At 73.6% G+C, this 50082-nt stretch carries 49 protein-coding genes and 1 pseudogene; 28 read left to right on the top strand and 22 right to left on the bottom strand.

Going from position 1 to position 50082, the window contains the following annotated elements; translation table 11 throughout:
• Positions 1-627 (top strand): hypothetical protein (locus tag ACZ45T_RS35790; protein ID WP_468448320.1); only part of this gene is annotated, 627 nt, incomplete at its 5' end.
• A 103-nt stretch (positions 628-730) separates the two neighbouring features.
• Positions 731-974: pseudogene (locus tag ACZ45T_RS35785) on the top strand (IS481 family transposase); the annotation flags it as partial.
• Positions 975-1018: 44 nt separating this feature from the next.
• On the opposite strand, the gene ACZ45T_RS35780 reads toward ACZ45T_RS35785, so the two are convergent.
• Positions 1019-1762, bottom strand: a complete 744-nt coding sequence (locus ACZ45T_RS35780; protein WP_468448319.1) for an SDR family oxidoreductase — start codon at positions 1760-1762, stop codon at positions 1019-1021.
• 160 nt (positions 1763-1922) lie between these two features.
• Between ACZ45T_RS35780 and ACZ45T_RS35775 the strand changes: the two genes are divergently transcribed.
• Together ACZ45T_RS35775 and ACZ45T_RS35770 are read left to right on the top strand one after the other, a co-directional pair.
• On the top strand, positions 1923-2999 hold the full coding sequence (locus ACZ45T_RS35775; protein ID WP_468448318.1) for an RNA ligase (ATP): 1077 nt from the start codon (positions 1923-1925) through the stop codon (positions 2997-2999).
• A 251-nt stretch (positions 3000-3250) separates the two neighbouring features.
• Positions 3251-4159, top strand: coding sequence for an NADP-dependent oxidoreductase (locus tag ACZ45T_RS35770; protein WP_468448317.1), 909 nt, complete (start codon positions 3251-3253; stop codon positions 4157-4159).
• 53 nt (positions 4160-4212) lie between these two features.
• Here the strand turns inward: ACZ45T_RS35770 and ACZ45T_RS35765 are convergent, their stop codons facing one another.
• From ACZ45T_RS35765 to ACZ45T_RS35750, 4 genes are all read right to left on the bottom strand, one after another.
• On the bottom strand, positions 4213-7131 hold the full coding sequence (locus ACZ45T_RS35765) for a poly(A) polymerase (protein WP_468448316.1): 2919 nt from the start codon (positions 7129-7131) through the stop codon (positions 4213-4215).
• The gene (locus ACZ45T_RS35760; RefSeq protein ID WP_468448323.1) at positions 7131-8933 is read right to left on the bottom strand and encodes an RNA ligase family protein; all 1803 of its coding nucleotides are present in this window, start codon (positions 8931-8933) and stop codon (positions 7131-7133) included. The genes ACZ45T_RS35765 and ACZ45T_RS35760 overlap by 1 nt, the downstream gene beginning before the upstream one ends.
• Before the next feature lie 67 nt (positions 8934-9000).
• Entirely contained in the window at positions 9001-9483 is a 483-nt protein-coding gene (locus tag ACZ45T_RS35755) for a hypothetical protein (RefSeq protein WP_468448315.1), read from the bottom strand.
• A complete protein-coding gene (locus tag ACZ45T_RS35750; protein ID WP_468448314.1) occupies positions 9456-10466 on the bottom strand; it encodes a heparan-alpha-glucosaminide N-acetyltransferase domain-containing protein in 1011 nt (336 codons plus the stop codon). Before ACZ45T_RS35750 ends, ACZ45T_RS35755 begins: the two co-directional genes overlap by 28 nt.
• A gap of 219 nt (positions 10467-10685) precedes the next feature.
• Between ACZ45T_RS35750 and ACZ45T_RS35745 the strand changes: the two genes are divergently transcribed.
• From ACZ45T_RS35745 to ACZ45T_RS35725, 5 genes are all read left to right on the top strand, one after another.
• Positions 10686-11723, top strand: a complete 1038-nt coding sequence (locus ACZ45T_RS35745; RefSeq protein ID WP_468448313.1) for an NUDIX domain-containing protein — start codon at positions 10686-10688, stop codon at positions 11721-11723.
• Between the two features lie 41 nt (positions 11724-11764).
• Positions 11765-12394 carry a hypothetical protein gene (locus tag ACZ45T_RS35740; protein WP_468448312.1) on the top strand — a complete coding sequence of 210 codons (630 nt, stop codon included), beginning with the start codon at positions 11765-11767 and terminating at the stop codon, positions 12392-12394.
• A 104-nt stretch (positions 12395-12498) separates the two neighbouring features.
• On the top strand, positions 12499-13056 hold the full coding sequence (locus ACZ45T_RS35735; RefSeq protein ID WP_468448311.1) for an SRPBCC family protein: 558 nt from the start codon (positions 12499-12501) through the stop codon (positions 13054-13056).
• A 150-nt stretch (positions 13057-13206) separates the two neighbouring features.
• Complete coding sequence (locus ACZ45T_RS35730; protein WP_468448310.1) at positions 13207-13854, top strand: GNAT family N-acetyltransferase; 648 nt, start codon at positions 13207-13209, stop codon at positions 13852-13854.
• Between the two features lie 71 nt (positions 13855-13925).
• Entirely contained in the window at positions 13926-14465 is a 540-nt protein-coding gene (locus ACZ45T_RS35725; RefSeq protein ID WP_468448309.1) for a hypothetical protein, read from the top strand.
• Positions 14466-14517: 52 nt separating this feature from the next.
• On the opposite strand, the gene ACZ45T_RS35720 is transcribed toward ACZ45T_RS35725, so the two are convergent.
• Together ACZ45T_RS35720 and ACZ45T_RS35715 are read right to left on the bottom strand one after the other, a co-directional pair.
• The gene (locus ACZ45T_RS35720; RefSeq protein WP_468448308.1) at positions 14518-16005 is read right to left on the bottom strand and encodes a DEAD/DEAH box helicase; all 1488 of its coding nucleotides are present in this window, start codon (positions 16003-16005) and stop codon (positions 14518-14520) included.
• Between the two features lie 71 nt (positions 16006-16076).
• Positions 16077-16586: a MarR family transcriptional regulator gene (locus ACZ45T_RS35715; RefSeq protein ID WP_468448307.1), complete on the bottom strand. Its 510-nt coding sequence runs from the start codon at positions 16584-16586 to the stop codon at positions 16077-16079.
• A gap of 93 nt (positions 16587-16679) precedes the next feature.
• Between ACZ45T_RS35715 and ACZ45T_RS35710 the strand changes: the two genes are divergently transcribed.
• The gene (locus tag ACZ45T_RS35710) at positions 16680-17048 is read left to right on the top strand and encodes an HGxxPAAW family protein (RefSeq protein WP_468448306.1); all 369 of its coding nucleotides are present in this window, start codon (positions 16680-16682) and stop codon (positions 17046-17048) included.
• Positions 17049-17277: 229 nt separating this feature from the next.
• On the top strand, positions 17278-17484 hold the full coding sequence (locus ACZ45T_RS35705; protein WP_468448305.1) for a cold-shock protein: 207 nt from the start codon (positions 17278-17280) through the stop codon (positions 17482-17484).
• Positions 17485-17579: 95 nt separating this feature from the next.
• Here ACZ45T_RS35705 and ACZ45T_RS35700 read toward each other — a convergent pair whose 3' ends face one another.
• From ACZ45T_RS35700 to ACZ45T_RS35690, 3 genes are all read right to left on the bottom strand, one after another.
• Complete coding sequence (locus ACZ45T_RS35700; protein WP_468448304.1) at positions 17580-18182, bottom strand: TetR/AcrR family transcriptional regulator; 603 nt, start codon at positions 18180-18182, stop codon at positions 17580-17582.
• On the bottom strand, positions 18179-18532 hold the full coding sequence (locus ACZ45T_RS35695; protein WP_468448303.1) for a DUF1304 domain-containing protein: 354 nt from the start codon (positions 18530-18532) through the stop codon (positions 18179-18181). Before ACZ45T_RS35695 ends, ACZ45T_RS35700 begins: the two co-directional genes overlap by 4 nt.
• Before the next feature lie 96 nt (positions 18533-18628).
• Positions 18629-18967, bottom strand: coding sequence for a thioredoxin family protein (locus ACZ45T_RS35690; protein WP_468448302.1), 339 nt, complete (start codon positions 18965-18967; stop codon positions 18629-18631).
• Positions 18968-19058: 91 nt separating this feature from the next.
• On the opposite strand from ACZ45T_RS35690, the gene ACZ45T_RS35685 reads away from it, so the two are divergent.
• The 3 genes from ACZ45T_RS35685 to ACZ45T_RS35675 all read left to right on the top strand — a co-directional run bounded on the left by ACZ45T_RS35685 (position 19059) and on the right by ACZ45T_RS35675 (position 21146).
• Positions 19059-19328: a hypothetical protein gene (locus ACZ45T_RS35685; RefSeq protein WP_468448322.1), complete on the top strand. Its 270-nt coding sequence runs from the start codon at positions 19059-19061 to the stop codon at positions 19326-19328.
• 138 nt (positions 19329-19466) lie between these two features.
• On the top strand, positions 19467-19826 hold the full coding sequence (locus tag ACZ45T_RS35680) for a YciI family protein (RefSeq protein ID WP_468448301.1): 360 nt from the start codon (positions 19467-19469) through the stop codon (positions 19824-19826).
• Between the two features lie 99 nt (positions 19827-19925).
• Positions 19926-21146, top strand: coding sequence for an RNA polymerase sigma factor (locus tag ACZ45T_RS35675; protein ID WP_468448321.1), 1221 nt, complete (start codon positions 19926-19928; stop codon positions 21144-21146).
• A 12-nt stretch (positions 21147-21158) separates the two neighbouring features.
• On the opposite strand, the gene ACZ45T_RS35670 is transcribed toward ACZ45T_RS35675, so the two are convergent.
• The 3 genes from ACZ45T_RS35670 to ACZ45T_RS35660 all read right to left on the bottom strand — a co-directional run bounded on the left by ACZ45T_RS35670 (position 21159) and on the right by ACZ45T_RS35660 (position 23941).
• Entirely contained in the window at positions 21159-22637 is a 1479-nt protein-coding gene (locus ACZ45T_RS35670) for a condensation domain-containing protein (protein ID WP_468448300.1), read from the bottom strand.
• A 122-nt stretch (positions 22638-22759) separates the two neighbouring features.
• Positions 22760-22978, bottom strand: coding sequence for a hypothetical protein (locus tag ACZ45T_RS35665; RefSeq protein ID WP_468448299.1), 219 nt, complete (start codon positions 22976-22978; stop codon positions 22760-22762).
• A 66-nt stretch (positions 22979-23044) separates the two neighbouring features.
• The gene (locus tag ACZ45T_RS35660) at positions 23045-23941 is read right to left on the bottom strand and encodes a LysR family transcriptional regulator (protein ID WP_468448298.1); all 897 of its coding nucleotides are present in this window, start codon (positions 23939-23941) and stop codon (positions 23045-23047) included.
• Positions 23942-24044: 103 nt separating this feature from the next.
• Here ACZ45T_RS35660 and ACZ45T_RS35655 point away from each other — a divergent pair, with 103 nt between their 5' ends.
• A complete protein-coding gene (locus tag ACZ45T_RS35655; protein ID WP_468448297.1) occupies positions 24045-24395 on the top strand; it encodes a DoxX family protein in 351 nt (116 codons plus the stop codon).
• A 15-nt stretch (positions 24396-24410) separates the two neighbouring features.
• Here the strand turns inward: ACZ45T_RS35655 and ACZ45T_RS35650 are convergent, their stop codons facing one another.
• Together ACZ45T_RS35650 and ACZ45T_RS35645 are read right to left on the bottom strand one after the other, a co-directional pair.
• Complete coding sequence (locus ACZ45T_RS35650) at positions 24411-26708, bottom strand: ABC transporter permease (protein WP_468448296.1); 2298 nt, start codon at positions 26706-26708, stop codon at positions 24411-24413.
• Complete coding sequence (locus tag ACZ45T_RS35645) at positions 26705-27415, bottom strand: ABC transporter ATP-binding protein (RefSeq protein WP_468448295.1); 711 nt, start codon at positions 27413-27415, stop codon at positions 26705-26707. Before ACZ45T_RS35645 ends, ACZ45T_RS35650 begins: the two co-directional genes overlap by 4 nt.
• A gap of 146 nt (positions 27416-27561) precedes the next feature.
• Between ACZ45T_RS35645 and ACZ45T_RS35640 the strand changes: the two genes are divergently transcribed.
• Together ACZ45T_RS35640 and ACZ45T_RS35635 are read left to right on the top strand one after the other, a co-directional pair.
• Complete coding sequence (locus tag ACZ45T_RS35640) at positions 27562-28416, top strand: sensor histidine kinase (protein WP_468448294.1); 855 nt, start codon at positions 27562-27564, stop codon at positions 28414-28416.
• Positions 28413-29162 carry a response regulator gene (locus tag ACZ45T_RS35635; RefSeq protein ID WP_468448293.1) on the top strand — a complete coding sequence of 250 codons (750 nt, stop codon included), beginning with the start codon at positions 28413-28415 and terminating at the stop codon, positions 29160-29162. The genes ACZ45T_RS35640 and ACZ45T_RS35635 overlap by 4 nt, the downstream gene beginning before the upstream one ends.
• Here ACZ45T_RS35635 and ACZ45T_RS35630 read toward each other — a convergent pair.
• Both ACZ45T_RS35630 and ACZ45T_RS35625 read right to left on the bottom strand, forming a co-directional pair.
• Positions 29116-29967, bottom strand: a complete 852-nt coding sequence (locus ACZ45T_RS35630; RefSeq protein WP_468448292.1) for a hypothetical protein — start codon at positions 29965-29967, stop codon at positions 29116-29118. The genes ACZ45T_RS35635 and ACZ45T_RS35630 overlap by 47 nt on opposite strands.
• Positions 29968-30121: 154 nt before the next feature.
• The gene (locus ACZ45T_RS35625; protein WP_468448291.1) at positions 30122-30868 is read right to left on the bottom strand and encodes a GntR family transcriptional regulator; all 747 of its coding nucleotides are present in this window, start codon (positions 30866-30868) and stop codon (positions 30122-30124) included.
• 229 nt (positions 30869-31097) lie between these two features.
• On the opposite strand from ACZ45T_RS35625, the gene ACZ45T_RS35620 reads away from it, so the two are divergent.
• The 7 genes from ACZ45T_RS35620 to ACZ45T_RS35590 all read left to right on the top strand — a co-directional run bounded on the left by ACZ45T_RS35620 (position 31098) and on the right by ACZ45T_RS35590 (position 38955).
• On the top strand, positions 31098-32261 hold the full coding sequence (locus tag ACZ45T_RS35620; RefSeq protein WP_468448290.1) for an ABC transporter substrate-binding protein: 1164 nt from the start codon (positions 31098-31100) through the stop codon (positions 32259-32261).
• Positions 32261-33148, top strand: coding sequence for an ABC transporter permease (locus ACZ45T_RS35615; protein WP_468448289.1), 888 nt, complete (start codon positions 32261-32263; stop codon positions 33146-33148). The genes ACZ45T_RS35620 and ACZ45T_RS35615 overlap by 1 nt, the downstream gene beginning before the upstream one ends.
• Positions 33136-34092, top strand: a complete 957-nt coding sequence (locus ACZ45T_RS35610) for an ABC transporter permease (protein ID WP_468448288.1) — start codon at positions 33136-33138, stop codon at positions 34090-34092. The genes ACZ45T_RS35615 and ACZ45T_RS35610 overlap by 13 nt, the downstream gene beginning before the upstream one ends.
• A gap of 6 nt (positions 34093-34098) precedes the next feature.
• Positions 34099-35196, top strand: coding sequence for an ABC transporter ATP-binding protein (locus ACZ45T_RS35605; RefSeq protein WP_468448287.1), 1098 nt, complete (start codon positions 34099-34101; stop codon positions 35194-35196).
• Positions 35193-35858: an HAD family hydrolase gene (locus tag ACZ45T_RS35600; protein ID WP_468448286.1), complete on the top strand. Its 666-nt coding sequence runs from the start codon at positions 35193-35195 to the stop codon at positions 35856-35858. Before ACZ45T_RS35605 ends, ACZ45T_RS35600 begins: the two co-directional genes overlap by 4 nt.
• Positions 35859-36030: 172 nt before the next feature.
• A complete protein-coding gene (locus ACZ45T_RS35595) occupies positions 36031-37824 on the top strand; it encodes a serine/threonine-protein kinase (RefSeq protein WP_468448285.1) in 1794 nt (597 codons plus the stop codon).
• Positions 37825-37869: 45 nt separating this feature from the next.
• The gene (locus ACZ45T_RS35590; protein WP_468448284.1) at positions 37870-38955 is read left to right on the top strand and encodes a DUF2330 domain-containing protein; all 1086 of its coding nucleotides are present in this window, start codon (positions 37870-37872) and stop codon (positions 38953-38955) included.
• A 57-nt stretch (positions 38956-39012) separates the two neighbouring features.
• Here ACZ45T_RS35590 and ACZ45T_RS35585 read toward each other — a convergent pair whose 3' ends face one another.
• The 3 genes from ACZ45T_RS35585 to ACZ45T_RS35575 form a co-directional block, all read right to left on the bottom strand.
• Positions 39013-40635 carry a carboxylesterase/lipase family protein gene (locus ACZ45T_RS35585; protein WP_468448283.1) on the bottom strand — a complete coding sequence of 541 codons (1623 nt, stop codon included), beginning with the start codon at positions 40633-40635 and terminating at the stop codon, positions 39013-39015.
• The gene (gene surE / locus ACZ45T_RS35580; protein ID WP_468448282.1) at positions 40632-41567 is read right to left on the bottom strand and encodes a 5'/3'-nucleotidase SurE; all 936 of its coding nucleotides are present in this window, start codon (positions 41565-41567) and stop codon (positions 40632-40634) included. The genes ACZ45T_RS35585 and surE overlap by 4 nt, the downstream gene beginning before the upstream one ends.
• A 137-nt stretch (positions 41568-41704) precedes the next feature.
• On the bottom strand, positions 41705-42958 hold the full coding sequence (locus ACZ45T_RS35575; RefSeq protein WP_468448281.1) for an MFS transporter: 1254 nt from the start codon (positions 42956-42958) through the stop codon (positions 41705-41707).
• A gap of 460 nt (positions 42959-43418) precedes the next feature.
• Between ACZ45T_RS35575 and ACZ45T_RS35570 the strand changes: the two genes are divergently transcribed.
• Both ACZ45T_RS35570 and ACZ45T_RS35565 read left to right on the top strand, forming a co-directional pair.
• Positions 43419-45047 carry a carboxylesterase/lipase family protein gene (locus ACZ45T_RS35570; RefSeq protein ID WP_468448280.1) on the top strand — a complete coding sequence of 543 codons (1629 nt, stop codon included), beginning with the start codon at positions 43419-43421 and terminating at the stop codon, positions 45045-45047.
• A 56-nt stretch (positions 45048-45103) separates the two neighbouring features.
• The gene (locus ACZ45T_RS35565) at positions 45104-46111 is read left to right on the top strand and encodes a LacI family DNA-binding transcriptional regulator (RefSeq protein ID WP_468448279.1); all 1008 of its coding nucleotides are present in this window, start codon (positions 45104-45106) and stop codon (positions 46109-46111) included.
• Between the two features lie 390 nt (positions 46112-46501).
• On the opposite strand, the gene ACZ45T_RS35560 is transcribed toward ACZ45T_RS35565, so the two are convergent.
• Both ACZ45T_RS35560 and ACZ45T_RS35555 read right to left on the bottom strand, forming a co-directional pair.
• Positions 46502-47227: a phosphatase PAP2 family protein gene (locus ACZ45T_RS35560; protein ID WP_468448278.1), complete on the bottom strand. Its 726-nt coding sequence runs from the start codon at positions 47225-47227 to the stop codon at positions 46502-46504.
• Between the two features lie 161 nt (positions 47228-47388).
• Complete coding sequence (locus ACZ45T_RS35555; protein WP_468448277.1) at positions 47389-48336, bottom strand: alpha/beta hydrolase fold domain-containing protein; 948 nt, start codon at positions 48334-48336, stop codon at positions 47389-47391.
• 270 nt (positions 48337-48606) lie between these two features.
• On the opposite strand from ACZ45T_RS35555, the gene ACZ45T_RS35550 reads away from it, so the two are divergent.
• Complete coding sequence (locus ACZ45T_RS35550) at positions 48607-49047, top strand: ATP-binding protein (RefSeq protein WP_468448276.1); 441 nt, start codon at positions 48607-48609, stop codon at positions 49045-49047.
• Positions 49048-49122: 75 nt separating this feature from the next.
• On the top strand, positions 49123-49953 hold the full coding sequence (locus ACZ45T_RS35545) for a PaaX family transcriptional regulator (protein WP_468448275.1): 831 nt from the start codon (positions 49123-49125) through the stop codon (positions 49951-49953).
• The last annotated feature ends 129 nt before the right edge of the window (positions 49954-50082 follow it).

Genomic DNA, 50082 nt, shown 5'->3' with positions numbered 1-50082 from the left:
GAGTCGAGCAACCTCTGGGTTCTCGAGCATGCCGACACGGTCATTGCCACCGCGCGCACCACGCCTCCCGGTGAGGAGATGCTCCTGGCCGAGGCCGCGGCACGCGACGAGGCGGCGGCACGGGACCTCCTGAGCGGCGTTGCCGCCCTGGCACCCGGCGACCGGATACGGATCGTCCATCGGGCAGGCACCGTGACAGGCAACGCGTGGCAGGAGTTCATCGACCACGAACCGCACCGGAATGCAGAGCAGTACTACATCCGCATCCCGGATGTCGCAGCGCTGCTCGACAGGCTGCGTCCGCTGTTCTGGCAGCGCCTTACCACGGCCGGGATCGACCGCACCGGCCGAGACATCGTCATCTCCACCTTCGGCGCCCACTACCGGATTCCGGTTCTCGCCAACGGGCTCGGTGAGGTCGTCACCGGCGGCCCGATGCAGTCGCCGGGAGCTGTGGGAGGCGCCGGGCTGGCGCCCGACTATCTGGCCGCCCTGCTGTTCGGCCCGCACGGAATCGAGGGGCTGACCCGGATCCGCCCCGACGTCTACGCCGCGGACGAGGAGCTGTTCCAGGTGCTTTTCCCTCCACTCACTGCCGACGTACTCAGCTACTACCTGCCGTACTAGGTGTATTGATCACGAGCGTTGTTGACGCTGGTCTGGTCTTGAACATGGCGAAGACCCCCGGTGTGGTGGGAGCTGTCTGGGAACTCACCGCACGGAGGTCTTCGTGTCCCACCGTAATGCCCGGCTGACCGTCTTCGGTGGGCGCCTGCTGGTCGAACGTGTCCGTTCCGGCCGACCGGTCGCTCATGTCGCGGCCGAGATGTGCATATCCCGGGCCACCGCTCACAAGTGGATGCGCGTCCGCCGCAGTCGAGGCCCAGGTCTGCCGACTGCGTCAGGGCAACCCGATCCGCCGCTACGAACGCGATCGTCCGGGCGAACTCGTCCACCTCGACATCAAGAAACTGCTCCTCCTACAAGTCAAAGCAGTTCAGCAGCCGTCTGTTTGGGATCAGCGGCCGCCGGAGACCCGTAGCACGGTTCCCGTCGTGTACGAGGCATCCGGGGACAGCAGCCAGGCGATCGCACCGGCGATCTCCTCCGGCCGGCCGGGACGCCCGAGCGGGATCCCGGTCGCCGCCCGGGCCGGGCGGTCGGGATCGCCCATCGCCGCGTGCATGTCGGTCTCGATGATGCCGGGCGCCACGGCGTTGACCCGGATGCCGTCCGGGCCGAGCTCCTTGGAGAGCCCGACGGTCAGCGCGTCGGCGGCCGCTTTGGTCGCCGCGTAGTGCACGTAGTCCCCGGGGCTGCCGAGGGTGGCGGCCGCCGAGGAGACGTTCACGATCGCCCCGCCGCCGGCCCGCGCCATGTCCCGGGCGGCCCGGCGGCAGCACAGCAGGTACCCGAGGAGGTTCACCTCGACCACCCGTCGCAGATCCTCGGTCCGGGTGTCGGCGAGCCGGCCCAGCGGACCGGTCACCCCGGCGTTGTTGACCAGCCCGGTCACCGCACCGAGTTCGGCGCCGGCGACGTCGAAGAGCCGCTCGACGGCGGACTCCTCGGAGGTGTCGCCGCGTACGGTCACACAGCGGGCCCCGGTGGACCGTACGCGCTCGGCGACGGCCTCGGCGGCCGTGGCGTCGCGGGCGTAGTTCAGCGCCAGATCGTGCCCGTCGGCGGCCAGGCGCAGACAGGTGGCCGCGCCGATGCCCCTGCTGCCGCCGGTGACGACGGTGACCGGACGACGTGACATGGGAGCCTCCTGTGCGTGGTGCGTGGTGCGTGATGCGTGATGCGTGGCGCGTGGAACCGTACGGCGCGGCAGGCTAACACCGCGATATTCGCTGGACCAGCGGAAATGTCGGGACGGAAGGTGGCAACCATCATGACCACCACGTCCGAGGAGCCGTCACATGTCCACTCTCCGCGTCACCGTCGAAGAACTGACCGTCCACGAGCACCCCAACGCCGACGCGTTGGAGCTGGCCCAGGTGGGCCTCTACCGGGCCGTGATCGCCAAGGGTGCCTACCGCACCGGTGAGTTCGCGCTCTACATACCCGAACAGGCCGTGCTGCCCGCCGAGCTGATCGAGGAGCTGGGCCTGACCGGGCGGCTCGCGGGCAGCTCCGCCGACCGGGTCAAGGCGGTCCGGCTGCGCGGCGAACTCTCGCAGGGCCTGGTGTGCAGGCCGCGCGCCCTCGCCGACGTGGACCTGGTGCAGGCGGCCAAGGAGGGCACGGACTTCGCGGAGTCGCTCGGCATCACCAAATGGGCCCCGCCCGTCCCCACGACCATGGACGGTGAGGTCGAAGCCGCCGCCGACCTGATGCCGTGGGTGGACATCGAGAACCTCCAGCGCTACCCGCACCTCTTCGAGCCCGGCGAGCCGGTCGTCCTCACCGAGAAACTGCACGGCACCGCTTGCCTGTTCACGTACGTGGTCCAAGGCGACCGGACCCTCGTCTCCTCCAAGGGCTTCGGTTCGCGGGGGCTGGCGCTCAAGGAGGACGAGCGCAACGTCTACTGGCGGGCCGTACGGGGCCACGGCCTGCCTGCCGTCGCGGCTGCCCTGGCCGCCCGCCTCGGTGCGAGCAGGGTCGGGATCTTCGGCGAGGTGTACGGCGCCGGCGTCCAGGACCTGGCGTACGGGACGAACGTCCGCACCGCCGACACGCCGCCCGGCTACGCCGTCTTCGACGTCTCCGCCGAGATCGACGGCCGGGTGCGCTGGCTGGACCCGGCGGCCGTGCTGCAGGACGGCGAACTGCCCCTGGTGCCACGGCTGTACGAGGGCCCGTACGAGCTCGACACGGTGCTGGAACTGGCGAGCGGCCGGGAAACCGTGTCGGGGCGGGGACTGCACCTGCGGGAGGGCGTCGTCATCCGCCCGTCGACGGAGCGCTACAGCCCGGTCGTGGGCGGCCGCGCCATCGCCAAGGCGGTCAGCCCGGCGTACCTGACCCGAAAGGGCGGCACGGAGTACGAGTGATCGTCCGGGACACGCCCCTGCGGCCCCCGGCGACCGGGGCTGGGCGCGCTGGGCGGCGCCCCTCCGCTGCGCCGCGCCCCTGCGTCACGTCACGTCACGTCACGCCACGCCACGCCGCGACGCGCCCGGCTCGCTTCGGGGGGCGGGCGCGGCGTGCGTGGTGGGATGGGCGGGGGTGGGGTCCACCAGCACGCGGAGAGGTCGGGTACATGTCCCAGTCGGGCCGGAGCAGCCAGGAAACGATGCGGTCGATGGCGTACGACACGTACGGCGGGACGGAGGTGCTCTCCCAGATTCGGCTGCCGATGCCCAAGTTCGGCCCCAGCGAGGTCCTCGTCCGGGTGAAGTGCGCCGCCGTCAACCCCGTCGACTGGAAGATCATGTCGGGCGGGCTCGACTCCATGATGGACGTCGTCTTCCCGGTCGTCCCCGGCTGGGACGTGGCCGGCACCGTCGAGCGGTGCGGCCCCGACGTCCCGGAGTACGCCGAGGGCGACGAGGTCATCGCCTACGCCCGCAAGGACTACGTGCACGGTGGGACCTGCGCCGAGTTCGTCACCGTGCCCGTACGCGCCCTCGCGCACAAGCCCGCCTCGCTGAGCTGGGCCGAGGCCGCCGGGCTTCCGCTGGCCGGCCTCACCGCCTACCAGCTGCTCACCCGCCTCGGCACCGGCAAGGACGACACCGTCCTCATCCACGGCGCCGCCGGCGGAGTCGGCTCCCTCGGCGTGCAGATCGCCCGCGCGCTGGGCGCCCGCGTCATCGGCACCGCCTCCCCCCGCAACCACGACCGGGTGCGGGAACTCGGCGGCGAACCCGTCGAGTACGGCGACGGACTCGCCGACCGCATCCGCGCCCTCGTGCCCGACGGGCCCACCGTCGTCGCGGACTTCGTCGGGGGCGTCGGCGGCGTCACCCGGGAAGTGCTCCACAACGACGGCCGGCACGCCTCCGTCGCCGATCCCAGCGTGCTGGGCTCGGGTGGCGAGTGGATGTGGGTCCGCCCGGTCGGCAGCGATCTGGCCGCACTGGCACGGCTCGCCGACAGCGGAGTGCTGAAGGTGCCGGTCGCCAAGACCTTCCCGCTGGCCGAACTGGCGGCCGCCTTCGAGCTGAGCCAGGGCGGCCACGCGGCCGGGAAGATCGTCATCGAGGTCTGAGGTCTGAGGTCTGAGGCCGGGACCGGAGCCGGGCCTGGGGGGGGGCGGGCGGGCTAGCCCGTCAGGTCCGGCACCTCCCCGCATGCCGCCCAGGCGACCTCCACCCCCGGGAGACCGGCCCGCCAGGGGTCGGCCAGAGCGGCCAGGCGTGCCGGGCCGGGCGGGGCGGCGCCGAGCCCGATCGCGTAGCGGGCGAGGGCCGGGCCGGACTCGAAGGGGCGCGGCCAGGCGTGCACGTCCTTGACCCCGGCCTCCTCCAGGACGCCGAGCAGCGCCCGCAGCCGCCCGCGGACCCGGCCCAGCACCTCCTCGAACTCCCGCTGCGCGGAGGCCCGTACGGTCACCACCGCCCAGGCGGCGTGCCGTCGGTGCAGCGGCGGCGCGGCCGGGGCCCAGCCGTGGTCCCCCGGGTCGGCCTCCAGCAGCTCCCAGGCCCCGTACAGCTCCCGGACCAGCAGGTCGCGCAGGCCGGGGCCGACCTGGGCGGTGCAACTGCGCACCGGCTCCGAGGGGGTGAGGACCGTGACCGGTCCGGGCCCGGCCGCCGCGCCCGGGGTCGCCGGTGACAGCGCTACCGGCTCCCGCCAGTCCCAGGCCGCCCACCTGCCGAAGAACTCCCGCAGCAGGGCATCGGGCGGCAGCGCCCCCGCCTCCCGGACCGTCCGCGCCGCGAGGACCGTCCAGGCCAGCCCCGGCAGCCCGCCGAAGGGCGCCGAGTCCAGCCCGCGGGCCCGCGCCCAGGCCTTCACCTGCCGCGCCAGCCCGGCGAACGCGGCATGCTCGCCGCGCACGCAATCCCGTACCGAATCACGTACCGAGTCCCGTACCGCATCGGCGTCGCTCAGCGCGCTCAGGGCGACGGCCGCGGCCTCGCCCAGCTCCGAGCGCCGCGCGAGTGCCTGCCCGGGTTCCAGTGCTCCGCAGCCGACCACCACCAGGTCCACGTCCAGCGCCCCGACCCGGAACCGCAGCCCCGGCACCCGCGCGCCGGTCACCTCCCGCATCCGCTCGGCCTCCGGCAGCGCCGCCGCCACCCGGCGCCGGACCTCCGCGATGTCGGCCGTTCCCGGCAGCGCCGCCACCAGGTCGAGGTCGGCCTCCGGCAGGGCGCAGCCCATCCGGCGGGATCCGGCCACCTCCACCAGCCCGTCGCCGAGGGCCCGGCCCACCCGATCGGTCACCGACGCGGCGAACCGGTCCGTGACGGGCTCGGTGCCCGGCTCCGCGACCGGCTCCGCGACCGGCTCCGAGGGCTCCGGGCACACCCACCGCACCTCGCCCGTCCCCAGTGTCACCGTGGCCCGGACCCGCATCGGCCCGTCCCCGCGGCGTGAGAGCACGGCCAGTTCCCCGACCCGCGCGACGGCGTGCCCAGCGTCCGGCCCGCCGCCGAGCCGGGCGGCGAACGCGGCGACCGCCCGCTGGGGGTCCCGGCTGCGCCCCAGCGTCAGATGGGGGGTGTACCCCTCGGCGCGCCCGCGGCACCCCGGGAAGCGCTCCACCAGCGCGCGCCGAAGCCGCTGCCACGGCGCGTCGCCGGCCGCCGCCGGGTCGAGCCAGACGGTGGCGTCCTCGCGGTGCCCGAAGCTGTGCACGCCCTCCAGCCGGGTGTCGAAGGGCCCCGTCCCCGCGGCCACTTCCGCCAGCAGTGGCAGGGCCTCGGTGAAGGAGGACTCCGGTACGAAGCCGAAGAGCAGGTTGACGTGCGCGGGCCACCGGCCGGCCTGCGGGTCGTGCTCCTCGCGCACCTCGCGTACGCCGTCCGGGAGGTGCGGCGGCAGCCACGCCACCGCCGTGCGCGCCGTCGCCGGTACGTCGAGCCGCGCCGGCCCGCCGTCCCGCGCCCCGAACTCCAGCGTCGCCTCCACCCCGTAGTGGTCGGAGACGAACAGCCCGTCGGGGGCAGGCGCATCGCCGCGCAGCGCCGCCCGTGTCACGCGCGCCGCCGTGGACCCCAGCAGGATCCGGTCCAGCCGGGACGCCCGCCCCGACAGCGAGCCCACCGCGGCCAGCGGATTGGCCACCGGATCAAAGGTCGGCGTGTCGTCCGCCGCCCCGTGTACGTCGCTCCAAGTGTCCCGCATGCCGAGCGCGGCCGCGGGCCCCTCGGCCCCGTCGGCCCCGTGCCGGCCGTCGTTGAAGTCGCCCAGCAGGGCCACCCCGGCCTGGACGGCGCCCAGGCCCTCCGCGAGGCGGGCCAGTTCGGTGTCCCGGCGGACGTGCCCGTTCTCGGTGTGGTCGCTGGTCAGGTGGGTTGCGGCGACGACCAGGGGGCCGGCCGCGGTGTCCACCGTCACGGCGGTGACCGCCTTGTGCGGGCCGAGGAGGTGCATCCCCGCCTCCCGCACCGGCAGCCGGCTCAGCACCAGCAGCCCGCAGGCGGCGACGTCCCGGCCGCCCGGATCCGTGCCGAGGGTGTACCCGTCCCGCACCCACCGCTCCGCCAGCAGCATGCCGAGCAGCTCGGGCTCGACCTCCTGGAGCGCGATCACATCGGCGTCGGCGGCCGCCAGCTCGGCCAGCAGCAGCGGCCTGCGCCGTGCGGTGGCGATGCGCGGGGCGTCGTACCGGTCCCAGAGCGTGTTCCAGGTCAGCAGCCGTACCGAGGCGGGGGCCGCCGCCGCGTTCCCGGGCCGGGCCTGCGCGGGCCGCCAGGCGCCGTCGCCCGCCGGGTCCCACGCGTACGGGGTCCGCGCGGTGAAGAACGGGGCCCGCAGCAGGCGCGGATCGCGGACCCGCCCCGCCGTGCTGACGTCGATCCGGTCCACGCCCGTGGTCCGGTCCCACACCAGTTCGCCGTCCGCCTCGACGAACAGCACCCGGTGCCAGGGGATGTCACCGCCGGGCACGAAGGACGGCAGCGCGATCCGCTTCGGTGCGGCCCCGCGCTGGAGCAGCCCGAGCACGAACCGGGCCGGATCGAACCGCGGGTCCCAGCGGACCTGGTGGTAGAGCTCCTCACTCGTACGCATCAACGCTCCCCGTGTGCCGTGGCCGGGCCGCCCGCGAGGCCGCCCGCCGTGTCCTCGACGTCCCCGCCCGCACCGATGTACCACGTACGGTGTGCCTGGCCGGCGTACGGGGGGCTGAATCGGCGCAGCTGCGCGGCCAGTACCTGCTGCGGTACGGGATGCGGGCGCACGGCGTTGCGCCGCAGCAGCTCCGCCTCGTCGACCAGCACCACGGCGTGCGTGACCAGCGCGTCGCGGCGCCGCGCCACCGCGCCGGCCAGGCCGCGCTGCTGGTCGGTCAGCGAGGTGGCGTCCCACACCACCGTGCCGCCGCGGGCGAGAGCGGCGTCGAGGCGGTCCAGGCCCTCGCTCAGCACGTCCGCGTTGGCCCGCTGGTCCGCGCGGGAACCCCGGGCGGTGCGCAGATCGTCAAGACTGATGTACGCGTCCACGGCGGGCAGGCCGCGGCCGAAGGTGCTCTTCCCGCTGCCCGAAGGGCCGCTGAGCTGCACCAGCCGGGGAAACGTTCCCTCGCGCCACTGCCACGTCGCCGCCACCGCCTCCTCGGCGACGACGCAGCTGACGCCGGGACCCCAGCCGAGGCGCGCGCCCGCGATCCTGCCCTGCGCGAACGCGCGCCGGGCCTCCGCCCAGCAGCGGTCGGCCGCGTCCGCGTCCAGCCCGGCGAGGGGTTCGCGCAGCGCGGCGCGCAGCGACTCCAGCGGATCCGGGCCGCCGAGCAGCCCCGCCTCCTCGGCCCACAGCGCCGACCACTCCACGCACTCCCGCGCCTGGGGCTCTTCGGCCAGTGCGCCGGCGAGGGCGTGCAGCACCCCGAGATCGGCCGCCGCCGCCATCCGGACCAGCCCGGCCCGCCGGTCCGCGTCGGGGAACGGCCGCTGGAGGTACGGGTACAGCCCCACCAGGTCGCCGACCCGCCGCGCGAGTTCCATCCCGAGGGGCCCCGCCGCGAGCCGCGCCGTGATCCGGGCCCGCGGCGCGCGGTGCAGCACGGCGGCCAGCACACCGGCCAGCCGGTCCTCCCCGGTCCGTCCGGCCCCCTGCGACCCCGCCATCCGGGCGGCGACTTCGGCGACCTCGCCCGCATCGGCGGCTTCGGCCGCGTCGGCCCCGGTCACCCCGACGGCGGCGCACAGCGCCGCCACATCGGCCTCGCCCCCCGACTGCACCGCCCACAACGGGGCCGTGGGCCCGAGCCCGTTCGCCACCACCGCGGCGAACATCCAGTGCGTATCGGTCTGTACGTGGCCGCCCCGCACCCACTTGGCCACGCACCGCCCGAAGTCCTCGCGCGCGAACCCGTCCGCCGTCCGCACGACGTACCCCTCCTGCCGCGCGGTGTCGAGCTTCAGCTTGCGCAGCGCGCGCTCGTCGAAGGTGCCCCGCCACAGCACGCGCGGACTGGGCACCCCCAGGCCGCGCAGGAACCGTACGGTCCCGTCCCAGTCCAGGCACTGCTCCCCGTCCCACACCGAGAACCCGTAGAACCAACTGTCCAGGTCCTCGTACGGGATGGAGTGCCGGGCGTACAGATTCTCCCCGCACACCCGCCAACCGGCCGGGATCCCGGCGCCGATCCTGCCCTGGAGGCCCTTGACCCACGCCCGCGAGGGGTGGTGCGCCGAGTCCAGCGACCGCGCGTGCAGGCCGTCCGCGTACAGGGTGGTGTTCTCCCCGTCGAGCTTCTCGGTCACCACGACCTCGCGCCCGGCCAGCCCCGCCAGCCCGAGGGCCCGGAGATCGTCCGCGGACGCCCCGGGGGACCAGGGCAGATGCGGCGTGCGGGGATAGTGGGTGCGCATGATCCGCTCCTGCTCGACGACGTGGTGCCTCGTCAATGTAGGTATCCGGAGCGGGCACATCCACCCATTAACGGCACAGGGCCACGATGGAGGGGGACACCGTGCCCCGGGCTGCCGCGCACAACGCGGCCATGTCGTACGAACGCTGCGGCGCGGGCCGGGACTTCGCCGTCGGGGTGCGCTTGCGGGGCTTCGCCGGGGCCGCGGGCTTCGCGGCCCGCGCGGGCTTGGCGCGGCGCGGGCGATGCGGCTGCGGGGGCTGGTAGGGCTGGTGGGGCTGTTGGGCGGCGGCCGGCCGCCGCGGCACCGAGGCCGGTACCGATTCCGGCTCGGTCTCCGGACCAGGCTCCGGCGCCGCGGGCGTCGGCTCCGACGACACCGGGAGCGGGCCCAACGGCCAGGCCGGAGGCGTCGGTTGCCCGGGCTCCGCAAGGGCCGCCGCGGGCGCCAGACGCGGCGCGTCCGGCGGAACGGCGGGATGCACCGTCACGCATCCGGTGGCCATGACGAGCGCGGCAAGGGTCAGGGGCAAGGCCCGGCGCAGCTGCATCCGCCCACCCTGCCGTACCGGCGCCGCGCGAGCCGCACCCCCGTCACACGGACGGGTGACCCGGGCCGGTACCGGGCAGCGCGGGCCCGCGAAGATCGCCCCGCCCCCGGCACGGCACCTCGCCGCGTTGTCGGACCGCGCCGGTACGTCCAGTCGGGGTCGGCGGCGGCCATGGCCTCCGGGTGGTGGAGGGCGATCGTCTCCAGCAGCCGCTGCCGGGTGCCGAACACGTGGCCGGCGAGCCAGGCGCAGCCGTATGCGGCGACGGCGGCCGCCGTGCCCCACACGGCCATCCGCCGGGCCGTCGCCCGCTCCCGCACGTCGCAGAGCCGGGCGAGGGCCATCCCGGCCAGGACGTACGGGAAGTAGGTGGCCAGCGGATAGGCCCCGGTGAGCAGCAGCTCACCCAGTACGGTGCCCAGCCCGGACCAGCTGGTCAGATCGGCGGCCTCGGGGACCAGGCCGCGCCCGGACGCCTCGTACCCGAACACCGGGCCCAGCAGGAACGACAGCAGCGGGCCCGCCACCACCGAGACGCCCGCCACGGTGGTGAGCGCCGGGGTGGAGAGCCGGGTGAACGGCTCGGCGGCCAGGGAGTACACCGCGAAGAAGGCCAGGATGACCAGGATCCCGGGCCACAACGAGGCCAGGCACACGCCCAGCACGGCCAGGACGGCGCAGCGGATCAGCAGCGGACGCCAGCGGCGCGCCCAGCCCTCGGGCCGCCGCGCCGGGTCCTGGCCGCGCTGGGCGAGGACCAGGGAGAAGCCGGCGAGGAGGGTGAAGAGCGCCGGGGCGCGTCCGTCGGCCGCGACGAGCAGGTAGCCGGCGCCTCCGGGCTGCGGACCGGGGCCGACGTGCACGGCGAACATGCCGAGGACGGCGAGGCCGCGCACCGCGTCGACCCCGGTCAGCCGGCCGGAGCCGATGCCTTCGCCGCTGCCGCCGGCTTCCGAGGCCACCGTCACGGAAGCGCGTCGCATGGGTGGGGCTCTCCTCGGTCCGGCTACGTGGTCGGACCGGCGGTTTTCACGCCGCCAGTCCGCCTCCGGAAAGTAGCAGGGGCCGCATAACCAGGTAATAAGGAGGTATAGGGACGGCAAAACGGAGTTGGCCGGTCCTGGTGCGCGCCTCGCCGTAACCCGGGGGCCGCGCCCGCTGTTGCACAGCCGGCGGGTCCACCCACGGTGAACGGAGTCCCCATGCCGCAGCTGACCGACCAGGCCGCGATCGACCGAGCCGCGGTCGACGATCACGAGCGGGACGGGACCTGGATGACCCCGGAGGAGTACGGGGCCTCGCGGGCCGCCGTCTGGACCGCGGCCGTCGTCCTCGTCACCGACACCGACGGCCGGATCCTCGTCCAGAGCGTCGACTACCGCGCCGACCGGCTGCTCCCCGGCGGGGCCGTGGACGCGGGCGAGGCGCCGTCCGCGGCCGCCGCCCGCGAGCTGCGCGAGGAGCTCGGCATCGACGGCCGCTACCCGCGCGGCCTCGCCGTGGACTGGATCCCGGCCGACACCCCCGGCTTCCCGCCCGAGATGCGGTTCCCCGGCGAGATCCTGCACGTCTACGACGGCGGCACCTGGACCCCCGACCGGATCGACGCGGTCCGTCTCCCGGCCCAGGAGATCACCGGCATCCACTTCGCGGAGCCGGCCGACCTGCCCGCCCTGATGGAGCCGGGCGACGCCCGCCGCGCCCTGTCCGCGCTGCGCGCCCGCATCAACGGCTCCGGCACCGCCCTGCTGGAGGACGGCCGCCCCACCGCGCCGACGGCCCTCGACCGGCTCGGCGTGCTCCGCACCCGCAGGACCCCGCGGCGCGAAGCCTGGCACCCGGGGCCGGTCCCCGCGCAGCTGCCCGTACGCGACCGCTCGGCCTGGCTGTTCGCCCCCGACGGCCGGGTCCTGCTCCTGATCGCCCGCGCCACCGGCGCCGCCCACCTCCCGCCGCCGACGGCCGGAGCCGTCACGGGGGCCGCGCCGCTCGGCTACCGCTACGGCGGCCAGGGCGCCCACGCCCGCACCGCGGCCCGCCTCACCGCCCTCCCCCCGGCCGCGGACCCGGCGTACGCCCGTCTGCTGGCCACTCCCGAACAGGTCCGCGAACTGAGCGACTGGGGCCCGGCCGGCGACCACGAACTCGCGGCGGTCCACACGGCCCGCGCCCGCCTGTCCCTCCCCACCCCCACCCGCACGCCCCCCACGGAACTCCCCGAGGAGGGCGAGCGCTGGTGACCCGGCCCCCGGTGTCGGTGGCCCCTCGTACCGTCGACGGCATGGGATTCACCAGTGCCTGGTCGATCAGCTGCCACGAGGACTCCGTCATCGCCGGGTTCGCGCCGCGGCTCGCGCCGGCCCTCGAGGCCGACCGGACTTGCCCGCAGGCCCGCCGCCGCTGGGCGGCCTGGCAGCGCGCCCCGCTTCCCGACCACCGCACCTGGTGGACCGGAACCCCGGCCGAAGCCGACGCGATCCGTTCCTTCCAGGACCTGACCCGCCCCGGCGGTCATGTCGACGACCTGTGCAACGGCATCGCCGACCCCGACTTCCACGTCATGGACGACATCTGGGATCCGGAGCCCGACCGGGAGGAGATGTTCGTGTCCGTGCGGAGCAAGGAGTACCCGGTCAGCGCCCTGTTCCACGCCATCGGCCCCGAGCGCGCCGCGCTGCTGCCCGGCTGGTGCGGGAACTTCCTGCTGACCGCCGCCGAAGTGCGGCGGGAGCTGGCGCAGGTGGAGCGGGCTCTGGGGTTCGGGCCGGTGGAGCGGGAGCACGTGGGGCGGCGGGACTGGCTGGACTACGGGCCGCGCGAGGAGGGCGTCCTGGACGGCCCGCTCCGGGTCTGGCGGACCGCCGCGCGGGCAGGGCTCGGGCTGTGCGGGGTGGCGATCCACGTGTACTGAGCGGAGCCCGGCAGCGCGGGCCGGGGCCGGGAGTCCCGGCCCGAGGGCAGCGCCGTGATCGGGAAATCCGCCGTCCGCGGTCCGCGGTCCCGCAGCATGGGGCCATGAGCGACAGCGCGATCACCTACACCGTGTATATCCAGGCCGATCCGGCCCGGGTCTGGCAGGCACTCACCGAGCCCGCCTTCACCCGCCGGTACTGGGGCCTGAGCTTCGAGACCGACTGGGCGGTGGGCTCGGTGATGGACTGGGTCGAGCGCGGGGCCCGCACCAGTGACCCCGAGCAGGTGGTCCTCGACTGCGTCCCCGACCGCCTGCTCTCCTACACCTGGCACACCTTCAGCCCGCAGTGGGCGGCCGCGGGCGGGATCGATGAGGGGCTGCGGGCCGAACTGGCGAAGGAGCGGCGCACGAAGGTGACGTACGAGATCGAGCCGGTCGGCGACACCCTCGCACGGCTGACCATCCTGCACGAGGGCTTCGAACCGGGCGGCACCCTGATCGGCATGTGCGGGCGGGCCTGGCCGATGCTCGCGTCGAGCCTCAAGACACTGCTGGAGACCGGGGCTCCGCTGCCCGAACCGGAGCACGAGACGGGCCAGGGGGCCGGCGGATACGAGGCGCACGAGGCGCGCGAGACCCGCGAGACGCGCGAGGACTGACCCGCGGCGCGGAGGGCCGGGGCGGAGGGCCGGCGCGGAGGGCGGGGCGGAAGGCCGGGGCGTGGGCGCGCGCCGGCTCACCCGCACGTCCCATCCGCCCCACCCGCCCCACTCGAACTGCCGTGCGCCGCATTTGAGATCATGACGGGCATGGGACAGACGCTGACGGAGATCCTGGACGCGGCGGCCGGGGGACGGTTCCCGCCGCCCGACGGCGGTACCACCGTGGTGCCGCAGGAGCACCCGCGTGACGCGGGCGTCATCGCCTTCACCGCGCACTCCGTGGTGTTCACCGACGAGGACCCGGACTGGGTGCGCTCCACCCTCGCCTCCCTCGGCTGCGACCCGCTGGCCGCCACCATGAACGCGCGCTTCCTGGCCGCGCTGCTGGACCGCACGGGACGCAGCACCGACACGATCGACCTGCTCACCGTCGCCGGCCCGCTGCCCGGCGAACCCCCGCTGGAGCTCCGGGAGATCGCCGACCCCGACCACCCCCGCGTACGCAGGGCCCTGACCCGCCGTGACGACGTACGGGTCTGGTCGGCCGACGGGGGAGTGCTCGTCCTCGGCCGCGGCGTCGCGGGCCGCTGGGAGACGGCGATAGAGGTGGACGAGGACGTTCGCCACCGTGGCCTGGGCCGGGAGCTGGCCCGCGCCGCCCGCCACCTGGTCCCCGACGGTCTGCCGGTCTGGTCCCAGCAGGCCACCGGCAACGCGCGCAGTGTCCGCGCCTTCCAGGCCGCCGGATACCGGCCGGTCGGCGCGGAGTCCCTGATGCTGGCTCCCGCGGGCTGAGACCCCGCGGGAACCCCCTGACGGCCACCCTGAGCACCGGTCCTTCACCGAGGTCGTGTGGAATGGGTGCCATGGGGAGAGGGAATGAGAAGCAGCGGCACGCCATCGGCATACCCGCGAGCGTGCCGGTCCAGATGAGCCGGTCCGATGCCGCCGCGCCCCCCGAGCACTGGCGCTACGGGCGGCACCTGGAGTCCCTGGCCGTGGCGCCGGGCGGGGGCGCCGAGGCGGAGGCCGAGGCCGTCGCCGCCGTGCTGCGCGACCCCGACCCGGTGATGGCCGAGAGCGCGGTGGTCACCCACCTCGACCGCCGGGCGGCGCGACTGCTGGCCGACGAGGGGTTCCCCGCCTGGGCCCGGGCCATGAGCGGCGTCCTCACCGGCCGGACCTTCCCCGAGCGCCGGCTGAGGGAGTGGATCCTGCTGAAGGCCGTCACTCGCGGCGAGCCCTGGTCCGCCGACGAGCTCATCGCCGCCTCCGACTGGTGCCAGCGCACCGCCGCCCAGTCCCTGACCTCGTACGAGGCCCTCGCGCTGCTCGCGAGCAGCGCCCGCACCCGCCGGGTCCGCAACGCCGCGGCCGAGCGGCTGCGCAGGCGTACCACGGTCTGAGCTCCGGCAGCAGAGCGGAGCCCGCCCCGTCTCCGGGGCGGGCGTGCGTGCGTCAGAGGCCCTTGCGCACCCGGGCCGCGCGGCGGGCCTCGGCCAGCTCCCGGGCCTCCGTCGTCTTGCGGGACTCCTTGCCCTTCCCCGGCCGGCCCGGCCGGGTGCCGATGCCGCGGAAACCGAGGTCCGACCCCGAGGGCCTGCCCTTGGCGTCGGTCGGCGCGGAGCCGGCCAGCGGCACCCCGGGGGCGGCCTTCGCACCGGTGATCCGGCTCAGCGCCGCCTCACCGGAGCGGACCTGTGTGATCGTCGGCCGGATCCGGGCGTCCGCCATCAGGCGGACGATGTCCCGGCGCTGGTTCGGGGTCACGAGGGTGACGACCCGGCCGGCCTCGCCGGCGCGGGCGGTACGGCCGCCCCGGTGCAGGTAGTCCTTGTGGTCGGCGGGCGGGTCCACGTTGACCACGAGGTCGAGGTCGTCGATGTGGATGCCGCGCGCCGCGACGTTCGTCGCGACCAGGACGGTGACCGCCCCGGTCTTGAACTGCGCCAGGGTCCGGGTGCGCTGCGGCTGCGACTTGCCGCTGTGCAGCCCCTCCGCCCGTACGCCCATGGCCCGCAGGTGCTTCACGAACTGGTCGACGCCGTGCTTGGTGTCGAGGAACATCAGCACCCGGTTGTCGCGGGCCGCGATCTCGGTCGCCGCCGAGATCTTGTCGGCCGCGTGGATGTGCAGCACGTGGTGGTCCATCGTGGTCACCGCGCCCGCCTGCGGATCGACGGAGTGCGCGACCGGGTCCTTCAGGTACTGCCGGACCAGCTGGTCCACGTTGCGGTCCAGGGTCGCCGAGAACAGCATCCGCTGCCCGGCGTGGTGCACCTGGTCGAGGATCTCCGTGACCTGCGGCATGAAGCCCATGTCGCACATCTGGTCGGCCTCGTCGAGCACGGTGATCTTCACGCGCTCCAGGTGCACGTCCCGGCGCCCGACCAGGTCGCTGAGCCGCCCGGGGGTGGCCACCACGACCTCGGCGCCGGTGCGCAGCGTGCTGACCTGCCGGCCGATGGACAGTCCGCCGACCACGGTGACCATCCGCAGCTTCAGGGCCGCCGCGTACGGGTCCAGCGCCTCGGTGACCTGCTGTGCCAGCTCGCGCGTCGGTACGAGGATCAGCGCCAGCGGGCGCTTCGGGTCCGCCTGCTGGCCCGCCGTACGCGCCAGCAGGGCCAGACCGAAGGCGAGGGTCTTGCCCGAGCCGGTCCGCGCGCGGCCCAGGACGTCCCGCCCGGCCAGCGCGTTCGGGAGGGTCGCGGCCTGGATCGGGAACGGCTCCTTCACCGCCAGCTCGGCCATGGTCGTCACCAGCTCATGGGGCAGGTCCAGCTCCGAGAACGACTCCACCGGCGGCAGCGCCGGCGCCTTCGGCTCGTGCATCGTGAACTCACCCTGCGGCCCGAGGCTCCGGGGGGTCTTGCCGCCGGACTTGGCTCCGGCCTTGGCACCGCCCTTCACACCGAAGCGTCCATGAGCTGACGGGTTCCTCATGCAGGACCTTTCGAGACAGAAAACGCGAGACAGAAAAGAAGATGGTCAACCGCCCATGGTACCAGCGGGGGCTACGCCTCCCCGGCGCCCGGTTTTCCAGGAAGGGAGGGCTCCGACCGCACCTGCGCGCAGTGGGCGCGGACCTCCACCGCGGCGCGCTCGAACCAGTCGGCGATCACGGCGACCTCGTCGGGGGTGTAATCGGCGAACAGGGCGCCGAGCCGGTCGTAGAACGGCTGGTAGACCGCGACGACCCGGGCGGCGGCCGCGGGCTCGGCCACCACCCGTACGCGCCGCCGGTCGGAGGGATCGGGCTGCCGCCGCGCGTACCCGGCGCGTTCGAGGCGGTTGAGGACACCGGTGACGGCGCCGGTGGTGAGGTCGACCCGCTCGGCGAGGTCGCCGGCGGCCAGGGGGGTGTCCCCGGCGCCCAGGATGTGGCCCAGGCAGGTCAGATCGGTGACGTTGAGCCCGAGGCGCTGCGCCACCTCCTGCTGGCCGACGATGCCCAGGGCGACGTACTGGTCCATGCGCGTCATGGCCTCCGCGGCCGTGGCCGGGGGGCGGGGCTTGCCCTCCACGGACATACTCCTTAGCATCTAAGTTACTTAGCTCGTGAGATAAACGAACCCTTTCTCCGAGCCTACTGCCGACCGCCCGACCTGGGAGAACTCATGAGTGCCCACGGCCACGTCGACCTCGGCCACACGGTGGCCGGCTGGACCGGTACCGCCCTCGCCCTGCTGGGCTTCACCGGAGCGGGCCTCGGCGTGTGCGCGGCATGGGCCCCCGGGATCTGGATCGGCCTCGGCGTCGTCGCCGTGGCCGGGATCACCACCTGGCTGCTCCACCTCGCCGGCTGGGGCAAGCCGAGCGGGCCCCGGCCGGAGGCCGACTGGGACTGGCGCACCCGTGACACCGCCGCCCACTCGGGCCACGCCGACTGCCTGGGCTGCCGGGTCGGCGGGCCGCGCCGAGCCCTCGCGGCAGCCCCTCGGCCTCGGTCCGCCGCGTCGTTGCCCGCTGCGGATGGCGGCGCATGAACACGAACCCGCCCCTCTCTCTCCCTCCCCTCTCGGAGGCGTCTCCCGAGGCCCTTGGAAGGTCTTCGGAAGGGGCTGCTCCCCCGTTTCACGGACAAGGCGTCCAGAAGTTCGATTGCGCGCCGCGCCCCGGTTGGCCGCGTCCAGCGTGTGGTCTGAGGGAGCGTTGGGCAGGATCGAGACGGCCGCGCGTGCGGCCCGCAGTGGAACGTTGAGAAGGATCAGCCAGATGGCAACAGGCATCGTGAAGTGGTTCAACTCGGAGAAGGGGTTCGGCTTCATCCAGCAGGACGACGGCGGCCCTGACGTGTTCGTGCACTTCTCCGCGATCGAAACGACCGGTTTCAAGTCGCTGGAAGAGAACGCGCGAGTCGAGTACCAGGTCACCCAAGGCCCCAAGGGGCCCCAGGCTGAGCGGGTGATCCCCCTCGGCTAGACCGCTTCACGAGCTGCGCCCGTGAACCGAACCCCGCCGGTCCGTCCGGCGGGGTTTCGCGTGCTCCGGGCCTGGCCTGATCGACAAGACACTCCCTAGGGGCGCCCGAGGGTGCGGTGGAGGGCCAGGATCAGCGGCCACAGCAGATCCGCCAGCGCGACCGGGTCCGCCGGGATGTCCTCGTGCAGCCAGTCCGCGAGGACGCCGGTGAAGGTGGCGGCCACCGCCGAGGCGACGAGCTCCGCGTGCGGGGCGCCCACCGCCTCGCGCTCGGCGCGGGCGCGGGCGCGCAGCTCCCGGTGGAGGCGGTCGCCGAGGGGACCGCCGCCACCCGGGAGGAGCAGAGTGCGGTAGAGCGGTGCCCGGTCGGCGGCGCCCGCCAGGAACCCGGCCAGTGCCGCGGGGGGCCGGGCCGGGGCGACCGCCGAGGGGCCGGTCTGCCAGGCGTGCAGGGCGTCGATCGCCGCGTGCACCACATCGGCGCACGCGTCCACGGCGAGCGCGGTGAGGTCCTCGTAGTGCAGGTAGAAGGTGGCGCGGCCGACGTCTGCCCGGCGGACCACCGCCGAGACGCTGACGGCGGCGAGCGGCCGGCCGGCGCACTCGGCGAGCAGGCTCTCGCGCAGCCGCTCCTTCGTCCGGGCCGTACGCGGGTCCTCCGGGCGCGGGTCCTCCGGGCGCGGGTCGTGCGGGCTCACGCGGCCAGCAGCGCCGCGCCGAGGGCGAGGGCGCCGGGCAGGGCCTGGGCGACGAGGATCCGGCGGTTGGCGGTCGCGGCGCCGTACACCCCGGCGACGATCACGCAGACGAGGAAGAAGATCTGCGTGGCGAGCGAGTCGATGACCAGCGCCCAGACCAGGCCGGCCGCGAGGAAGCCGTTGTAGAGGCCCTGGTTGGCGGCGAGCGGCGCGGTGAGGCGGGCGGTGTCCGCGTCGAAGCCGGACAGCGCGCGGCCGGGCGGCCGCTGCCACAGGAACATCTCCAGGACCAGGATGTACGCGTGGAGCGCGGCCACCAGGCCGATGAGGATCTGAGCGACGGTATGCACGGCCGCCTCCCTTTCTCGGGGTGCAGGAGCGACATTTCTTGGACAGTTGTCCAGGAAGTTCCTGGACAACTGTACGGGAAGTCCGGGCGGGCCGGCTCAGAGGTGGGCGTCCAGGAACTCCCGGAACTCCTCGCGCGTCATCGGACCGGCCTGGCTCGCGACCGCCTCGCCGTCCTTGATGAGCACCGCGGTCGGCGCGCCCGTCACCCCGTAGCGCCTGGTCGGCTCGGGACACCGGGTCATGTCGGTGCGGACGGCGGTGAACCGCGTCCCGTACTCCTGCGCCAGCTCGCCGACGACCGCGTCCATCGCGCGGCACGCCTCGACGGCCTTCGGCCAGCTGCCGCAGAAGTAGGCGAGCACGGGCCCGGTCGTCATCGACAGGATGAAGTCGAACTCCTGGTTCTCCAGTGGCTGGTGCACCCGACGTGCCATGCGTGTCGCTCCTCGCTCGTGCGCCCCCACGGTCGGGAGGGCGGCCCCCATCATCGCCGCAATGTCAGTGCTGCCTGCGAACCTGAACCGCATGGACGACAGGATGCTCCGGCGCCGGGTCTACGGCGCCGACCACGAGGACCCCGACCCCGGCCCGCGCCCCGGCCATGTCTACGGCGAGCTGGTCGGGGGACCGCTCGACGGGCTCCTCCTGGACATCACCGGCTGGAGCGCGCCCCAGCTCGCCGAGGAAGCCAGGCTCCCCACGGAGATAGGGCGCTACGGGGCGGGCGGCCGGGCCCACTACCGCCGCCGTGCGCACGACCCGGGCCACTGGGACTGGACCGGCGACAGCCGCTGACCGGCCGGCCGGAGCGTCGGGTGGCCGCCCCGGAAGATTCTTCGAAGAATCTCGGGGGAGCTGTCGATCCGGGCGTCTCCCGTTCGACGCAGGGGTGAGAGGCGGGGAGAGTCCCCGCCCTCCGACCGAGGAGTCACCATGCCGCGCTTCCTGACGATGATCCGCATCAACGAGCAGGACCTCCCCGCCGACACCGCGTTCCCGCCCGAGTTCGAGCAGCGCATGGGCGCCCTCCTGGAGGAGATCACCAAAGCCGGGGTCATGCTCGACACCGCCGGGCTCCTGCCCACCGCCGAGGGGACCAGGGTCAGCTGGTCCGGCGGGAAGATCAGCTACACCGACGGCCCCTTCACGGAGACCAAGGAGGTCGTCGGCGGCTACTCCCTCACCCAGTGCAAGGACAAGGCCGAGGCCATCGAGTGGACCCGTCGGTTCCTCGAGATCCACCCGGCGGAATGGAACGTCAGCGCCGAGGTCCGGGAGATCCAGGAGATGTGACGCCCGCCCGGGCCAGGGTCCCCGGGCCCCGGCCCCGCGCGCCCGCGCCGCGGTTGCCCTGCCTCGTCACGGCTGCTCTGATGGGTGGCCGTGACGGCAGTGAGTGCGGCCCAAGCGGTCGAAGCGGTGTTCAGGATCGAATCCGCGCGGATCATCGCCGGTGTCGCCCGCATCGTGCGGGACGTCGGCATCGCCGAGGACCTCGCCCAGGACGCCCTCGTGGCCGCTCTGGAACAGTGGCCGCAAACGGGCGTCCCCGACCGGCCCGGCGCCTGGCTCATGGCCACCGCCAAGCACCGCGCGATCGACCTCGTCCGCCGCAAGGAGACGTACGCGCGCAAACTCGCGGAGGTCGGCCGGAGCCTGGAGGACGCCCCGCCGCCCCCCGAACCCGCGGACCCCGAGGACATCGACGACGACCTGCTGCGCCTGATCTTCACCTCCTGCCACCCCGTCCTGGCCACCGAGGCCCGGATCGCGCTCACCCTGCGCCTGATGGGCGGGCTCACCACGCAGGAGATCGCCCGCGCCTTCCTCACCTCCGAGGCGACCGTCGCCCAGCGCATCGTCCGGGCGAAACGCACCCTGGCCAAGGCCGGGGTGCCCTTCGAAGTCCCGTACGGCGCCGACCGCGAGGCACGGCTCTCCTCGGTCCTGGAGGTCATCTACCTCGTCTTCAACGAGGGCTACGCGGCCACCGCCGGCGACGACCTCGTCCGCCCCGCCCTGTGCGAGGACGCCCTGCGCCTCGCCCGCGTCCTCACCGGCCTGATGCCCAAGGAGCCCGAGGTGCACGGCCTGGCTGCGCTGCTGGAGTTCCAGGCGTCCCGGACGGCCACCCGCACCGGCCCCGACGGGGAGCCGGTGCTGCTCGCCGACCAGAACCGGGCCCGGTGGAACCGCATGCTCATCGCCCGCGGCGCCCGGGCCATGGCCCAGGCGGGCAGCGGACCGTACTCCCTCCAGGCGGCGATCGCCGGCTGCCACGCGGCGGCCGTCCGCTACGAGGACACGGACTGGCCGAGGATCGCCGCACTGTACGGGCGCCTCGTCCTGCTGATCCCGTCACCGGTGATCGAGCTCAACCGGGCGGTCGCGGTCTCCATGGCCGAGGGGCCGCAGGCGGCGCTGCCGCTGGTGGACGCCCTCGCCGAGGAACCGGCCCTGCGCGCCTACCACTTGCTCCCGAGCGTACGGGGGGACCTGCTGGAGCGCCTCGGCCGGCCGCAGGAAGCCCGCGCGGAGTTCGAGCGGGCGGCCTCGCTCACGCGCAACGCGCAGGAGCGCGCCCTCCTCCTGCGCCGCGCGGCCCGCCTCTGAGCCCGGCCCCGCTCAGCGACGGCGGGCGTACGCGGCCACGTCCAGCGGGGTCCGCACGGGCCGCCGCGGCGGGGTCAGGGCGATGGGCCGGCCGAAGCCCCCGGAACGGGCGATGTCCTGGACCGTCCGGCGCAGCGCCTCCTGGAAGTCGTCCATGGTCCGGCGGGCCGCCGGGGTGTCGACGTAGAGGGAGTTCATGTGCAGCCCCTCCGCGTCCCGCTGGAACCACGAACAGGCACCATTGGCGCGCGCCGACCACACGTGGGTGGCGGGCTGCCACTCGTCGTGGCGCTCGGCGCCCTGGCACTTGCGCATGTCGATGTACGAGAAGAAGTTCACCGGGTACGGCCAGGAGCGGGCGGCGAACTCCTCGGGTGCCAGCAGCTCCCAGGCCCGGACGAACGGCACGTCGACGTGGGCGATCATCTCGGTGAAGCCGGCCCGGACCCCGGCCATGACCTGGGCGAAGTCCCGGCCGGGCGAGGCGTCGAACTCGATGGGCATGGTGTTGACGAACCAGCCCACCGAGTTCGTCCACGTTCCCCGGCCGCGCTCGCTGACCGGCATGAGGCCCCGGTAGACGCCGGGCCCGCCGGCCTCGCGCAGACACACGGCGACGGCCGCGAGCACCCCCATGAACGGCTTGCCGCCGACCGTCAGACAGGTCTTCTCGAACACCTCGGCCTCGCCGGCGTCCAGCAGTATCGAGGCCTCGTTGACGATCGGGTACATCCGGTCCGGCTCGACACCGAGGTCGAGCGGGAACTTGGGGAAGAACTCACCGCCCCGTGCGATGAAGGCCTTCCAGTAGCCCAGGCGTTCGTCCTCGGCGTCGATGGAGAGGTAGCGGCGGCGCTGTTCGTCGGCGAAGTCGAGGTAGCTGGGGGCGGGCGGCAGGTCGACGTCCTCGCCGCGGCACAGGCCCTCGTACGCGGTCAGTACCTCGTGGACGACGATCGGCATCGACATGCCGTCGCAGACGATGTGGTCGAAGGCGAGGTAGACCGTCGCCGAGTCCTCGCGGACCACCGCGCCCATGATGAACAGCGGCCAGGAGAGGGTGTCGATGCTCCGCTTGAACCGTTCGACGAGGAAGTCGCGCAGCAGGTCGGAGGTCTCGAAGGTGCCCACGTGCCGGGGGTCGAGGGCGAGTTCGGCGGGGTCGAAGGGCTCGCAGGCCAGCTCCCCGGCCAGACGGCGGAACGCGCACCGCAGGACCTCGTGCCGCTGCACGAAGGAGAGCAGGGACTGCGCCAGGGCCCGCTCGTCCAGTGGGCCGGTCACCTCGAAGGTGACCGCGACCCAGGACGCGACCGGGTCGTCGGCGGCCCGGCTCTCCTCGGCGACGGTGAAGTGTTTGTCCTGGTTGAAGGACGCCTTCCTGCTCGCCGGGTCAGCCGTGCCGCCGGCCTCCGCCGCCGCGGACCTGAGCCGCCACTCGACCACCCGGCCGGGAGCCACGTGGTGCATCTCCAGAGGAAACTGCCGCATACCGTCATCCCTTCGCCCCCGAGACAACCCCAAGGCGCCTAACGACCCCCGGCCCGGGGAAGTGACGGAATCAGTTGGGGCGAGAGATCAGAAGTCAGAGGTCAGCGGTCAGAGGCCGGCGGTCAGAGGGCATTCAGATCGACGGCGTCGGCCATCGCCTTGTACCCGGCGTCGTTCATGTGGAGGTGGTCGGGCTGGTAGGCGTACTCCTCCTTGACCTTGACCTCCTTGGAGTGCTCCGGGGTCGGCGGGCGCGGCCGGCACCCGGTCGAAGTCCACGACGCCGTCGTACGCGCCGCCGGTACTGATCCACGCGTTGACCGCGGTACGCACGTCCTCACCGCGCTCGGTCCAGTACCCCGAGCCGTGGAAGGGCGGGATGGTGGCGCCGATCTTCTCGAGTGGCCTCAGCGGTGGGGGCCGGTGTCCAGGCAGCTCCGTACGAAGTCCTGGACCACCGGGTCGGTGTCGTTCGAGGGGGCCCACGCGACGGCGACCCGGCTGGGGCTCAGGCCGCCGACGGGACGGTAGGTGACGCCGGGGCGGGCATAGAAGCGGGCGGAGGACGCGGGGGTGAGGGCGACGCCGTACCCGTTGGCGATCGCGCTGAGCCACTCGTCGGGCTGGTCGGTGACGGCCCCGACGCGGACCGGGTGGCCTTCGCGTTCGTCGGCGGCCAGCCAGTAGTCCCGCCACGCGCCGGTCTCGGGCGGGGCCGCCACGAACGGCTCGTCCCACAGCTCCCGGAAGGGGATCGACTCGCGGGCGGCGAGCGGGTGGGCGGCGGGGAGGGCGACCCAGCGGGGCTCGGTGAACAGCACCTCCACGCGCAGGGCGTCCTGGCCGGGGAAGGGCAGCCGCAGCAGGGCCACGTCGACGTCCGCGTCGGCCAGGCCGGCCGTCGGGTCGGACCACGAGGCCTGCCGCATGTCGACCCGCCAGCCCGGCCGACGGCGGCCGAACTCGGCGACGATGCCCGGGGTGTTCTCGTTGGCGGCGCTCGCCAGGAAACCGATCCGCAGCACGCGGTCCGCCCGCCGGGCCGCGCTCCTCGTGTCCCGCAGGACCTGATCCCAGTCGGACAGCAGGGCGGGGACCCGTTCCGCGAGGGCCCGGCCCGGGTCCGTCAGTGCCATGCCGGCGCGGGACCGGGTGAACAGCGGCACACCGAGGAGGGTCTCCAGCTGCTTGATCTGCTTGGTGAGCGCCGGCTGGGACACGAACAGCCGCTCGGCGGCGCGGGTGAGGTTGCCCTCCTGCGCCACTGCGGCGAAGGAGCGCAGCAGCCGGGTGTCGACATCCATGCCGACAGGTTATCGATGCAGGTATTGGACGCCAAGACGGCGGCCGGGCGAGGGTTTTCGCAGCGGGCCGGAGGTCGGCCCGGTGTGCTGAACGGAGCCTCGCATGTTCGTCGCGTACCTGTGCGTCACCGTCGTCGCGATCGCGGCCAACGCGTGGGAGGCCGCCACCAACTTCGCGAGAACAGAGTTCGTCCGCGCCAACGCGACCGAGGTGGGCGTCCCGCACTCCTGGCTCCCCGTGCTCGGCGCGCTGAAGGGCGCCGGAGCCGTGGGTCTCCTGCTCGGGCTGCTGGGCGTCCCGTACATCGGCGTCGCCGCGGGGACCGGGCTCGTGCTGTTCATGGTCGGCGCCGTCGCCGCCCACGTCCGGGCCCGGGTCCTCCACAACATCGCCGCTCCCGGTGCCTTCCTCGGGCTGGCCCTCGCGACTCTCGTCCTCGCCGTCGTGCGCTGAACCACGACGCCAGCCCTATTCGGTGTGCAGGGCCGCCGCGATCGTCATCCGGGCCGCAGACCGGGCCGGGACCAGGGCGCCGAGGACGGCGATCGCCACACCCGCCAGCAGCATCGCGGCCAGTTGCGGCGCGTGCCAGACGTCCTTCATCGACTCGGGGAAGTCGACCACCCCGACGTTGTCGACGACCAGCCGGTGCGCCGCGACCCCGAGCGGAATGCCCAGCAGACCGCCGACCGCGCCCAGTCCGGCGACCGAGGTCACCGTCATGGCCACCACCTGCCGGGGCGTCATCCCGATGGACTTGAGCATGCCGAGGTCCCGGCGGCGCTCCCGGGTGTTCAGGAGCACGGTGTTGAAGACCCCGAGCGAGGCGACGACCGTCAGCAGGACCGTGAAGACCGTCGAGAAGCCGACGACCGTGGTGGTGGCGGCGTTCCCGGAGGTCCCCACCGACGCGCTCAGACCGGGGTCGGCCGCCTCGACCGCCGCGGCGTAGGCCTCTGCGTCGGCGCCGGGAGCCAGCCGTACCGCGTACTCGATGGCGCGGGCGTCCGGCGTGAGCCGCTCGTAGGTCTGCCAGTCGGCCTCCAGGGCACGGGCGTCGCCGGTGACGAGTTGACCCACGATGGTCGAGGGGACCTGTACGCCGTTCAGTTGCAGGGTGACCCGGTCGCCGATCTTCAGGCCGCGCTCGGTCAGGAACGCGGGCCCGGCCGCGATCTCCCCGGCCCCGTCCGGCAGCCGGCCCTTGGCGACCGTGAAGGCGTAAGCGGAGCTGTCCCCCCGGTAGAAGTCGGCGAAGGCGGGCTGGGTCTGCCCCGTCAGGCTGACCTGGGCCAGCCCACGGGCCCGTACGCTCCTCACGTCGGGCAGGGAGCGCAGCCGTTCCTCGATCTGCGCGTCGCCGAGCAGGGGATCGGGCCGGCGGTTGCCCGCCTCCACGCTGACCCCGGGGCCCCCGTCACCGCGGCCGGCATTGCCGAGCGCGAGCATCGTGCTGGTCAGCCCGGTCGACAGGGTCACCGTGGTCACCCCGAGGACGATGGCCGCCATGGTCAGCAGGGCGCGGCCGGGGCGGGCGAAGGGCTGGCCCAGGCCCAGGCTGACCGGGCGCGGCAGCCGGGTGGAGCCGAGCACGCGCTGGACGCGCAGCCCGCGCCCCGTCCGGGGGGCGCCGCCCGCGCTGATCGCCCGGGCCGCCGACATCCGGTGCACCCGCAGCGCGGGGACCAGCGCCGCGAGCAGGACGAGGGCGGGCATCCCCAGCAGGCAGACGGCGGGCACCCACGGGTCGACACCGATGGAGGCCCGGCCCGTCTCGATGCCGGAGAAGGCGATCTTCAGGATGGGCCCGGCCAGCGCATTGCCGAGCAGGGCGCCGAGGACGGATCCGACGACGGCGGGTACGGACATCATCGTCAGGTAGACCGCGACCACCTGGTTCGGCGTGAAGCCCAGGGACTTGAGCACGCCGATGTGCCGGTACCCGGAGACGACCGCCCCACTGACCACGTTCCCGACGATCAGGACGGACACCAGGAGGCCGAGGACGCCGAAGAGCGTCATGAACGGGAGATAGGCGTCGGCCAGTGCCGAGAAGGCCTGCTTCAGGGTGAGGTACGTCTGCGCGCTGGTCAGCGATCCCTCGGGGAGCTCCGCCGTGGCCGCTGCCAGTGCCGAGCTCAGCCGCGCGTTCGTGGACGGGTCCGTGTACCGGTAGAGCATCTGGGCGCTGGACGGATGGAGTGCGGCCATCTGCTCGGGTGAGACCCAGGCGCCGGCGGACTGGCTCATGCTGGCGGCGAAACCGACGACGGTCAGCTCCGGTGTGCCCGCGGACGCCAGTTTCGTGCCCAGCAGCTCCGGGTAGGGCGAGCCGTTGTAGGACCAGTTGACGACGATCTCACCGGGAGCCGTGGCCCAACGCCCGTGCAGGAGCTCGATGCGGTCCACCGGGCCCCCCGGGTCGGCCCGGCCCACCACGATGAGTGCGCCGGCCGGGTTCCCGAGCCAGCCGTCGGGCACCTCCACGACGGCCTGTCCGAACGGCCCCGCGGCGGCCTCCACACCCGGCCGCCGGGCGGTCTGCGCCAGTTGCTCCGGCGAGACCTTCGTGGTGTCGAAGGCCGCCACGGTGTGCGCGCCGCGCTGGGCGGCGTACGCCGTGTCGAAGGGGCCCGAGGCGGCGGCGAGCAGGGCCAGGGCGAGCAGGACGGTCGTGGTGGAGCAGAGCACCACGAGCCCGATGACGAAGGTCTGGACCCGGCGGCGCTTGACGGCCGCGCGCGAGGCCCGCCACACGGCGCTCATGCGCTCGCCTCCAGCGCGCTCTCGCGGGCGACCCGGCCGTCGGCGACTTCGACCAGGCGGCTGGCGCACCGCGTGGCCAGCTGCGGGTCGTGCGTGACGATCAGCAGGGTCTGGCCGATCTGGTTGAGGTCGATGAGCAGGTCCATCACCTGCTCGCCGGAGCGGCTGTCGAGGGCGCCGGTCGGCTCGTCCGCCAGCAGCAGCGCCGGACGGTTCATCAATGCCCGTGCCACGGCGACCCGTTGGCGTTCGCCGCCGCTCAGTGTGGCCGGATAGTTGTTCCGGCGGTCGGCGACGCCGAGTTCGTCCAGGAGCTCCAGGGCCCGGCGGCGCGCCTGCCGGGCCGACGTGCCGGTCAGCTGGGCGGCCAGGGCCACGTTGTCCAGGGCCGGCAGGTCGTCGATGAGGTTGAAGAACTGGAAGATCATGCCGATGTTGCGGCGCCGGAACAGCGCCAGCCCGGTCTCGTTGAGCTTCCCCAGGTCCTGGCCCCGCACCTCGACGGTGCCCGAGGTCGGCCGGTCCAGGCCGGCCACCATGTTGAGCAGGGTGGACTTGCCGCAGCCGGAGGGGCCCATCACGGCCACCGCGTCCCCGGCCCGGATCTCCAGCGACAGGCCGTCCAGGGCCCGCGCGTCGCCGTACTCCTTGTGCACGCCGTCCAGCCGTACGACGACCTGCCGGTCGCTGTCGTGATCGATTGTCATGGCCCGAACCTATGGCGGCGCCCGCGGACGGGGCGTCAGCCCCCGGATGTAACCGGGCGGGCAGGTCATCCTGGGGATGTACGAGGGGCATGTACGCGGCCCGTCCGGCAGAATGACACCAGGTCGTACGGGGTGGGGAGTCGAGGGTGGGGTTGATCATCGCCGTGGTCGCGGCCTGCGCGTGCGCGGCCCTGGCCGGCGGCCTGGGCGTGGCGCTGCTGCGCGCCCGGCGAGGGCACCGGACGGCGATCGAGGAGCGCGGCTGGCTGCTCGAACGGGAGCGGGAGAGCGCGGCACGCACCGCCGTGGACGCCGAACGGGCCAGGATCGCGGCCGAGCTCCACGACATCGTCAGCCACAACGTGAGCCTGATGGTGGTCCAGGCCGGAGCCGCCCGCGAGGTGCTCGCCACCCTGCCGCAGGAGGCCGAGGCGGCGATGGGCGCCGTGGAGAAGGCCGGGCGGACCACGATGACCGAACTGCGGCACCTGCTGGGCCTGCTCGCGCCCGCCCAGGACGGCGCGGACGAGCCGTACGCCGGTGAGGGCGCCGCGACGCCGGCCGCGCGGCTGTCACCGCAGCCGACCCTCGCCAGACTGAGCCCGCTGATCGACAAGTTCGCCTTCGCCGGGCTGCCGGTGGAGGTACGGATATCCGGAGACCCCCGTCCGCTCCCGGCCGGGATCGACGTCACGGCGTACCGGATCATCCAGGAGGCGCTGACCAACGCGCTCAAACACGGAGACGGAGGCAGGACCCAGGTGACGGTGCGGTACGCGGAACACGCGTTGCGGGTGGAGGTGCTCAACGGCGGTCCGAGCGTGCTGGGTTCGCCGGGGGAGCGGCGGCCGGAGCGGCCCGCGCCGAAGGCGGAGGGCACCGGCCGCGGCCTGCTCGGGCTGCGCGAGCGCGTCGCCGTCTACGGCGGGGACCTCGACGCCCGCCGGCGCCTCGGCGGCGGCTACCGGGTGCGAGCCCGCCTCCCCCTGGACCGGCCGTGACCACGCCCCCGGCGGCAGAGCCCCCGGTCGCCGCGCCCCGCGTGGTGATCGCCGACGACCAGGACCTCGTCCGCACCGGCTTCCGGCTGATCCTGACGGCCCGCGGGATCGACGTGGTCGGCGTGGCCGCCGACGGGGCGGAGGCCGTCGCGGCGGTGCGCCGGCTGTGCCCGGACGTCGTCCTGCTCGACATCCGCATGCCGAACATGGACGGCCTCGAAGCCGCCCGGCGGATCCTCGCCGAAGTCCCCGACTGCCGGGTGATCATGCTGACCACCTTCGACCTCGACCAGTACGTGTACGCCGCCCTCGCCGCCGGGGCCAGCGGCTTCCTGCTCAAGGACGTCACCCCCGAACACCTCGCCGCCGCGGTCCGCTTGGTCAGCACCGGCGACGCGCTGCTCTCCCCCTCGATCACCCGCCGCCTGGTGGAACGCTGCGCCCCGGCCGCGGCCGGGCCGGACCGCGCCACGACGGCGACCGCCCACCGGGAGCTGGCCGCGCTGACCCCGCGCGAACGCGAGGTGCTGACCCTGATGGGCCACGGCCGCTCCAACGCCGAACTGGCGCAGGTGCTGACGCTCAGCGAGGCCACCGTGAAGACCCATGTGGCCCGCATCTTCGCGAAGTTGTCGCTCCGCGACCGGGCCCAGGCCGTGGTCCTCGCCTACGAGACGGGCCTGGTGACCCCGGGCGCGGTCATTTCTTCTTCCCGTTCAGCACGTCGTCCGGAGCCTGGAGGGTGACCTGGCCGCCCTCGGCGGGCTTGAAGGTGTGCATGGCGCGGACCCGCGCGTCCCTGGAGCCGAAGTAGCGGATGTTCATCGTCACCTCGAACCAGGTGATGCGCTTCTCCGCGTCCAGGCGCAGATCGACCTCGACGCTCTCCGTGGTGAAGTCGGGGAAGGCCGAGGTCAGCATGGCCACGCTCGCCGGGGGCAGGCTCATGCCGTCCATCCGGAGGTGCAGTTCGCGCCCGTCGCCGCCGGAGCGCTTGATGGCGCCGCTGCCGCCCGGGACGAAGTCGGCCAGCAGCCGCGCGGTCATCAGCGGATTGGCGGCCCGGGCCCGCCACGCGACGGCCCCGAGCTCGTCGCCCGTCTTCGCGAGCTGCGCTTCCGAGAGGCCCACCCAGTAGGGCTTGCCCGCCGGGTCGCTCGCCTTCCAGTACTGGACGTACGTCGCCCCGCCGGCGTACCGGGCCGTGTCGGTGTGCCCGTCCAGGGTGAACGCCATCTCGTAGGACCCGCCCACGGTCGCGTCCGCGGCCTCACCCCGGTACCGCCCGGTCCCGGGGATCGGGCTCGGCGAGCCCCCGGTGTCGCTCTTCGGCGGGGTGAACAGCACGTCGGAGGCCACACCGGGGCCCTCCAGCAGGGCCTTGCCGGCGGCGCGGACGGTCTCCAGGTCCTTGACCTCGTTCGACGACAGGCAGATCTTGACGCCCTCGGGCATCTGGCAGGTGTTGCTGTCGGCACAGGCGGACAGCGGGCCGAGCGCGAGGACGGCCGCGGCCGCCCACGCCGAACGCCGGAATATGGCGGCAGACATGTGTGTATCGATCCCCGTGTGTGGTCTGTGGTCCGTGGTGTGCCGAAAGCCGGGCCAGGCTATCCGACATCCAGTGGGCGCTCAGGGCACCAGCTCCGCACGGCCGGACGCGGGGAGGCCGCCGGGCGCGATCGGCGAAGCGACCGGGTCGTGATCAGCGGTCACCGGTGCGTCGTTCCAGGGGTGTTGCTACCGCCGAGTTGCTCACACTGAAGGTCACGCTGCCGGCCCGGTAGCGGTCGTCGGACCATTCGATCGGGCGGCCCGTCGCGGTCGCCGACACGTGCCGCTGGCGCAGGAGCGGGCTGCCGCGCCGGATCTCCAGCAGCCGGGCGTCCTCGCTGCCGGCCGGGAGGGCGTCGATGAGGTGCTCGCCGTACTGGGCCACGACCCCGGAGTCCTGCGCCAGGAGGTCCATGATGGAGCGGCAGTCCTCCGGCATCGCCTCCACGGCCGCCGCGACCCAGTCGGGATAGGCGGTCCGCTCGATCATGGTGGGCTCACCGTCGAGCAGGCGCAGCCGCAGCACCGCGAGGACTTCCGCGCCCGGCGCCAGTGCGAGCCGCTCCGCCTCCTCGGCGGTCGCGGGCCTGCGCGTGCGGGAGAGGAAGCGGCTGGCGGCCGAGTGCCCGACCCCCTCGGCCCACTGGGCGAAGCTGTTCAGCTCGCCGAAGCTGTGCCGGCGCTCGTGGCGCAGAACGATCCTTCGCGCGCCCTGCCGGGAACCGATCAGCCCCTCGGCGGCGAGCGTGGCCACCGCCTGGCGGACGGTGCCGCGCGACGCGGACCAACGCGCGGCCAGATCGCTCTCCGAGGGCAGCTGCGCCCCCACCGGCAGTTCACCCGAGAGGATCGCCCGGCGCAGCCCTTCGGCGATCTCCAGATATCGGACCGTGCCCATGCCCTTCGCCCCCCTGATCGGTGCGTACGGATCATCCGTTGGTGTAAGCACTCATGATCATTTCAACATGCCCTGTCACGACGTATTCCGGTCATTCTCACGTCTTCGTCGAGCCGTGCCCCCGGGGACAGGCGCCGTTCACCGTCCGTACAGCGAGCCCGGGCGAACTGGAGCCAACTTGTTCAGACAAGTGAACTCCCCCCTTTGCCCTCAGTCTCCGGGAGAGACCGTGCTCAGATCCTCCGCCCGTCGCGGTGCGGCCGCTCTGCTCAGCGCCGCCGTCCTCACCACGCTCAGCGCGTGTGGTGCCGCACCCGACCAGCCGTCCGCCGGCGCCGACGGCGCCAAGAACGGCGTACAGCCGGGCGCCGCGACCTCGGTCGCCGACTTCGGTTCCATGGAGGCCCTCACCGCCGCCGCGCAGAAGGAGGGCGAGCTCAATGTGATCGCGCTCCCGCCGGACTGGGCGAACTACGGCGAGATCATCAAGGCCTTCGAGGCCAAGTACAAGATCAAGGTCAACAGCGAGAACCCGGACGCCTCCAGCTCCGACGAGATCGCCGCCGTCAAGTCCCGCAAGGGCCAGAAGCGCGCCCCGGACGTACTGGACCTCGGCATCGCCTTCGCCCGCAGCGGCGCCGCCGAGAACCTCTTCGCCCCGTACAAGGTCACCGCGTGGGACAAGATCCCCGTCTCCCAGAAGGACGCCGACGCCCGCTGGTACAACGACTACGGCGGCTACGTCTCCATCGGCTGCGACGCGGCCCGCATCCCCACCTGCCCCAAGACCTTCGCGGACCTCCTCAAGCCGGAGTACAAGGGCAAGGTCGCCCTCAACGGCAACCCCACCAAGTCCGGTTCGGCCTTCGGCGGCGTCTACGCGGCCTCGCTCGCCAACAAGGGCTCCTTCGCGGACATCCAGCCGGGCATCGACTTCTTCGGGCAGCTGAAGAAGAGCGGGAACTTCATCCCGGTCGAGTCCACCCCGGCCACCGTGGAGAAGGGCGAGACGCCCATCTCCATCGACTGGGACTACCTGAACGCCGGCTACGCCGAGCAGTTCAAGGGCAAGGGCGTCGACTGGAAGGTCACCGTCCCCACCGACGGCGTCTTCGCACAGTTCTACTCGCAGGCCATCAACAAGGAGGCCCCGAACCCGGCGGCCGCCCGCCTGTGGATGGAGTTCCTCTACAGCGCCGAGGGCCAGAACCTCTGGCTCAAGGGACACGCCCGCCCGGTGCTGCTGCCCGTCATGACCGAGGACGGCACCGCCGACAAGGACGCCGTCACCAAGCTCCCGCAGGTCCAGGGCACCCCGACCTTCCCCGTGGCCGCGGAGCTCGACCGGGCCAAGGCCACCCTCGCCGAGAAGTGGGACAAGGCCCTCTCCTGATGCTCACCTCCGACTCCCGCACCGCCGACGGCACCCGCCGTCGGCGGCGCGGGCCGCGCACCTGGCTCGCGGCCCTGCCCCTCCTCGCCTTCACCGGGCTCTGCTTCGGCATCCCGCTCGGCGCCATGGCCTTCGGCGCGGTCACCCGCACCGACCCGGCCGGCGGCGCCACCCGGCTGACCGGTGAACACCTCGCACGCTCGCTCCAGGGCCCGTACCTCGGCTCGCTCGTCGGCAGCGTCCAGCTCTCCGCCCTCACCGCACTCGTCGGTGGAGTGCTGGGCGTCCTGATCGCCCAGGCCGTGGTCACCTCCCGCTCCAAGGCCCTGCGCAGCGCGGCACTGACCGCCTCCGGGGTGCTCGCCAACTTCGGCGGCGTGCCGCTCGCGTTCGCGTTCATCGCCACCGTCGGGATCTCCGGAGTCGTCACCCAGCTCGCCGATCTCGGCAGCCTCGGCTGGAACCTGTACTCCTTCACCGGCCTCACCGTGGTCTACCTGTACTTCCTGATCCCGCTGATGGTCCTGGTGATCGCCCCGGCGCTGGACGGGCTGCGCCCGCAATGGCGCGAGGCCGCGCAGAGCAGCGGGGCCACCGCATGGCAGTTCTGGCGCCATGTCGGCCTGCCGGTGCTCGCGCCCTCGCTGCTCGGCGGGTTCGTGCTGCTCTTCGGCACCGCCTTCGCCGCCCACGCGACGGCCGCGGCCCTCGTCGGCGGTTCCGTACCCCTGGTCACGCTCAAGATCGCGGACGCGCTGTCCGGGAACGTGCTCACCGGCCAGGAGAACGTGGCGCTCGCCCTCGGCCTCGACATGATCCTGATCGCCGGCCTGGTCATGGCGGTCTACCTGCCCCTCCAGCGACGGAGCGCCCGATGGCTGCGATGACCCCGACCACCCCGACCACCCCGGCCGCCCCGACCACTGCGGCCACCGCGTACGCCGCCGGGAGCACCCCGGACACCGAGGCCCCGCCGCGCTCCCGCGCGCGCCGCCCCCGGCCCGCGGTCTGGCGCGGAGCCGTCCTCGCCCTGGCCGGGGCCTACTTCCTCATCCCGCTCATCGCCTCCTTCGTCTTCACCGTGCACGTGCCCGGCCAGGGCATCACCTTCGAGGCGTACACCGAGCTGCTCTCCGCCGACGGCTTCACCGAGAGCCTGCTGCTCTCCCTCGGCCTCGCCGCCGCGACCATCGTGCTGTCGCTGCTGCTCGCGGTGCCCGCGCTCGTGGCCGTACGCATCGGCTCCCCGCGGCTGCGCCCGGTCGTCGAGGTGATGTGCATGCTGCCGCTGGTGGTGCCGCCGATCGCCCTGGTCACCGGAATCACCACCGTGCTGCGCTGGGGCCCGGAACACCTGTCGCGGACCCCGCTCTACCAGACCTTCATCGCCGTCCAGAACGAGAAGTTCCCCGTCGTCCTGGTCCTCGCCTACACCGTCCTGGCGCTCCCCTTCGTCTACCGCTCGCTCGACGCGGGCCTGCGCGCCGTCGACGTGCCGACCCTGGTCGAGGCCGCCCGCAGCTGCGGCGCGAGCTGGCCGTACGTGGTCCTGCGCGTGCTGCTGCCGAACCTGCGGGCCTCCCTCGCCGGCGCCGCCTTCCTCACCCTGGCCCTGGTACTGGGCGAGTTCACGATCGCCTCCCTCCTCGGCTTCCAGCCGTTCGCGGTGTGGATCGTCTCGATCTCCGGAGCCCAGGCCCGCATGTCGGTGGCCGTCTCCATCCTCAGCCTCCTGATCACCTGGCTGCTGCTGATCGCCCTCTCGCGGGCCGGGACCACCCCCTCCACGACCGCGGCCGCGCCCGCCACCACCTCCCGCAAGGAGTCCTGACCCACCATGTCCACCACTCTCCCCGCGGCCAGGAAGCCCATCGACCCCGCCGAGTCGACGGGTGGCGCACGCGTCGAATTCCGCGGCCTGCGCAGGGCGTTCGGATCCACCGTCGCCCTCGACGGCCTCGACCTGACCGTCGAACCCGGTGAACTCCTCGCCCTGCTCGGCCCGTCGGGCTGCGGCAAGACCACCGCCCTGCGCGTCGTCGCAGGATTCGAGCAGCCCGACTCGGGCGAGGTCCTCGTCGACGGACAGGACATCACCCGCGTCCCGGCCAACCGCCGGGACGCCGGCATGGTCTTCCAGTCGTACAGCCTCTTCCCGAACCTCAGCGCCCGCGACAACGTCGCCTTCGGGCTGCGCGTACGCAAGGTCGGGGCGGCGCAGCGCCGCGAACGGGCCGCCGAACTCCTCGACTTGGTGGGCCTCCCCGACCACGGCGACCGCTACCCGCACCAGATGTCCGGCGGCCAGCAGCAGCGCGTCGCGCTCGCCCGCGCCCTGGCACTGCGCCCGCGCGTGCTCCTGCTCGACGAACCGCTCTCCGCGCTCGATGCCAAGGTACGATCCAATCTCCGCGAGGAGATCCGGCGCCTGCAGCTCTCCCTCGGCATCACCACCGTGTTCGTCACCCACGACCAGGAGGAGGCACTGTCGATGGCCGACCGCGTCGCCGTCCTGAACGCGGGGAAGCTGGAGCAGTGCGCCGCCCCGGCCGAGCTCTACGACCGCCCCGCGACCCCCTTCGTCGCCGAGTTCGTCGGCACCATGAACCGGCTGCCCGGGCGGCTCGCCGACTCCGGCCTCGTGGAAGTGGCGGGAGCCCGCCTGCCCGTGGACGGCCCGGTCCCGTCGACCCCGGACGTGGAGGTCCTCGTACGCCCCGAGAACGTGACGGCGACCGCCGACGCCGACGGCACGGCCACCGTGGTCTCCGCCTCCTTCTTCGGCGCCGTGACCCGCCTCCACCTGGAGCTGCCGGGCGGGGTACCGGTCAAGGCGGACCTGCCCTCGCGGGACGCCGGAGACCTGGCGCCGGGCGCGCGGGCCAGCGTCGGACTGGCCGAGCGTCCCGTACTCGTCGTGGCCAGGTCCGTGTGAGCGCCCTCGCCGCGGTCCTCTTCGACATGGACGGCACCCTCGTCGACACCGAGGTGCTGTGGTGGCGGGCCACCGAGGAGGTCGCGGACGGCCTCGGCCACCGGCTCACCGACGCCGACGCCCCCGAGGTGGTCGGCCGCGCGGTGGAGGACACCGCCGCCCACCTCGTGCGCGCCACCGGCGGGGGAGACCCGGCCGGGATCGCGGCCGAGCTCACCGAGAACTTCTTCCGCCGGGTGGAGGCGGGCGCCCCGATGCGGCCCGGCGCCCAGCAGCTGCTGACCGCGCTGGCGGCGCAGGGCATACCCTTCGCCCTGGTCAGCGCGTCGCCGCGGGTGGTCGTGGACTCGGTGGTCGGCGGCTCGCTGGCCCATGTGCCCTTCGCCTTCACCCTGTCCGCCGACGACACCTCGCGGACCAAGCCGCACCCGGACCCCTACCGGGCGGCCGCGGGGCGGCTGGGCCTCGAACCGCAGACGTGCGTGGCCGTCGAGGACTCGCCGGACGGCGCCGCCTCCGCGGAGGCCGCCGGGTGCGGGGTCCTGGTGGTCCCCTCGCTGCTCACGGTCCCGGCATCACCGCTACGGACCTTCGCGCAGTCCCTGGAGGACGTCACTCCCGGGCTGCTGCGCGCCTGCGTGGTCCCCGCGCGGCAGTCCTGAACCCGCAACGCCCTGACCGCAACGCCCTGACCGCCGCAGCCTGACCGCCGCACCCTGCCCGGGGCGGCCGCCCCCGACGTGGCCGGGACGGCTCTTTGGGTAGGTGCCGGTCGACACGAAAGATCTGCGCGCGGGAGATACGAGTTGATGAGTGGTCAGCAGCCGGGCCGGGGTGCTTCCCCCCCATGTCTTCAAGCCACTTGAGGGAGACGACCCGACCACCATCGCCGGATACCGGCTCGCCGCCAAGCTGGGCGCCGGCGGCATGGGAAAGGTGTACCTGTCGTACACCCCCGGCGGCCGGCCCGTGGCCATCAAGGTGATCCGCCCCGAGTTCGGCGAAGACGCCGAATTCCGCCGCCGGTTCGCCCAGGAAGTGCAGTCCGCGCAGCGGGTGCAGGGCCTGTTCACCGCTCCCGTCATCGATGCGGACACCGACGGCGCGCAGCCCTGGCTCGCGACCGCGTACCTGCCCGGCCCCTCGCTCGCCGACGCGGTCGTCGCGCACGGGGCGCTGCCCGTCGACGCGGTGCTGCTGCTGATCGCCGGCATGGCCGAGGCCCTGCACGTCATCCACGGTGCCGGCATCGTGCACCGCGACCTCAAGCCGTCCAACGTGCTGCTCGCCGCGGACGGGCCCCGCGTCATCGACTTCGGCATCGCCCACGCCGCCGACGCCACCTCGCTCACCGGCAGCGGCGTCACCATCGGCACCCCCTCCTTCATGGCCCCGGAGCAGGCCGCGGGACGCAAGGTCACCCCGGCCACCGACGTCTTCGCGCTCGGCCAGGTCGCCACCTACGCCGCCACGGGAACCCCGGCCTTCGGCGAGGGGACCTCGCACGGCGTGCTCTACCGGATCGTCCACGAGGAGCCCGATCTCAGCGGAGTCCCGCAGCGGCTGAGCGAACTGGTCACGCGCTGCCTCGCCAAGGACCCCGAGGCCAGGCCGTCCCTCGCCGAGATCATCGCGCTCTGCCAGGCCGCGAACGCGGAGACCGTGCTGCGTCGCCCCGAGGACTGGCTCCCGGCCCCGGTCGCCGCCGACATCACGGTGCGCGCGGCCGCCCCCGCCCCGGCCCAGACCCCGCCGCCCCCGTCGGCCGCACCGACGGTGGCCGCCTACTCGCCCACGACGCCGGTGGCCCCGGCCACCCCGCCCCCCGGCTACGGGCCGCCGCCGAACCAGTACCCCGCACCGGCCGCCGCCTTCGCCCCCGCGCCCGCCCCCGTATCCGCGCAGGCCCACGCCCACGCCTACGCCCCGACCCAGTTCCCGGCGCGCCCGCAGGCGTACCCGGGGCACCCCGCGCACCCTGTGCATCCCGCGCCCCCCGCACCTCAGCCCCCGGGGAAGTCGGGCAGGCGGGGCGTGCTCGTCGCCCTCGCGGCCGTGCTGGTCTTCGGCGTCGCGGGGAGCGCCACCGCGTACGTCCTGCTCAAGGACAAGGACAAGGGCCGGCAGGCGCAGGGCGGCAGCTCCTCGCAGGACAACGAGCAGAGCGGCGGGGGCCAGGGCGGGGGCCAGAAGGACAGCGCCGCCAAGCCGAGCGGCAAGGCCGCCGATCCGAAGCCCACCGACCACAAGGGCATCAACCTCACGGCCGGCTACCACCTGACCCTCGGGGACGAGGACGTCCGGCCCCAGCAGGGCGAGGACGGCGGGTACGAACTCTCCTACGACACCGGCGGATACCTCGACGCCGAGACCTCGGACGGCAATCTGGTGCTGCTCGATCCCGGACAGGAGGGGTCGCTCGCCGCGTGCCGCGCCGAGACGCGGTTCACCAAGAACATCTACCTCAACAAGATCTCGAAGGGCCGGCAGATCTGCGTCACCACGGGCACCGGGCACATGGGCCTCGTGACCGTACAGGGGTTCTCGCCCGAGGGTTCGCCCAGCAAGTACATGACGCTGGACGTGACGGTGTGGCGCAACGCCGTCCGCTCCGGCTCGGGGAGCTGAGCGCGGAACCGGATCGCGGGGGCGGCCGTCTGAGACCCCGTGTGGATGAAACGAAGAATACTGACGCTGCTGTTCGCCCTGCTCGCGACCCAGTTGGGCGCGCTCGTCAACCCCGCGTACGCCTGCGGCTGCGGCGCCATGGTCACCGACACCCAGTCCGTGATCGGCGTCGACCGGGAGACGTCCGTCGTGCGCTGGGACGGCCGTACCGAACAGATCGTCATGCGGTTCACGGTCGGCGGGAACGCGCCACGGGCCGCCTGGATCATGCCCGTGCCGGGGCGCGCGACCGTCGAGCTGGGTGACGGGCGCATGTTCGGCGAGCTGCGGGACCTGACCCGTCCCGAGCGCAAGACGCGCCACTACTTCTGGCCGCGCGAGGGCGACTGGCCCTTCTCCTCCCGCATGCGCGACGGCGCCGCCGCCCCGAAGGGCGTCGGGGACCCGGCGGTCGGCGTCGTCGGCCGCGAACAGCTCGGCGACTTCGACGTGGCGCGCCTGACCGCCACCGACCCGGACGCCCTGAAGAGCTGGCTGGAGAGCAACGGATTCAAGCTGTCCGACCGCCTCGCCGCCGAGGTCAAGCCGTACGTGGACCAGAAGTGGGAGTACGTGGCGGTCCGGCTCGCCCCCCGGCAGCAGGGCAAGGTGCTGCGCGGCGAACTGGACCCGCTGAAGATCCGCTTCGAGAGCGACCGGCTGGTCTACCCGATGCGGCTCTCCCGGATGGCGAAGACCCCGCAGTCGCTCGGCCTCTACGTACTGGCCGACCACCGTATGGAGCCCGCCGCCACGATCGGCGGCTCCGCGCCGAAGGTGACCTTCGCCGGCACCGTCGCCCCGAAGGACGGCCCGCTCGCCGACCTGGCGGGCGGCGAACCGGTGTTCCTCACGGCGATCGACCAGGACTTCCCGGAGCCCGGCCGCATCGACGCCGACCACGAACTGCGCGCCACCGCCAAGGACACCCCGTACCGCCGCGCGGTCTATCGGGGCGAACTGCTCACGGTCGGGGACGGCATCCCGGTCTGGCTCCTGACGGTGTCGGCCGTCCTGGTCGCCCTGGCGGCGTCGGCCTTCGCGGTGCTGAGGAGCCGGCGCCGGCGCGCTGGTCGCGCCGGCACGGCCTGAGCCGTACGGGCCCCGGCCCGGAGGCCGGGGCCCGCGGTCACCTGGACCGGGTGCCGCTCAAAGGTGCGCGGGCGGCTGGCTCCGCCAGAACGCGCACTGGTGGTCCGCCCCGAACGAGGTGGTCGTCCGGGTCGCCACCGGGTCGAGGGTGAGGACCGTGCCGGCGTCGGCGCCGGCCGCCGGCCACGGGGTCTGACCCGCGACGACGGGGGCACCGAAGCGTGCGAACGCGGCCCAGTAGCGCTTCATCCGGTTCCCGAGCGCCACCTGCACCGGGCTCAGCGGGCGATCGCCCATGGTGAAGTCGTGCAGATAGCCCAGCTCGGCACTGTGCGCATTCGACTCGTCCAGGCCCGGCACCTGCGCCCCCGCGAGCGTCGGCGACCGCGGGTCGTCGAACTCGTAGACGTACGTCGGCACTTGGGACGCGAAGAGCTGCGCCGTCCACGCCGTGTGGCAGGCGAAGGTCGAGTCCGTCATCACGGCCGACAGGGCCAGGTAGGGCGAGCCGTGGTCCGCGACCGGGTAGCGGGCGAGCACCTCGGGTCCCGCCGCCCCATGACCCGCCAGGACCTGCGCCGTGTACTGCTCCGCCGTCAGGTGCGGCTGCGTCAGCGCGACGAAGAAACGGGCCTCGGAGCGGGTGCTCCCGATCAGGACCGGCACCTTGTTCCAGGCACCGCTCCCGATGGCCTGCGCGGGCTCGACCGGCAGCAGCCCGTCACCGGACGCCGGACCCGAAGTGGGCAGCGTACGGGCCGCCTCGACCAGCGCCGCTCCGGAGGCGGCGCGCAGACAGCCGGCCACCTCGGCCGGGCCGGTGCACCCCACCCGTGAGGCGAAGGCCCGGGCCTGCGCCTCGGCCGCCGCGCCGTCCGGCGTACGCAGCAGGGTGCACGGGCCGCTCTGCAGCACGGCCCGGTGGAACAGGCCCGCGGCCGAGGGGGTGGCCAGCAGCGCGCAGACGGAACCACTGCCCGCGGACTGCCCGGAGATCGTGACGCTGCCCGGATTCCCGCCGAAGGCGTCGATGTTCTCCCGGGTCCACCGCAGCGCCGCCAGCTGGTCCATCAGCCCGAAGGACCCGGAACCCCGGTCGTTCTCCCGGCCCAGCTCCGGCAGCGCCAGATAACCGAGCTGCCCCAGCCGGTAGTTGATGCTCACCACCACGCTCTGGGTGAGATCGGCCATGGTGCGCCCGCCGAACTGGGTGCCCGTTCCCTGGCTGTACGCGCCCCCGTGCATCCAGAAGATCACCGGGAGCCGGGCTCCGGGGCGGGCGGTACGGGGCCGGTACACGTCCAGGTACAGGCAGTCCTCGCTGACGGCCGCGGGATCGCTCAGGCCGAACGGCGAGAACTGCAGGCATGCGGGCGCCTGTTGGACGGCCTCCCGTACCCCGTGCCACCGGGGCGGCGGCTGAGGTGCCCGCAGCCGGGCATCCCCGACCGGGGGAGCGGCGTACGGGATGCCGAGGAACTCCTGTGCCCCGTCCCGTGATTGACCGCGCAGGCCGCCCTGCGCGACGGTGACCACCGGGCGCGGCGATCCGCCGGACGGCGACGGCGACGCCGCCGCCGGCAGGGCCGAGGTGAGCAGGACCGCCAGCGCGAGGGCCGCACCGAGCAGGGCGCCCGGCCGGCGCCTCAGGGGTGGAGCGCTCTGGGGTGGAGCGTTCATGGGCGGAGCCCGGCGATCAGGGCGGAGGTCACGGCGTGGTCGGCCGGGCCGGTGTTCCAGTCGGCGTTCATCGGGCTGACGGCGATCCGGCCGGCGCTCACGGCCTCGACGTCGCCGCCCTTGGCCGCGGGCCGCAGGTCCACCTTCACGGTCACCTTCCAGGTGCCGTCGCCCGCGTCGGTGAAGTCCGGTTCGAGGAGGGTCTGCGGATCCTGGAACGTCGCGGCCACCCCGGCGGCCGTGCCCTTGCCGTCCGCGCCGACGACGGGGTGGTTGACGTTCAGGCCGACGCCCTGGGGCAGCAGCGGCCCGGACCGGGCCCGCGTCCGCAGCCGGTCGATCAGCTTGACCGCGAAGTCGAGGGTGGGACCCATGGCGTTGACCGTGGTGACCGGGTCGGGCGCGGAGACGCCGCCGGTGCTCAGCGCGATGGCCGGCACGCCGTGCTCCAGCGCGGCGACGGCGCCGCCGACCGTACCGGAGTGGGTGGCGAGCCCGGCGACGTTCGGGCCGAAGTTGGTACCGGAGACGACCAGGTCGGGGGCGCGGCCGGCGAAGACCTCCGCCAGCCCGAAGGCGACGGAGTCGCCCGGAGTGCCGTCGACGGCCCACACCTTCGGCTCGGGGTGCTTCACCGTGATCGAGGGGGCGCTCATCATCTTCGTCCCCGTGCCGCTCTGGTTGGTGAGCGGGGCGACGATCGTGACGTCGTGTCCGGCGGCGGTCAGGCGCTCGAACGCCTTGCGGATGCCCGGCGCGTTGTAACCGTCGTCGTTGGTGAGCAGGATCCGCAGCGGGCCGTCCGGTGCGGGAGCCGGTGCGGGCGCCGGAGCGGGCGCGGTCTGCGGTGCGGCGACCGCGGGTGCCGTGCCGGCCAGGGCCGGGGTGCACAGCATCAGGGCGGCCAGCGGCAGAACTCGCTTGCGTCTCACAGAGGACTCCTTCAAGAGGGAGGGACGGAGTGCGATGAGGGTGAGCCGGGTGGTGACCGGCGGGCGCGCGACCCTCGGCGTGCGCCCGCCGGAGTTCCGGCCGGGCCGGCCCTGGGGGACGGGCCCGGGAGAGGGGATCAGCGCACGCTGCGGATGGGCAGGATGGCGAGCGCGCCGATCAGGGAGAGGGCCCCGCCCGCCAGGAAGAGCGGGGTGTAGCCGCCCAGGGCGGTGACGACGGCCGAGGCGACGAAGGGGGCGATGATCTGCGGGCCGGCGTTCGCGATGTTGAGGACGCCCATGTCGCGGGCGGCGTCCTCGGCCCGGGGGAGGACCAGGGTGACGAGCGCGGTGTCCACGGCCATGAAGCAGCCGAAGGCGAGTCCGTTCAGCGCGCTGAAGACGAGCATGCCCGTCCACGTCGGGCTGACCACGGGGACCACCATGACGAGCCCGGCGAGGGCGGCCGAGACGCCGACGAACACCTTGCGGCGGTTCCAGCGGTCGGACAGCAGACCGCCCAGCACGGTGGAGACGGCCATCGCGACCATCGACACCGGCGTGAGGATGGCCATCGCGGCGGGCGGGGTGAGTCCGGCGGGCAGCGCGATGTGGTCGTCGAGGATGTACAGCTGGTAGCCGACGACGGAGAAGTAGCCGAGGACCATCAGGGCCCGGCCGATGAAGGCCCACCGGAAGTCGTGGTTGGCCAAGGCCGAGAGGAAGAGGGCCAGCTGGGCGCGCTTGGGGGCGGCCGGCGCGTCGGCGGCGGGCCCGGTGCGCGGGACGTCGCGGCAGAAGCCGGTGAGCAGGAGTGCGGACCCGGCGACGATCGCGCCGAAGACGAGGTAGCCGGTGCGCAGGTGCGTCACGGTCTGCGAGGCGACGAGTACGCCGACGGTGCCGCCGATGGGCAGGCCGAGCCCCACCAGCGCGGACGCGGTGCCGCGGCGGACCGCGGGGATCCGGTCGGGCACGATCGCGGTGACCGCCGCCTGGAAGACGTTCATGGTGGCCTGGATCAGGCACCAGCCGATGCCCACGAGCAGCGCGGTGCTCACGCTGCCGAGGAAGGCCAGGCAGGCGAGCGAGGCGAGGGCGCCGCCCAGGATCCAGGGGTTGCGGCGCCCGCTGCGGTCGGACAGGGCGCCGGCGATGGGATTGAAGGCGGTGGCGAAGATCGCACTGATTCCGCCGATCAGGCCCAGGACGGCGACCTTGTCGGCGGGAGCGACGGCGGCGATCTGCGTGGGCAGCAGGACGGAGCCGACACCCATGTAGAGCGCCATCATGGCGGAGTTGGCCACCAGCAGCAGGGGCAGGAGCCCGCGCTGGCGGGGCGGCTCCGCTGGGGTGGGGACGGGCGTATCGACGGCTTCGTGCGTGGCCATGACGACTCCTCGGGGGACGGAGCGGGGAGGTGGCGTGCGTGGGGGAGAGGGGGCGCCCCGCGAGCGGGCGCCGGGCGGCGATGTCGCCGGGAAATGCGTCAGACGACCGTGGTTCACGTGATGTTGTTACACGTGTCACCAAGTGCGTTGGAGACTGTGTAGCACCCATTTCCGGCCACCGCCAGAGTCTGCGGTGGGTCGTTGTGCAGATCGTGACCGATCGCAGAGTCGGGCTGCGAGGACGTGTAACCGCCGGATGGCCGGCGCCCTGGGGTCGCCGTGCGGTGCGTTGCCGTGGCCGGTCGGCGCGTCGTGCCCCCTCGTCGTGCGGGGGAGTCGAACCTGGCTGCACGGTCGGCGGACCCTTCAAATATCGTTAAGGATTGACGATCGCTAAATTGGCGCCATAATCTCGTTGTCGGAGCGCATCCCGTGCGCGGCAGGCAGGAAGGAACGGCTCATGCCCCACACCCCAGGCCGGGAACACCCACTGGTGGAACTCCCCGCAGGGCGCCTGCGCGGCGCGACCGAGGGCGGGCTCGCCGTCTTCCGGGCCGTGCCCTACGCCGCACCGCCCGTCGGTGACCTGCGCTGGAGGCCCGCACAGCCGCACGCCGGCTGGAGCGGCACGCGGGACGCCACCACCGACGGCCCGAGCGCGCCGCAGATGTACCAGGAGGGCGGCGACCCCGTGCTCGGCGGGCACGGCTCGCCCCCCTTCGACGAGGACTGCCTGACCCTCAACGTCTGGACGCCCGCCACCGACGACGCCCGCCGCCCGGTCCTCGTCTGGATCCACGGCGGCGGCTTCGTCTCCGGCTCCGGCTCACTGCCCGGCTACTCCGGCGAGACCTTCGCACGCGACGGCGACCTCGTCGTCGTGAGCATCAACTACCGCATCGGACCGCTGGGTTACCTCTACCTGGGTGAGGGTGAGGGTGAGGGTGAGGGTGAGGGTAGGGGTGGAGGTGGGGGTGAAGGTGAAGGCGGCGAGGGTGAAGGCGGCGAGAGCGGCGGCAACCACTGGCTCACCGACCAGCTCGCCGCCCTGCACTGGGTCAAGGAGAACATCGCCTCCTTCGGCGGCGACCCGGACCACATCACGGTCGCCGGTCAGTCGGGCGGCGCGGTGTCCACGGCCGCCCTCGCCGGACACCCCCGGGCCCAGGGCCTGATCCGGCGGGTGATCCTGCAGAGCCCGCCCTTCGGCCTGGACCTTCCCGGCCCCGACGCCTACCTGGAGCGCACCGCCGCCTACCTGGAGCTGGCCGGCGCCAAGGACGCGGCGGAACTGCGCGCACTGCCCTGGCAGCAGCTGATCGGGGCGGGCGCCGGGCTGTTCGCGCAGACGATGCGGTGGGGGTACTGGCCGACGCCCTTCCTGCCCGTGATCGACGGGGTCACCCTGCAGCGGCACCCGGCGCAGGCACTCCTGCACGGAGCGGCGACCGGCATCGACGTCATGATCGGCTGGACGCGGGAAGAGGCCAACTTCGGCTTCGCCCTCGACGAGGGGTACGCCGCGGCCACCCGGGAGCAGGTGACCGACCGGATCGCGGAGACCTTCGGGGGTGAAGCCGCCGCGGACGTGTACGCGGCGTACGAGCACGCCCGGCCCGGCGCCCGCCCCGTCGACGTGCTCATGGACCTGATCACGGACGAGCTCTTCCGGGTCCCCGCCGTCCGGCTGGCCGAGGCCAGGGCCGAGTCGGGCAGCCCCGTGTGGGCCTACCAGTTCGACCTTCCGACGCCCGCGTACGAGGGCCGGCTCGGCGCCGCGCACTGCCTCGAGCTCCCCTTCGTCTTCGACAACTTCGACCAGTGGTCGCACGCTCCCTTCCTGGCCGGGCTCGATCCCGCCGTCCGCGACGGCCTCGCGCACACCATGCACCAGGCCTGGATCGCCTTCGTCCGCACCGGCGACCCGAACCACCCGGAGCTGCCGCACTGGCGGCCGTACGACGCGCAGGCGCGCACCACGATGCGCTTCGACTCGGTCGTGAGCGCCCTCGGTGACCTCGCGGGAGCCTCCCGGCTCCTGCACGGGCCCGGTCGCACGTCCGTGCAGCCCTCCGCTCCCTTGATCTAACTCGTGTAACCTGAGAGGAAGGAGCAAGCCCACCAGAAGGAGCGTCGAGGGACGACATGGCCAAAGACACACACGTCCCCGCATCCATCACCAGCGCGGACGTGGCCCGCCTCGCCGGAGTTTCGCGCGCCACGGTCTCCTTCGTCCTCAACGACACCCAGGGCCACCGGGTCAGCGCGGGCACCCGGGCCCGGGTGCTCGACGCGGCCAAGCAGCTCGGCTACGTACCGCACGCCGCGGCCCGGTCCCTGCGCGCCGGCCGCAGCAACCTCGTCCTGATGCCGGCGTCGATCTCCGCGATCGGCCGCCTCGTCAGCGACTGGATCGACGATCTGCACAGCGAGCTGGAGGGGCTCGGCTACACCGCCGTGCTCCACGCCGGCCGCTTCGCCGACCCCCTCGACGCCGCCCGGGCCTGGGCCGAGCTGCGCCCCGTGGCCGTCGTCGCCCTGGACGGCGACCGCTTCACCGCCCAGGCGGCCGACGTGCTGGGCCGCGCCGGGGTGCGCGGCCTGCTGGCCTTCGCGGCCCACCCGGTCGAGGGCGTGTACACCGTCGGCTTCGATCACGCCCACATCGGCGCCACCGCGGCCGAGCACCTCATCGCGCGCGGCCGGACCCGCATCGGCGTGGTCATGCCGCAGGAGCGGGGCCTCGGCACCCTCGCCCGGCCCCGCCTCGCCGGCGCCGAGTCGGTCGCGGCCCGCCACATGGCGACCGTCACCCCGGTGGAACTGGCCTACACGCGGGAGTCCGCGACCGCTCTCGCCCGGCGGTGGCGGAGCCTCGGCCTGGACGCCGTCTTCACCTACAACGACGAGTACGCCGCGCTGCTGCTCCACGCCCTCCAGGCCGAGGGGATCGTCGTACCCGACGAGGTCGCCCTCGTCGGCTGCGACGACCTCGTCCTCGCCGCACTTCAGCAGCCCCCGCTCACCACGGTCCGGCTGGACATGCCGTCGGCCGCGCGGATCGCGGAGGCCCTGCACGAGCTGATCGAGACCGGGAGGGCGGAGACGGTGCCGCCCGTGGAAGCCGTTCTGGTCCAGCGCGAGACCTCCTGAAGGGCGTCTCCCCTGGCCAGTTTCATTCGGGTCGGGCCGGTGAGCGGGGCCGGTTCCGGCGGGGCCGGGCGCGCGCCGGGGCGTCTCCTCGGGCGCCGAACGTGGCGAGGGGTCGGGGGGTGCGGCGGTGTTGTGTTCGGCGCCCTGCGGGGACGCCCCGGCACACACCCGACCCCGCCGGAACCGGCGGGCGGGGTCCCGTGCGGCGGGTGGTGTTCGGTGGCCTGCGGGACGCCCCGACGCACACCCGGCCCCGCCGGAACCGGCGGGCGGGGTCCCGTGCGGCGGGTGGTGTTCGGTGGCCTGCGGGGACGCCCCGGCGCACACCCGGCCCCGCCGGAACCGGCGGTCACCGCCCTGGTCCGCAAGGAACGGCCCAGGGCGTCCCGGTCACCGATGCGCCCGGATGCGTTCCCGGGCGAGCGCCGGTTGGAAGAGCCACCAGGCCAGCAACCCCGCCCCGGCGCCCGCGGCTGCCCCGGCCACGGTGTCGCTGAGCCAGTGCGCGTGCAGCCAGGTACGGCTCCACATCATGGCCAGTGTGAAGGCCGCGCCCCCGAACCACCATGTCCGCCGGCGGCCGGCCGGGATGAGCAGCGCCCCGACCACCACCACGAGGAGCGCCGCCGTCGCGGCATGGCCGGACGGGAAGGAGCCGTGGTCGACGCGGACCAGGGGATGGGCCGGGCGCGGCCGGTCCACCAGGTGCTTGAGCCCCTGTATGACGAGCATGTTGCCGCCGAGGTAGACGGCGAGCAGGAAGCAGGCCGACGTCCAGCGCCTGCGCACGAGCAGCAGGACCAGCAAGGTGAGCGGGACGACGGCGCCGACCGGGCCGCCGAACCAGTTCAGGGCCGTGGCGGCGGCCGAGTACAGCCCCTCGTGGGGACCGCCCATCCAGGTCAGCCAGCGGTCGTCCAGGCCCTGGAAGGGCGGATGCGCGATGTCGGAGCGGACGACGAGGGCCGACAGCGCGGCGGCCCCCAGGAGCAGCAGACCCAGTACGAGGGCGCCCGCGCGGCGGGGCTCCTCGGAGGTGGCCTGACGGCCGGATCCGCGGGGACCGCGCGATCTGCGGGGTCTGTCGTACGGGGTGGTGGCCGGATTGGCGGACATGGCTGCCTCTCGTGACCGCGGTGGTGTTCGCGGCCGGGTGTGCTCAGAGGGGAACGTGGGGGCGCGGCCGGGGCGCGCCCCCACGACGGAACGAGAAACGCGGGACCGGTGTCAGGCCTCCGCGCCTGGTGCTGGGGCCGTGACCCGGTGAACCGTGCCGGTCACGGCACCAGGTGCCGGGACAGGAAGGCGACGCTCTCGTCGACGATCGGCACGATCTCCGGGGCGCCGAGGAAGATGTGGTCCGCGTCCACGACGGGCCGCAGGGTGACCTCGCCCCCGGCGCTGTCCAGGGCCGCGGCCAGGAGCTCGCTCTGGCTGTACGGGACCAGGCCGTCCCGGGTGCCGTGGACCAGCAGGAAGGGCGGCGGGTTCGAGCCCTCGGTGTACGTCACCGGGCTCGCGGCCCGCGCCAGGTCCGGGCGCTCGGCCACGGAGGCGCCGAGCAGGGCCTCGTAGGGATTGGGGAACTCCACACCGCCCGGCATCTGCGGCATGGGGTGCTCGGCCGCGGCTACCACGTCGGAGATGCCGTACCAGTCGACGACCGCCAGGACCCCGGTCTCGCCGGAGCCGACGCCTTGCGTGCCCTCCATGGCCGCTCCGTCCTGGCTGCCGGGGCCGACGAGCCCGGAGAGCGCGGCCAGGTGGCCGCCCGCGGACTCGCCCCAGACGCCGATCCGGTCCGGGTCGATGCCGAAGGTGCCGGCGAACTTGCGGACGTAGCGGATCGCGGCCTTCACGTCGTGCAGCTGGGCGGGGAAGGGCGCTTCGAGGCTGTGCCGGTAGTCGATGGAGACGAGCGCGAGCCCGGCCGCCAGCACCGCCCCGTGCAGCAGCGCGGCGGGCACGGTCGGCGGCGGGTAGCGGCGATCGCCCTCCAGCCAGCCGCCGCCGTGGATCCAGACGACCGCGGGGAAGGGCCCTTCGCCTGCCGGGGTCCGGACGTCGAGCAGCCGGGGGCGGTAGCCGGGCGTGGTGGCGTAGGTGATCCCGTCGAAGCGGCGCCCGCCGTCCGTGTCCGTCACCGGGGGGACGGGGGACTGGTAGGGCGGGGGCGGCCAGGTCATGTCGGCGAGGTCGAACTCGGCCGGAGGAGATTGCGTCATTGCGGCCCTTCCATTTCTGCGGGTCGGGGCGAGTGGGGGCGGGTCGGAGCAGGTGGGGCTGAGGGGGCTGATGGGGCATGTGCAGGCTTCGGGCCGTTTGTCCGAAATGCTTGCGCGGATCACCTGGGGCGGCGTAGCGTGTTACACGTGTAATCACGACTCTAGCGACGCATTTCCGCTGACCACAAGCCCACAAGCGGTTCGGCTTTCGGATCAGCTACACGAGCAACCACAGCGGTCGCCTCGCCTTCCCCCTCCGGGAGTCACGTCATGCTCACCACCACCGGCAGTTCTGCGATTCCCGTGGTCCGCAGCTTCGTCCACTGGGTCGCCGACCCCATCGCCGCGAGCGTTCCGCAGGTCAGGGCCCGTGTGCGCGTCATGCTCGACGCGTGGGGGGTCCCCCTCGACGCGGCGGACGTCCTGCTGCTGGCCGTCAGCGAGCTCGTCGGCAATGTCGTCCGGCACGCGGGCGCCGGCCGGATGCGCGTCGGCGTGGCCGCCGGTGGCGGCTGGCTCCGGCTGGAGGTCGCCGACCAGGGCGCCGGCCTGCCGAGGCTGACCGTTCCGCGCGCGGAGGTCGACCCGGACTCCGAGGTGGGGCGCGGACTGCTGATCGTGCAGCTGCTGGCTGCCGAACTGGGCGGCGAACTCTCCGTCATCGCCCACGAGTTCGGGAAGTCGGTCCGGGTGTGCATCCCCGCGGCCTGAACCAGGAAGGACCGGGCCCGAACCGGTCGGGGGAGGGCTCGATATGATCGCGACCGCGTACAACGGAAGGCGATCATGTCGGACAGCCCCCTCAGGCCCAGCTCGTTGATCAACACGGTCTACGGAGCGTTCCTCCGCCGTCTCGGAGGCTGGATCTCCATCGCGGACCTGATCACGCTGATGGGGGAGCTGGACGTCGACGGCCCGGCGGTGCGCTCGGCGATCTCACGCCTCAAGAAGCGCGGTGTCCTCGAACCGGAGCGCCGCGGCGCCACCGGCTACCGGCTCAGCCCCGCCGTCCACCCCGTCTTCGACGAGGGCGACCGGCGGATCTTCGCAAGCCTGGAGCCCGCCGACCTGGCCGACGGCTGGGCCATGGCGGTCTTCTCCGTGCCGGAATCCGAGCGCTCCCACCGCTACCAGCTGCGCACCCGCCTGACCTGGCTCGGCTTCGGCAACATCGCCCCCGGCGTGTGGCTGGCACCGGGCCGGCTGCTCGACGACGCGCGCGGCATGCTGGTCCGGCTCGGGCTCAGCGATTACGTCCACCTGTTCGCCGCCGACTACGCCGCCTTCAGCGATCTGCCCGAGACGGTGAGCTCGTGGTGGGACTTCCCGGCGATCCAGGCGCAGTACGCGGTCTTCACCGACGCGTACGCGCCCGTGGCGGCCCGGATGGCCGCGGAGTCGGCCCTCGACCCGGCGGAGGCGTTCCGCCACTACGTGCCGCTGCTCACCCAGTGGCGCCGCCTGCCGTACCTCGACCCGGGCCTGCCGACCGAACTGCTCCCGGCGGACTGGAACGCGGTCGCGGCCCGCCAGGTCTTCCAGCAGCTCCACACCATCCTGCTGGAACCGAGCCTGCGCCACGTCCAGGACGTGACGGGCCTCCCGCCCACCGCCTAGGTCGTGTCGTCAAAGTCCCGTCTGGCTGGCGGGATCTGGCACGCACGCTCGCCGCGTTGTCGTCGGTCGCCGACGCTCCGCGTCGCCTCCCTCCTCCGCCTTGCGATCGCACGCACCAGATCCCGCCAG

The organism is Streptomyces sp. NPDC030995 (assembly GCF_055571215.1).
Note: the sequence above shows the minus strand (reverse complement) of the source record. Positions and strands in the feature narration are given on the sequence as shown.

Bases quoted from the DNA above. Each gene is read 5' to 3' on its own strand.
- ACZ45T_RS35780 (WP_468448319.1), bottom strand. From the start codon at position 1,762: ATGTCACGTCGTCCGGTCACCGTCGTCACCGGCGGCAGCAGGGGCATC.
- ACZ45T_RS35775 (WP_468448318.1), top strand. From the start codon at position 1,923: ATGTCCACTCTCCGCGTCACCGTCGAAGAACTGACCGTCCACGAGCAC.
- ACZ45T_RS35770 (WP_468448317.1), top strand. From the start codon at position 3,251: ATGGCGTACGACACGTACGGCGGGACGGAGGTGCTCTCCCAGATTCGG.
- ACZ45T_RS35765 (WP_468448316.1), bottom strand. From the start codon at position 7,131: ATGCGTACGAGTGAGGAGCTCTACCACCAGGTCCGCTGGGACCCGCGG.
- ACZ45T_RS35760 (WP_468448323.1), bottom strand. From the start codon at position 8,933: ATGCGCACCCACTATCCCCGCACGCCGCATCTGCCCTGGTCCCCCGGG.
- ACZ45T_RS35755 (WP_468448315.1), bottom strand. From the start codon at position 9,483: ATGCAGCTGCGCCGGGCCTTGCCCCTGACCCTTGCCGCGCTCGTCATG.
- ACZ45T_RS35750 (WP_468448314.1), bottom strand. From the start codon at position 10,466: ATGCGACGCGCTTCCGTGACGGTGGCCTCGGAAGCCGGCGGCAGCGGC.
- ACZ45T_RS35745 (WP_468448313.1), top strand. From the start codon at position 10,686: ATGCCGCAGCTGACCGACCAGGCCGCGATCGACCGAGCCGCGGTCGAC.
- ACZ45T_RS35740 (WP_468448312.1), top strand. From the start codon at position 11,765: ATGGGATTCACCAGTGCCTGGTCGATCAGCTGCCACGAGGACTCCGTC.
- ACZ45T_RS35735 (WP_468448311.1), top strand. From the start codon at position 12,499: ATGAGCGACAGCGCGATCACCTACACCGTGTATATCCAGGCCGATCCG.
- ACZ45T_RS35730 (WP_468448310.1), top strand. From the start codon at position 13,207: ATGGGACAGACGCTGACGGAGATCCTGGACGCGGCGGCCGGGGGACGG.
- ACZ45T_RS35725 (WP_468448309.1), top strand. From the start codon at position 13,926: ATGGGGAGAGGGAATGAGAAGCAGCGGCACGCCATCGGCATACCCGCG.
- ACZ45T_RS35720 (WP_468448308.1), bottom strand. From the start codon at position 16,005: ATGAGGAACCCGTCAGCTCATGGACGCTTCGGTGTGAAGGGCGGTGCC.
- ACZ45T_RS35710 (WP_468448306.1), top strand. From the start codon at position 16,680: ATGAGTGCCCACGGCCACGTCGACCTCGGCCACACGGTGGCCGGCTGG.
- ACZ45T_RS35705 (WP_468448305.1), top strand. From the start codon at position 17,278: ATGGCAACAGGCATCGTGAAGTGGTTCAACTCGGAGAAGGGGTTCGGC.
- ACZ45T_RS35690 (WP_468448302.1), bottom strand. From the start codon at position 18,967: ATGGCACGTCGGGTGCACCAGCCACTGGAGAACCAGGAGTTCGACTTC.
- ACZ45T_RS35685 (WP_468448322.1), top strand. From the start codon at position 19,059: ATGGACGACAGGATGCTCCGGCGCCGGGTCTACGGCGCCGACCACGAG.
- ACZ45T_RS35680 (WP_468448301.1), top strand. From the start codon at position 19,467: ATGCCGCGCTTCCTGACGATGATCCGCATCAACGAGCAGGACCTCCCC.
- ACZ45T_RS35670 (WP_468448300.1), bottom strand. From the start codon at position 22,637: ATGCGGCAGTTTCCTCTGGAGATGCACCACGTGGCTCCCGGCCGGGTG.
- ACZ45T_RS35660 (WP_468448298.1), bottom strand. From the start codon at position 23,941: ATGGATGTCGACACCCGGCTGCTGCGCTCCTTCGCCGCAGTGGCGCAG.
- ACZ45T_RS35655 (WP_468448297.1), top strand. From the start codon at position 24,045: ATGTTCGTCGCGTACCTGTGCGTCACCGTCGTCGCGATCGCGGCCAAC.
- ACZ45T_RS35650 (WP_468448296.1), bottom strand. From the start codon at position 26,708: ATGAGCGCCGTGTGGCGGGCCTCGCGCGCGGCCGTCAAGCGCCGCCGG.
- ACZ45T_RS35645 (WP_468448295.1), bottom strand. From the start codon at position 27,415: ATGACAATCGATCACGACAGCGACCGGCAGGTCGTCGTACGGCTGGAC.
- ACZ45T_RS35630 (WP_468448292.1), bottom strand. From the start codon at position 29,967: ATGTCTGCCGCCATATTCCGGCGTTCGGCGTGGGCGGCCGCGGCCGTC.
- ACZ45T_RS35625 (WP_468448291.1), bottom strand. From the start codon at position 30,868: ATGGGCACGGTCCGATATCTGGAGATCGCCGAAGGGCTGCGCCGGGCG.
- ACZ45T_RS35615 (WP_468448289.1), top strand. From the start codon at position 32,261: ATGCTCACCTCCGACTCCCGCACCGCCGACGGCACCCGCCGTCGGCGG.
- ACZ45T_RS35610 (WP_468448288.1), top strand. From the start codon at position 33,136: ATGGCTGCGATGACCCCGACCACCCCGACCACCCCGGCCGCCCCGACC.
- ACZ45T_RS35605 (WP_468448287.1), top strand. From the start codon at position 34,099: ATGTCCACCACTCTCCCCGCGGCCAGGAAGCCCATCGACCCCGCCGAG.
- ACZ45T_RS35590 (WP_468448284.1), top strand. From the start codon at position 37,870: ATGAAACGAAGAATACTGACGCTGCTGTTCGCCCTGCTCGCGACCCAG.
- ACZ45T_RS35585 (WP_468448283.1), bottom strand. From the start codon at position 40,635: ATGAACGCTCCACCCCAGAGCGCTCCACCCCTGAGGCGCCGGCCGGGC.
- ACZ45T_RS35575 (WP_468448281.1), bottom strand. From the start codon at position 42,958: ATGGCCACGCACGAAGCCGTCGATACGCCCGTCCCCACCCCAGCGGAG.
- ACZ45T_RS35570 (WP_468448280.1), top strand. From the start codon at position 43,419: ATGCCCCACACCCCAGGCCGGGAACACCCACTGGTGGAACTCCCCGCA.
- ACZ45T_RS35565 (WP_468448279.1), top strand. From the start codon at position 45,104: ATGGCCAAAGACACACACGTCCCCGCATCCATCACCAGCGCGGACGTG.
- ACZ45T_RS35560 (WP_468448278.1), bottom strand. From the start codon at position 47,227: ATGTCCGCCAATCCGGCCACCACCCCGTACGACAGACCCCGCAGATCG.
- ACZ45T_RS35555 (WP_468448277.1), bottom strand. From the start codon at position 48,336: ATGACGCAATCTCCTCCGGCCGAGTTCGACCTCGCCGACATGACCTGG.
- ACZ45T_RS35550 (WP_468448276.1), top strand. From the start codon at position 48,607: ATGCTCACCACCACCGGCAGTTCTGCGATTCCCGTGGTCCGCAGCTTC.
- ACZ45T_RS35545 (WP_468448275.1), top strand. From the start codon at position 49,123: ATGTCGGACAGCCCCCTCAGGCCCAGCTCGTTGATCAACACGGTCTAC.